General features: G+C 38.4%; 48 protein-coding genes and 2 pseudogenes (2 of these 50 running past the window's edge). 31 read left to right on the top strand and 19 right to left on the bottom strand.

All coding sequences use genetic code 11. From position 1 onward, the window contains the following. The 4 genes and pseudogenes from BTO23_RS06375 to BTO23_RS06360 all read left to right on the top strand — a co-directional run. On the top strand, positions 1-1,075 hold the 3' portion of the coding sequence (locus BTO23_RS06375) for an anaerobic C4-dicarboxylate transporter family protein (RefSeq protein WP_060990716.1). Its footprint begins 239 nt before the window's first position; 1,075 of the gene's 1,314 nt are visible here — the last part of the coding sequence; its start codon lies off the left edge, out of view; the stop codon is at positions 1,073-1,075. 366 nt (positions 1,076-1,441) lie between these two features. Further along, positions 1,442-3,246: pseudogene (locus BTO23_RS06370) on the top strand (choice-of-anchor I family protein). A 222-nt stretch (positions 3,247-3,468) separates the two neighbouring features. Continuing rightward, complete coding sequence (locus BTO23_RS06365) at positions 3,469-4,401, top strand: TAXI family TRAP transporter solute-binding subunit (RefSeq protein WP_105063183.1); 933 nt, start codon at positions 3,469-3,471, stop codon at positions 4,399-4,401. A gap of 83 nt (positions 4,402-4,484) precedes the next feature. Continuing rightward, positions 4,485-6,392, top strand: a complete 1,908-nt coding sequence (locus tag BTO23_RS06360; RefSeq protein ID WP_105063182.1) for a TRAP transporter permease — start codon at positions 4,485-4,487, stop codon at positions 6,390-6,392. Positions 6,393-6,474: 82 nt separating this feature from the next. On the opposite strand, the gene BTO23_RS06355 is transcribed toward BTO23_RS06360, so the two are convergent. After that, entirely contained in the window at positions 6,475-8,118 is a 1,644-nt protein-coding gene (locus BTO23_RS06355) for a methyl-accepting chemotaxis protein (RefSeq protein WP_081091997.1), read from the bottom strand. Positions 8,119-8,407: 289 nt separating this feature from the next. On the opposite strand from BTO23_RS06355, the gene BTO23_RS06350 reads away from it, so the two are divergent. Continuing rightward, positions 8,408-9,508: a transporter substrate-binding domain-containing protein gene (locus BTO23_RS06350; RefSeq protein ID WP_061002172.1), complete on the top strand. Its 1,101-nt coding sequence runs from the start codon at positions 8,408-8,410 to the stop codon at positions 9,506-9,508. Between the two features lie 5 nt (positions 9,509-9,513). Here BTO23_RS06350 and BTO23_RS06345 read toward each other — a convergent pair whose 3' ends face one another. After that, positions 9,514-10,377, bottom strand: a complete 864-nt coding sequence (locus BTO23_RS06345) for a LysR family transcriptional regulator (protein ID WP_105063181.1) — start codon at positions 10,375-10,377, stop codon at positions 9,514-9,516. 96 nt (positions 10,378-10,473) lie between these two features. Between BTO23_RS06345 and BTO23_RS21300 the strand changes: the two genes are divergently transcribed. The 3 genes from BTO23_RS21300 to BTO23_RS06335 all read left to right on the top strand — a co-directional run bounded on the left by BTO23_RS21300 (position 10,474) and on the right by BTO23_RS06335 (position 13,229). Beyond that, positions 10,474-10,644: a hypothetical protein gene (locus tag BTO23_RS21300; protein WP_155643247.1), complete on the top strand. Its 171-nt coding sequence runs from the start codon at positions 10,474-10,476 to the stop codon at positions 10,642-10,644. Positions 10,645-10,801: 157 nt separating this feature from the next. Continuing rightward, positions 10,802-11,737, top strand: coding sequence for a LysR family transcriptional regulator (locus tag BTO23_RS06340; RefSeq protein ID WP_060990722.1), 936 nt, complete (start codon positions 10,802-10,804; stop codon positions 11,735-11,737). 286 nt (positions 11,738-12,023) lie between these two features. Beyond that, the gene (locus BTO23_RS06335; protein WP_060990723.1) at positions 12,024-13,229 is read left to right on the top strand and encodes a NupC/NupG family nucleoside CNT transporter; all 1,206 of its coding nucleotides are present in this window, start codon (positions 12,024-12,026) and stop codon (positions 13,227-13,229) included. A 96-nt stretch (positions 13,230-13,325) separates the two neighbouring features. Here BTO23_RS06335 and BTO23_RS06330 read toward each other — a convergent pair whose 3' ends face one another. Continuing rightward, a complete protein-coding gene (locus BTO23_RS06330) occupies positions 13,326-14,099 on the bottom strand; it encodes a hypothetical protein (protein WP_061011691.1) in 774 nt (257 codons plus the stop codon). A gap of 344 nt (positions 14,100-14,443) precedes the next feature. On the opposite strand from BTO23_RS06330, the gene BTO23_RS06325 reads away from it, so the two are divergent. Further along, a complete protein-coding gene (locus BTO23_RS06325) occupies positions 14,444-14,887 on the top strand; it encodes a hypothetical protein (protein ID WP_105063180.1) in 444 nt (147 codons plus the stop codon). A 158-nt stretch (positions 14,888-15,045) separates the two neighbouring features. Here BTO23_RS06325 and BTO23_RS06320 read toward each other — a convergent pair whose 3' ends face one another. Together BTO23_RS06320 and BTO23_RS06315 are read right to left on the bottom strand one after the other, a co-directional pair. Then, a complete protein-coding gene (locus tag BTO23_RS06320; RefSeq protein ID WP_105063179.1) occupies positions 15,046-15,618 on the bottom strand; it encodes a TetR/AcrR family transcriptional regulator in 573 nt (190 codons plus the stop codon). Between the two features lie 105 nt (positions 15,619-15,723). Beyond that, the gene (locus BTO23_RS06315) at positions 15,724-16,614 is read right to left on the bottom strand and encodes a LysR family transcriptional regulator (protein ID WP_061028497.1); all 891 of its coding nucleotides are present in this window, start codon (positions 16,612-16,614) and stop codon (positions 15,724-15,726) included. 98 nt (positions 16,615-16,712) lie between these two features. On the opposite strand from BTO23_RS06315, the gene BTO23_RS06310 reads away from it, so the two are divergent. Next, the gene (locus BTO23_RS06310) at positions 16,713-17,060 is read left to right on the top strand and encodes a DoxX family protein (protein ID WP_061028499.1); all 348 of its coding nucleotides are present in this window, start codon (positions 16,713-16,715) and stop codon (positions 17,058-17,060) included. A 51-nt stretch (positions 17,061-17,111) separates the two neighbouring features. On the opposite strand, the gene BTO23_RS06305 is transcribed toward BTO23_RS06310, so the two are convergent. From BTO23_RS06305 to BTO23_RS06285, 5 genes are all read right to left on the bottom strand, one after another. Then, positions 17,112-18,014 carry a glucosaminidase domain-containing protein gene (locus BTO23_RS06305; RefSeq protein ID WP_105063178.1) on the bottom strand — a complete coding sequence of 301 codons (903 nt, stop codon included), beginning with the start codon at positions 18,012-18,014 and terminating at the stop codon, positions 17,112-17,114. A gap of 114 nt (positions 18,015-18,128) precedes the next feature. Then, positions 18,129-18,626 (bottom strand): peptidylprolyl isomerase, encoded by a 498-nt coding sequence (locus BTO23_RS06300; RefSeq protein WP_060990730.1) that lies wholly within the window; start codon positions 18,624-18,626, stop codon positions 18,129-18,131. A 49-nt stretch (positions 18,627-18,675) separates the two neighbouring features. Continuing rightward, entirely contained in the window at positions 18,676-19,527 is an 852-nt protein-coding gene (bla, locus tag BTO23_RS06295; RefSeq protein WP_060990731.1) for a class A beta-lactamase, read from the bottom strand. Between the two features lie 36 nt (positions 19,528-19,563). Next, on the bottom strand, positions 19,564-20,481 hold the full coding sequence (locus BTO23_RS06290; RefSeq protein ID WP_105063177.1) for a 1-aminocyclopropane-1-carboxylate deaminase/D-cysteine desulfhydrase: 918 nt from the start codon (positions 20,479-20,481) through the stop codon (positions 19,564-19,566). Between the two features lie 82 nt (positions 20,482-20,563). After that, positions 20,564-20,908 carry a YajD family HNH nuclease gene (locus BTO23_RS06285; RefSeq protein WP_060990733.1) on the bottom strand — a complete coding sequence of 115 codons (345 nt, stop codon included), beginning with the start codon at positions 20,906-20,908 and terminating at the stop codon, positions 20,564-20,566. Positions 20,909-20,979: 71 nt separating this feature from the next. Here BTO23_RS06285 and BTO23_RS06280 point away from each other — a divergent pair, with 71 nt between their 5' ends. Beyond that, positions 20,980-21,447, top strand: coding sequence for a methyltransferase family protein (locus BTO23_RS06280; protein WP_061028502.1), 468 nt, complete (start codon positions 20,980-20,982; stop codon positions 21,445-21,447). Between the two features lie 11 nt (positions 21,448-21,458). On the opposite strand, the gene BTO23_RS06275 is transcribed toward BTO23_RS06280, so the two are convergent. Further along, complete coding sequence (locus tag BTO23_RS06275) at positions 21,459-21,707, bottom strand: DUF2798 domain-containing protein (RefSeq protein ID WP_060990736.1); 249 nt, start codon at positions 21,705-21,707, stop codon at positions 21,459-21,461. A 126-nt stretch (positions 21,708-21,833) separates the two neighbouring features. Here BTO23_RS06275 and BTO23_RS06270 point away from each other — a divergent pair, with 126 nt between their 5' ends. From BTO23_RS06270 to BTO23_RS06240, 7 genes are all read left to right on the top strand, one after another. After that, positions 21,834-22,718, top strand: a complete 885-nt coding sequence (locus BTO23_RS06270) for a LysR family transcriptional regulator (protein ID WP_061002187.1) — start codon at positions 21,834-21,836, stop codon at positions 22,716-22,718. 107 nt (positions 22,719-22,825) lie between these two features. Next, positions 22,826-23,602 (top strand): outer membrane lipoprotein-sorting protein, encoded by a 777-nt coding sequence (locus BTO23_RS06265; protein WP_060990738.1) that lies wholly within the window; start codon positions 22,826-22,828, stop codon positions 23,600-23,602. Positions 23,603-23,623: 21 nt separating this feature from the next. Continuing rightward, the gene (locus tag BTO23_RS06260) at positions 23,624-24,853 is read left to right on the top strand and encodes an ABC transporter permease (protein ID WP_061036814.1); all 1,230 of its coding nucleotides are present in this window, start codon (positions 23,624-23,626) and stop codon (positions 24,851-24,853) included. After that, positions 24,843-26,060, top strand: a complete 1,218-nt coding sequence (locus tag BTO23_RS06255; protein ID WP_105063176.1) for an ABC transporter permease — start codon at positions 24,843-24,845, stop codon at positions 26,058-26,060. The genes BTO23_RS06260 and BTO23_RS06255 overlap by 11 nt, the downstream gene beginning before the upstream one ends. Before the next feature lie 10 nt (positions 26,061-26,070). Continuing rightward, entirely contained in the window at positions 26,071-26,754 is a 684-nt protein-coding gene (locus BTO23_RS06250; protein WP_061002191.1) for an ABC transporter ATP-binding protein, read from the top strand. A gap of 131 nt (positions 26,755-26,885) precedes the next feature. Beyond that, on the top strand, positions 26,886-27,767 hold the full coding sequence (locus tag BTO23_RS06245; RefSeq protein ID WP_105063175.1) for a DnaJ C-terminal domain-containing protein: 882 nt from the start codon (positions 26,886-26,888) through the stop codon (positions 27,765-27,767). A 39-nt stretch (positions 27,768-27,806) separates the two neighbouring features. After that, the gene (locus BTO23_RS06240) at positions 27,807-28,991 is read left to right on the top strand and encodes a hypothetical protein (protein WP_105063174.1); all 1,185 of its coding nucleotides are present in this window, start codon (positions 27,807-27,809) and stop codon (positions 28,989-28,991) included. Positions 28,992-29,032: 41 nt separating this feature from the next. Here the strand turns inward: BTO23_RS06240 and BTO23_RS06235 are convergent, their stop codons facing one another. The 3 genes from BTO23_RS06235 to BTO23_RS06225 form a co-directional block, all read right to left on the bottom strand. Continuing rightward, the gene (locus BTO23_RS06235; protein ID WP_060990744.1) at positions 29,033-29,386 is read right to left on the bottom strand and encodes a DUF805 domain-containing protein; all 354 of its coding nucleotides are present in this window, start codon (positions 29,384-29,386) and stop codon (positions 29,033-29,035) included. 266 nt (positions 29,387-29,652) lie between these two features. Next, complete coding sequence (locus BTO23_RS06230) at positions 29,653-30,636, bottom strand: HAD family hydrolase (RefSeq protein WP_061002195.1); 984 nt, start codon at positions 30,634-30,636, stop codon at positions 29,653-29,655. A gap of 200 nt (positions 30,637-30,836) precedes the next feature. Then, positions 30,837-31,688: an SIS domain-containing protein gene (locus BTO23_RS06225; protein WP_105063173.1), complete on the bottom strand. Its 852-nt coding sequence runs from the start codon at positions 31,686-31,688 to the stop codon at positions 30,837-30,839. Between the two features lie 259 nt (positions 31,689-31,947). On the opposite strand from BTO23_RS06225, the gene murQ reads away from it, so the two are divergent. The 5 genes from murQ to BTO23_RS06200 all read left to right on the top strand — a co-directional run bounded on the left by murQ (position 31,948) and on the right by BTO23_RS06200 (position 38,926). Beyond that, on the top strand, positions 31,948-32,850 hold the full coding sequence (murQ, locus tag BTO23_RS06220; protein ID WP_060991811.1) for an N-acetylmuramic acid 6-phosphate etherase: 903 nt from the start codon (positions 31,948-31,950) through the stop codon (positions 32,848-32,850). Positions 32,851-32,912: 62 nt separating this feature from the next. Beyond that, positions 32,913-34,367: a PTS N-acetylmuramic acid transporter subunit IIBC gene (murP, locus tag BTO23_RS06215; protein WP_061011675.1), complete on the top strand. Its 1,455-nt coding sequence runs from the start codon at positions 32,913-32,915 to the stop codon at positions 34,365-34,367. Between the two features lie 452 nt (positions 34,368-34,819). Further along, the gene (locus BTO23_RS06210) at positions 34,820-37,429 is read left to right on the top strand and encodes a glycosyl hydrolase family 18 protein (RefSeq protein WP_105063172.1); all 2,610 of its coding nucleotides are present in this window, start codon (positions 34,820-34,822) and stop codon (positions 37,427-37,429) included. Positions 37,430-37,563: 134 nt separating this feature from the next. Continuing rightward, positions 37,564-38,103: a YaeQ family protein gene (locus tag BTO23_RS06205; protein WP_060990749.1), complete on the top strand. Its 540-nt coding sequence runs from the start codon at positions 37,564-37,566 to the stop codon at positions 38,101-38,103. Positions 38,104-38,197: 94 nt separating this feature from the next. Continuing rightward, entirely contained in the window at positions 38,198-38,926 is a 729-nt protein-coding gene (locus tag BTO23_RS06200; protein ID WP_060990750.1) for a sulfite exporter TauE/SafE family protein, read from the top strand. Positions 38,927-38,954: 28 nt separating this feature from the next. On the opposite strand, the gene BTO23_RS06195 is transcribed toward BTO23_RS06200, so the two are convergent. Further along, positions 38,955-39,854 (bottom strand): LysR family transcriptional regulator, encoded by a 900-nt coding sequence (locus BTO23_RS06195; RefSeq protein WP_061011673.1) that lies wholly within the window; start codon positions 39,852-39,854, stop codon positions 38,955-38,957. Positions 39,855-40,000: 146 nt separating this feature from the next. On the opposite strand from BTO23_RS06195, the gene BTO23_RS06190 reads away from it, so the two are divergent. Continuing rightward, the gene (locus BTO23_RS06190) at positions 40,001-40,858 is read left to right on the top strand and encodes a Vmh family MBL fold metallo-hydrolase (protein WP_060990752.1); all 858 of its coding nucleotides are present in this window, start codon (positions 40,001-40,003) and stop codon (positions 40,856-40,858) included. 150 nt (positions 40,859-41,008) lie between these two features. Here BTO23_RS06190 and BTO23_RS06185 read toward each other — a convergent pair. Continuing rightward, positions 41,009-42,858 (bottom strand): annotated as a pseudogene (locus tag BTO23_RS06185) (BCCT family transporter). 447 nt (positions 42,859-43,305) lie between these two features. Between BTO23_RS06185 and BTO23_RS06180 the strand changes: the two are divergent. The 3 genes from BTO23_RS06180 to BTO23_RS06170 all read left to right on the top strand — a co-directional run bounded on the left by BTO23_RS06180 (position 43,306) and on the right by BTO23_RS06170 (position 48,799). Next, complete coding sequence (locus BTO23_RS06180; RefSeq protein ID WP_105063171.1) at positions 43,306-45,342, top strand: prolyl oligopeptidase family serine peptidase; 2,037 nt, start codon at positions 43,306-43,308, stop codon at positions 45,340-45,342. A 305-nt stretch (positions 45,343-45,647) separates the two neighbouring features. Continuing rightward, entirely contained in the window at positions 45,648-48,191 is a 2,544-nt protein-coding gene (locus tag BTO23_RS06175) for a hypothetical protein (protein ID WP_105063170.1), read from the top strand. Between the two features lie 233 nt (positions 48,192-48,424). Beyond that, positions 48,425-48,799, top strand: a complete 375-nt coding sequence (locus tag BTO23_RS06170) for a hypothetical protein (protein ID WP_061002205.1) — start codon at positions 48,425-48,427, stop codon at positions 48,797-48,799. A gap of 192 nt (positions 48,800-48,991) precedes the next feature. Here BTO23_RS06170 and BTO23_RS06165 read toward each other — a convergent pair whose 3' ends face one another. After that, the gene (locus BTO23_RS06165; RefSeq protein WP_061002206.1) at positions 48,992-50,479 is read right to left on the bottom strand and encodes an oligopeptide:H+ symporter; all 1,488 of its coding nucleotides are present in this window, start codon (positions 50,477-50,479) and stop codon (positions 48,992-48,994) included. Positions 50,480-50,917: 438 nt separating this feature from the next. Continuing rightward, positions 50,918-51,802 (bottom strand): alpha/beta hydrolase, encoded by an 885-nt coding sequence (locus BTO23_RS06160; RefSeq protein WP_061002211.1) that lies wholly within the window; start codon positions 51,800-51,802, stop codon positions 50,918-50,920. 137 nt (positions 51,803-51,939) lie between these two features. Here BTO23_RS06160 and BTO23_RS06155 point away from each other — a divergent pair, with 137 nt between their 5' ends. The 4 genes from BTO23_RS06155 to BTO23_RS06140 all read left to right on the top strand — a co-directional run bounded on the left by BTO23_RS06155 (position 51,940) and on the right by BTO23_RS06140 (position 55,732). Continuing rightward, on the top strand, positions 51,940-52,824 hold the full coding sequence (locus tag BTO23_RS06155) for a LysR family transcriptional regulator (RefSeq protein WP_061002212.1): 885 nt from the start codon (positions 51,940-51,942) through the stop codon (positions 52,822-52,824). Positions 52,825-53,186: 362 nt separating this feature from the next. Next, entirely contained in the window at positions 53,187-54,791 is a 1,605-nt protein-coding gene (locus tag BTO23_RS06150; RefSeq protein WP_105063169.1) for a BCCT family transporter, read from the top strand. A gap of 231 nt (positions 54,792-55,022) precedes the next feature. Further along, complete coding sequence (locus BTO23_RS06145) at positions 55,023-55,334, top strand: type II toxin-antitoxin system HigB family toxin (protein WP_105063168.1); 312 nt, start codon at positions 55,023-55,025, stop codon at positions 55,332-55,334. A 20-nt stretch (positions 55,335-55,354) separates the two neighbouring features. Further along, positions 55,355-55,732: a helix-turn-helix domain-containing protein gene (locus BTO23_RS06140; RefSeq protein ID WP_105063167.1), complete on the top strand. Its 378-nt coding sequence runs from the start codon at positions 55,355-55,357 to the stop codon at positions 55,730-55,732. A 120-nt stretch (positions 55,733-55,852) separates the two neighbouring features. On the opposite strand, the gene BTO23_RS06135 is transcribed toward BTO23_RS06140, so the two are convergent. Beyond that, a protein-coding gene (locus tag BTO23_RS06135) for an AAA family ATPase (RefSeq protein WP_105063166.1) crosses the window boundary here: on the bottom strand, positions 55,853-57,671 show its 3' portion. 500 nt of this gene lie beyond the right edge of the window; only the last 1,819 of its 2,319 coding nucleotides appear in the window; the start codon falls outside the window, past its right edge; the stop codon is at positions 55,853-55,855.

Raw genomic sequence — 57,671 nt, 5'->3', positions numbered from 1 at the left:
TTTACGTAAAAACCCACGTCACATTACTTTCATTGCTCCTTTAGTGACGTATATGTTTACTTTCTTAGCAGGTACAGGACATGTTGCATACTCTGTTCTTCCTGTAATTGCAGAAGTAAGCCGTCGTAGCGGCATTCGTCCTGAACGTCCATTAGGTATGGCAGTTATCGCATCACAATTTGCGATTGTTGCGAGCCCAATTGCAGCGGCTGTTGTTGCTTTGGTTGCTTTTTTAGAGCCTCAAGGCATTACATTAGCAAATGTATTGATGATCACGATTCCGGGGACTTTCTTTGGCTTAGCTACGGCTTGCGTTATCGTAAACAAGCTTGGTAAAGATCTAAAGGATGATCCTGAATACCAACGTCGTATGGAAGATCCTAAGTTCCGTAGCGAAATGGAACAAGAAGTTAAAGTTGAAGAGATTGAGATTAAACCAGGCGCGAAAAAAGCGGTAGGTTTATTTTTATTCGGTGCAATTGTGGTGGTTGTTATGGGGGCATTCCCATCATTACGCCCTAACTTCAATGGTTCGCCAATGGGTATGGCACATACGATTGAGATCGTAATGTTAGCAATGGCGGCGTTTATTATCTTACTTTGTAAACCTGACGGTAACGAGATCACTCAAGGTTCTGTATTCCATGCTGGTATGCGTGCAATCGTAGCGATCTTTGGTATTGCATGGTTAGGCGATACATTTATCGCAGGTCATGATGCAATGGTTAAAGAGGCGGTATCTGGCTTGGTTGAAGTTGCGCCGTGGACATTTGCTTTTGCTCTGTTTGGTTTATCTGTCATGGTGAACAGCCAAGGTGCAACAACGGCAGTATTAGTTCCTGTTGGTATTACGTTAGGTCTTCCACCTGAAGTGATTATCGCGACATTTGTTGCTGTAAATGGTTATTTCTTCATTCCTAACTACGGTCCTATCATTGCTTCAATTGACTTTGACCGAACAGGAACAACCAAAATCGGGAAATACATATTTAACCACAGCTTTATGATCCCAGGTTTATTAAGCATGGTATTTAGTATTATCTTTGGTTTCATTTTTGCTGGTATGGTTCTGTAGTTAGTTGAGTCATTTACAGGTAATTTAATGATTGGCCATGATTCATTAGAAGAGTGGCCAATTTTTATTTGAAATATAAACTACACATCATTCTGTTTATTGGTTATAATGCCCGAATGGAGTATTAATGATTTTCTCATTAACTTCGTCTTTGGCTAGATAGAAAAAAATAAGAATAAGACATCATACAAAATAAAGGTATGAGTCCAAAAAAAGGTAATAGTATTAAGCTATTGCCTTTTTTTGTTTTTGTACTTTATCCAGAGAGAGTAATCTTATTTCTGTCTTTATTTTGAAATAAAACTGACAACAAGCGGTCACATAATCAATTTATGATCGCCGAATAAAATTATTCATGGAGGATATATGAATCGTAATACTCTCACTTTAACAACATTAGCCGTTGTTACTTCCGCATTACTAGGCTGTAGTAAACAATCAAATACAACGGAAATTGGTCACACATTTTCAGCGATTGATACTTTTGGTATTCAATGTCAGTTATCAGAAAGTCCAGCACCAACAGATGTGAAATTAAAAGGATTGACCTTTGTTGGTTCATCCATTGCTGATGCCCCATTTGTTAGCTCAGCAGCGGAGATCGTAAGTTACGATTCATGTACTGATAAATTATATGTGGTAAATGCACAAGCCAAAAAGATTGATGTTTTAACATTAGATGCCAATAGCGAACCAACCTCTGTTGGTCATATAGATCTTCAATCAGCGGCCAACTATTCTGGTATTGCTATTGGTGCGGCAAAAGTGTTTCTGCACACAGTGGGTTAGTGGCTGTGGCAATTGAAAATAATGATAAGCAGAAAAATGGCATTATTGCACTGTATCGCTCAGATACGCTTGAGATTATTACTACTTATCCTGCTGGAGCCTTACCTGATATGGTGAGTTTCTCTAAAGATGGTCGCTATATTGCTTCTGCTAATGAAGGTGAGCCAAATGCGGATTATTCTATTGACCCAGAAGGTAGCGTAACGTTAGTTGATATTGCTAATGGCCCATTAAATGCGTCAGTTATTCAACTTGATTTTAATGCGTTTGATAAGGGTGGCTCACGTCATTCCGAGTTAACCAATAAAGTTCGCATTTCAGCACCGACTGCAAGCGTATCTCAAGATCTCGAACCGGAATATCTCACTTTTGCTGATAATGGTAAATTGTATGTGGCACTGCAAGAAAATAATGCATTAGCTGCAATTGATGTAGAAAGTGCATCGATCGATGCTATTTTTGGGTTGGGGGGAAAGTCTTGGGAAAACTCTCAATTGGATGCTTCTAATAAAGATAAAAAGTTAGGTAACTTTAAAAGCTATTCGATGTTAGAGGGGCTATATATGCCAGATAGTATCACTAGTTATAGCGTTAATGGTTCAACTTATATTGTTACGGCTAACGAAGGTGATGGTCGAGAATATGGGATCCAAACAACCCAGAAGCAGTGTGATGAAAAAGCGTATGAGTGGGATGGGGAAGACTATCAAGGTACTACCGAATATACGACTAAACAAGATTTTTGCATTGCTTACGTTGATGAAGTTCGTGGTAAAAAATTGGATGTTGATAAGAACCATCCATTAGCAGCCGCGTTAAAAGATAAAGGTCAACTGGCCCGTTTAAAAGTGGTTAAGCCACAAGATACATTAGCGGCTAGTGAAAAAGTACAAGCGTTTGGTAGCCGTTCGTTCTCAATCTGGGATGAATCTGGTGAACGTGTGTTTGATAGTGGTGATGAGTTTGCTCGTGTTGTGTTTGAAAGGAATAAAGAAAACTTCAATAGTACTAATGACAATAACAGCAGTGCTGATGACCGCAGTGATGACAAAGGTGCAGAGCCAGAAGCCATCGAAGTCGCTAATATTAATGGGTATCAATATGCGTTTATTGGCCTAGAGCGTCAAGGCGGTGTGATGGTATACGACGTAACAGAACCTAAAGAATCTCGCTTTATTACGTATGTAAATAATCGAAATTTTGATGAGCCTGTGTGTACTAAGGTGGATGAAGAGGGGGAATGTAGCAATAGTATTTATAACCCTAAAGCCGGAGACCTTGGTCCTGAATCGATAAAGTATTTCACCCGTTCAAATCAGCATTTTATCGCTGTTGGTAACGAGGTAAGTGGAACGACATCAGTATATCGTATCGATTTATAGTTAACTTCAAATTCAAGGTAGCTCAAAGGGTAATTATTAATATTAGTTACCCTTTTTTTATTGTATTTTTGTATAAACAATAATTTAACACTAAGTTCACATTTGTAGTGTAATTTATTGGACTTTAATTTCACCAAGGGTAATGTTGCGTTGCTGATAAATTAATCCGTTGTCAGATTTATCATTAGATTTTGAATCTAATTGTATTGAATAATCAAGGAGATGATTGTGTTTAAACGTAACTTACTATTAGCTTTATTGTTTATATTGCCATCAGCAGTAAACGCTGAAAACTATTCAATTGGTACGGGTGGACAAAGTGGGATCTATTATCCATTTGGTGGGGCATTAGCAAAAGTGTGGTCAGAGCATGTGCCTGATGTGAACGCTAAAGCTGAAGTGACAGCTGCTTCAGTAGAGAACACGATTAAAGTGGTTCGTGGTGATATGATCGCAGGTATCGCAATGGGGAATGTGGTGCTTGATGCTTATAAAGGGGAAGGTAAATTTCCAACAAAAATGCCTGTAAATACACTTTTTGCACTGTATCCAAACCTAGTGCATACATTAACTCTTGAAAAATCAGGCATTACGTCATTATCACAATTAAAAGGCAAGCGAGTATCTTTGGGCGCACCTGCAAGTGGTACTGCGGTAACGTCTGCTGCACTGCTTGAATCTTTAGGTATTGATGTAAAAAAAGACATTGATGCAGTGTACTTAAACTATTCTGAAACCACGAACGCATTGGCTAATGGTCAAATTGATGCTGGCTTTATTGTTGGTGGACAAGGAGTAGGGGCTGTTACACAAATCGCGCTAACACATAAAATTAAAGTGCTTTCAATTACACCAGAAGAAAGTGCAATGTTTATGAAAAAATACCCAGCATACAGTAGTTATGATATTCCTGCGGACGTATACAACAACGTTGGTGAAGTATCGACATTAAGCGTTTGGAACGTATTAGTTGTAAATGCAAAAATGAGTGATGACATGGCCTACAACTTAACGAAAGCTGCGTATGAAAATATCGGTGATGTTCGTAAAGTGGTGAAAATGGCAGAAATGACAACTCCTGAAAATGCAGATCGCTTACAAGGTGTGCCTCTTCATCCTGGTGCTCAAAAATATCTTGATTCAATCATGAAATAATAAGCACTAAATACACGCAAAACGAAAGGGTAAGTGTCTCGCTTACCTTTTCTTCTTTTCTGACTTTATCCAAAGGCATTAATATGGATATTATGACCGATAAAAACCTACCTGAACCAGAGCATTTACCTCATGAAAGAACAGTAAATCTATTTGGGTATCTTATTTTAGGTATTGCCGTTGCATTATCTGTTTTCCAAATTTGGCAAGGAATAAGCTCAACCATTTCTGCGACGTACTTTAGACCAATCCATCTTTGTTGGGTTCTTATTCTTATTTTTTTACACTACCCGTTAGTTTCTAATCGAAAAAGTCACTTATATCTTGTAGGCAGAGTCGTTGATCTCGCTTTATGTGGCTTGATTGTTTTTGCAGCTTATCGCATGTCAATATTTGATTATAACGATATAAATCATCTGTTTTATGGCTTACAGCTGCCCGATATGATCGCAGGTTGTGCATTACTTTTACTATTAATGGAAGGGTGCCGTAGAACGGTCGGCTGGGTGATGGTTCTTATCGCGGTACTATTCTTATCCTACAGCGCATTTGGTGACTTATTACCGAGCGGCTTTGCAATCAAGTCATACTCTCTACAAGAACTAATTCAATTTCAAATATTTTCGGCTAACGGCGTTTTTGGTTCTGCATTAGGTATAGCTGCAACAACGGTTTTTATCTTTGTTTTATTTGGGGCATTCTTAGAAGTCACAGGAGCAGGGAAATTCTTTATTGATTTGGCCTTTTCTATTGCAGGTAAATATCGTGGTGGCCCAGCCAAAGCGGCAGTATTAGCCTCGGCAGGGTTAGGTTCCATTTCAGGCTCAGCGATAGCAAACACGGTAACCACTGGCTCAATTACCATTCCTATGATGAAAAAATTGGGTTATAAACCAGAACAAGCCGCAGGAATTGAAGCTGCTGCCTCAACGGGTGGGCAGATAATGCCACCAATTATGGGGGCTGGTGCCTTTGTTATGGCACAGTTTACAGGCGTACCTTACAGTGAAATTATGTTGGCCTCTATTGCTCCTGCAATTTTGTATTTCTTCTGTACTTTGTTATACGTGCATTTAATGGCGTGTAAACTAAACTTAAAAGCGGTGAGTCGAACAGAAGCTGTTATTAGTGTCATGAAAGATGGCGCGCATCACTTAATTCCACTAGCGCTAATCACTACTTTATTAATGATGGCATATTCTCCATTATTAGTGGGTGTTGCAGGTTGTGCTGCGATTTTAGTGACGGCAGCGCTGCGAAAACACAGCCGAATTGGATTAAAAAAGTTCATTGAAGGCATGAAAAATGGTGCCTTAATGGCATTGCCGATTTCAGCAGCGTGTGGTGCTGCCGGTATTATAGTTGGTGTGGTTGGGCAAACAGGGATTGGCTTACAGTTCACTCAATTTGTAATGGATTTCTCTGGTGGCTACATGCTAATTGCATTAGGCTTAATAAGCCTTGTTGCTTTAGTGTTAGGTATGGGGCTTCCTGTTACTGCAGCCTATATTGTATTAGCGGTAATGGCTGTGCCTATGCTGAGTGACTTTGGTTTACCATTATTAACTGCACACCTTATTGTGTTTTGGTTATCACAAACCTCAAATGTAACGCCTCCGATTGCTTTAGCTGCCTTTGCTGGAGCTGGTGTTGCGAATGCAAACCCAATGAAGTCCTCAGTCGAAGCATTTAAATTAGCTGGAGGGTTATTCATTATTCCAATCATGATGGCGTATACTAATCTTGTTAATTCAGACGCTGGATTCGTTGATTTAACGTTTTCAATCATTCAGACGTTAACCATTATTATTGCTATTGCGGTCGCTATTGAAGGGTACTTATTACGCCCATTAACCGGGGTTGAAAGGTTACTGGCATTTTTTACCATCCCATTAACTATGCTAAATCCTTTTGGCGTTGGCTTTCTTGGTATTGTAATTATGTTCGGTTTGATTCTAGTTCAGTGGCGTGGAAAAACTCAAGAAGCGTAACTTGTGCTGAGTTTAAAAAAGCCCTTAAAGATAAGATCCTAAGGGCTTTTTTATGGTTCTTTGTAGGTTAGCGGTAATTAAGTTAAATTTTAAAGAATGAGAGTTCTTCTTGTTGCGATACCGCTAATAACGATAATTCTTTAGCGGCTTGCTGAGTTTGGTTAATCGCTGCTACGTTTTGATTTACGAGATCAAAAGTATTGGTTGCATTAAGCGCGATTCGTTCTGTCAGCATAAATTGTTCTTGAGAGGTACTTGCTACCAAGGTGTTCATCTTAGAGATTGATTGAACAGAATTTTCAATATAGCTAAAAGAAGATTTTACATTTTCAGATAGGGCAACAGATTCTTGAATAAGCTCGACATTACTTATCATATTGTCGTTTGCTTTTTCTGATTGAGCCTGAAGCTTAGCAATAATTTCTTGAATACTTTGTGTCGATTTTTGGGTTTTAGAAGCAAGATTACGAACTTCATCAGCAACAACCGCAAAGCCACGACCATATTCACCAGCACGAGCAGCTTCAATTGCCGCATTTAGAGCCAATAAGTTAGTTTGGTCAGAGATGGTACTGATAACCGCTGTTACCTCACCAATGTCCATTGCATTCGTTTTTAGTTCTGCAATCATACTCGCTGTTTGTTGAACAGATTCATTGATTTTTTGGGTTAAATGAATTGATTCATCCAGTGTTTGATTGCCCTGAGATACGCTATCAATAGCTTTACTTACTTCTTCTTCTGCATGGACCGCATTAGAAGTTACTTCTTTTGACGTTGTCGACAATTCACTGATTGCGTGTGAAATTTCTTCGACTTGTGCTAGTTCATGCTGGGCATTATTTGCTGTATTTTGCATCACAGAGGTTAATTGCTCTGATGACGTGGCAACGTGAGTAGAAATGTCACTGCTGTTTTTAATTGCAGCGCCCACTTTTTCATTCAAAATGATCAAAGAGTGATAGATACCTACAGCTCGCGAAGCATTTTTAAATGATTGAGATAAATTACCTTCCGAGATTTTTTTTATCATCTCAGATAATTCCCACGGTTCACAACCTAAAGATGAGCGGAAACTGCGTTCAATCATAAAGCCAATAAATAAAGACATCGCTAAAGCGAAAGTACTAAGTAATAACATCAGTTGTTGGAAGCCTCCGGCAACATTTCTGGCTTCAGGAGTTAGTACTTGATTGCGCTCCTCTTGGTAATCAATAAACTCATTGATTGCTTGTAGCCATTGGATGAAAGCAGGGCGGGCAGAATCTAAAATAGTATCAGTCATAACAGAACCTGATTTTTTATCGTTAATAATACGATCAACCAGAGGCAGCGTTTGTTTTTGAATTTTTTCAATTTTGGCTAAAATACGTTGTTCTTGCGCGGTAAAAACAACACCTTGTGAACGCATTTGGTTCATTTTTGTTTCAGATTGATGATAGAACGCTTTCAATTGATTAATTTCTTGTTCTAACTCGGCTATCTCTTGAGGAGTTCTTGCGATAGCAATGTCTCGAATCGCAATGGCACGATCGTGAACACTTCCACGATAATTGATTGCATAACGTTGCTTAACTGAGTTCACATCTGTCATTTCCGTTAAGGTATGATCGATGATATTTACTTTTTGTATCCCTAATATAGTTAATAACAACATTAGGAATAGAGTTGCACCAAAACCAATAATGAGTCGGGTTCTAATTGTTAATTTTGAAAAATTGTCCAAAGTTTGTTCTCTTTTTAATTATATATTTAATAGAGGGCAATCATTATTACTCGTATTCATATTGAATAATAACGTTGAGCTTGCCTTGACGATAAATTTCAGACAAGCAGTGTATCCTATAAAATTTATTAATCTATCTCAGATTAATATAATTAATTTCAATATTAAGTGTTATTTTTTTACAGAGTGTTTTTTATCTTAATTATTCGAATAATCACCATTCAACTGCTACCTTTTAATAAGAGAATCAATTCAGTAGGGTGTTTTTTAGGATTCACGGGAGATCAGTATGTTTGGTGAGAAAAGGGGTTTCCGTCATTGTGTTATTTCAATGGTTATTTTCGTGGCAACAATGCTTATAGGGATAGAAAAAAGCGAAGCGAATACCGAGCTTAAAGTAGGAACCTATCACTGTCCTCCCTTTATTTTCCACGACAAAGCTCAAGAATTTGAAGGTCTAAGTATGACGTTGTGGGAGCGTATTGCCGAAATAATGGGGGCGACTTATACCTTACAGAACTACGAATTAGATGAGTTGTTACTGGCGTCAGAAAAAGGTGATATTGACGTCGGTGTATCTTGTATTTCCATCACGCCAGATCGTGAAGAACGTGTTGACTTCTCTCATTCCTTCTACGAAACACATCTTGCTATAGCTGTAAAAAGCCGAAGTTATTTAGATACCTTTATTAGTATTGTTACCAATAAAACGTTATGGAAAGCCATTGGTATTTTCTTTGCGGTAGCTATTAGTGTTGGTGGTTTTTTCTATCTGTTAGAGCGAAAAAATAATGACAAATTATATTCAATGCCAACCAAGAAAGGTCGTTTGGCAGAAGCGTTGATCTTAGGGGTTTTATTCATCACAAAAGGTCCCTTTAATTATTTTGAATTTAAAACGTTATCGGCACGAGTGATGACGGTATTGATCGCCATGTTCTCCACAGTATTCATTGCCAGTATTACGGCTATTTTAACCAGTTCACTCACATTAGAGCAGTTACGGTTTGATGTGAAAAATGTAAATGATTTATCTAAGCTCAGAACAGGAACAAAGCAAGCCACAACGGCATCACTATTGTTGACTGATCACAGTATTGCTCATGAAAATTATCAAACTATGGATGAGTTATTATTAGCGTTAGAAAATGATCAAGTTGATGCCATCGTCGCAGATGATGCTGTTTTACGTTATATGATAAAACAAGGAAAAAATAAAAAATTGTTTAACGAATTAGTCGTACTTCCTTATCAGTTGGAAAAACAAAATTATGGTTTAGTGTTAATTGAAAACAGTGAATACGAAGAAGAGATCAATCGGGCTTTATTACAAATTCGTGAAACGACAGAGTGGCATCAGATCCTACTGGAATACTTTACTGAGAAGTGAATGACTTACATTTCAAACATAGTCACGGAACGCTGATAAAGCCATGCATGTGCTTGCCCAGCGTTTTTGTTTTTTCCTACGACGCGATCTATGTGTAATAACCAACTTTTCTCTTCAGAATCAACATCAATTACTTTTAAAGACGCATTATTCTGAGTTATGTGGTTTGGAGTGAAGCCCCAACAATGATCTAACTGTAACAATGATTGTAACGTACTTAAATTATTGGTGGTGGTGACAGATGATGAGAAATGAATATTCCAAGGGCTGTGCATATTAGTAAAGAGTATTTGACGAAACGATTTCAGCTCTTGTAACTGAATCGATTTTTGAGAATGCAAAGGATGGTTATGTGCCGCTGCAATCGTGACGGGTAAATAGCCAACTAAGCCTAACTCAACATCTTTTGGAAGGATGTCCCCGCATAACATGAACCCTATAGAGGCTTTTCCCTCAGACACTTGCACGCTTATTTCTTCGTTTTCAACGGTATTAATGTGTAATTCTGTGTGTGGGAAGCGCTGATAAAATTCATTGATGACCTTATAAAAAGCAGGTGTTAGCAATAGCTCATTAATAGCAATGGTTAAGGTGTCTTCTACGCCTGCGCTGAAGGAATGAATCATGGTTTCAATATCTTTCGCTTGCGAGAGTAGATTAAGAGATTGAATATATAAGCGCTTACCGTGTGGCGTTAATGTTGGTATACGAGTAGAACGATCAAATATCTCAATTCCTGCATCTATTTCTAAGTTTGCGATAGCTGTACTAACAGCTGATTGTGCTTTCCCTAATTTTCGAGCAGCGGCAGAGAATGAGCCACATTCGACACAAAGAACAAGCGTTTCAAGTTGCTGGAGATTAAACATATTTAACCATCTATTATTCAGATAATAACTAACTCGATTGTATCAAAATATCACATGATAATGCATGAACTTAATGAGAAGTTTATAGGTATTATTATGACAAATTCAGCAGCTAAATCAGCCAGTACGATTCAAAAGGAAATGGAAGAGCTAAAAGCTCGCTTAAATCAAAGTAGTCAAACTATGCACGGGTCGAAGAATAAACCTGAATCGACAGAGCTTTTGTCACTCATGATTAAAAGTACGGCGACATTTGAAAAGAATTAGAATTTGTTTCAAAATCCCTCTAAATTAAGGCCAATCATTTACGTGATTGGCCTTATCTCATTTTAAATGCAGTATTTTTGCTATCATTTATTTTAACTGCCTAACGAAATGTTATTATCCGCCGCCCACATTCCCTTTGTATAGAAGGATAAGAGAGATGCATGATCGTGCCAGTCAAATGGTGATATTTTACGCCCTAGCCAAAGCGGGTAGTTTTACGGCTGCCGCAAAACAAATGGGTGTATCTACCTCTCATGTGAGTAAGCAACTGGGAATATTAGAAGCAGAGCTTAACGTTAAGTTAGTACAGCGAACGACACGCTCGTTAACACTGACTGATGCAGGGCAACAGTTCTATTTGTATTGTGAAAAGATGTACAGTGCGATGACCGAAGCCAGTGCCATTATGGATAATGAACGCGATGAGGTCGCAGGCATCTTGCGTTTAGGGTTATCACAGTCTTTTGGTACCATGCACATTATCCCAGCGATAGATAAATTGCGTCACCAATATCCGGATCTTCAGGTCGAAGTTCGTTTGTTCGATCATCGTGCAGACATGCTTAAAGAGGGTTTGGATCTGTGGGTGACTAATTTTGAAGACTTACCTGAAGGCTATGTTGCACAGCGATTAGCAGATTCGCATTTTGTACTGGCAGCTTCACCTGATTATTTGATCGATAAAGCGGTTCCTCATCATCCTCAAGATTTAACTGAGCACAATTGCTTAACTTACCAAAGCCGTCACCGCGACTACAGTAATTGGGATTTCAGCAAAGATAATGAGGCCTTATGCGTAAAGGTATCTGGTAATTATCGTGTTGATTTAGCAGAAGCAGTAAGAGATGCTGCGATTTCGGGATGGGGTGTAGCGTATTTAGCCAGTTACTTATTAACGAACGAATTTAATGATGGCAAATTGATTCAGTTATTACCTGATTGGAAAGCGAGTCAAAAAATGCCAATTTATGCGGTTTATCCAAGCCGCAAGCACCTGCCAAAAAAGATAAGTGCTGTTATTGACTTCTTACGAGAACACATTGGCCAACAGCCATATTGGGACAAAGCGTTAATGAAACGGGTTAAGTTATAATCAAACAATTATGGGTCTAATATTGTCATTGATTAAATTAAATACAGTGCGCTGATGCCTTTTTAATCAATGACTTAAATCAATTATCAGCCTTGAAATAAATATCTTTTCCATATGGAAACAATACCGTTTCTGAATTCCTTTCTTATTTTATAAATCAATAAGTTAAGTATAATTACAAAGTGTGATCTAAATCACCATTAACAGGGCGTTAGCAAACCCGACTTGCACGCAAACCTTTGCGCATTAGAATGCGGGTTCATTTTCGATAGCACAGGTTACTGTCATGACATCGCTACTTGGTATTTTCGCCATTTTACTATTTGCTTATTTATGTTCGACTGATCGCCGCAACATCCCTTTAAGAACCGTTTCTTTGGCGTTTGGTCTGCAAATTCTATTTGCTCTATTGGTCCTTTATGTTCCTGCAGGTAAAGAAGTTTTAAACTCAGTAACTGCTGGTGTTTCAAGCGTAATTGATTACGGACAACAAGGGATTGCATTTTTATTTGGTGGTTTAGCGACAGGCAAAGTCGGCTTTGTGTTTGCTATTAATGTGCTTGGTATTATCATTTTCTTCTCTGCTCTTATTTCTGCGCTTTACCATCTTGGTATTATGCCTAAAGTGATTAACTTTATTGGTGGTGGCTTACAACGCTTATTGGGTACAGGACGTGCAGAATCACTTGCTGCGACTGCTAACATCTTTGTGAGTATGGTTGAGGCTCCACTTGTCGTTAAACCTTACTTGAAGCACATGAGTGATTCTCAATTTTTTGCAGTAATGACCTGTGGTTTGGCGTCTGTGGCTGGCGGTACAATGGTTGGCTATGCATCACTTGGTGTTGATCTTAACTTCCTGATCTCAGCGGCATTCATGTCAGCACCGGCTGGTTTATTGATGGCAAAAATGATGGTGCCACCAGGTAACGAAGAGAATAACGACGATGAGATCACTTCAGTAGAAATCGATCACGCAACTAATGTATTTGAAGCATTGGCTGACGGCGCAATGTCTGGTTTACGTATTGCAGTAGCAGTAGGTACAACGCTATTAGCATTCGTGAGTGTGATTGCATTGCTAAATGGCTTATTAGGTCATGTGGGCGATTTATTTGGGTTTAATCTGAGCTTTGAATTGATCCTTGGCTATGTATTTGCACCTGTGGCTTTCTTGTTAGGCGTGCCATGGAACGAAGCGATTCTTGCGGGTTCATTAATTGGTAATAAGATCGTGGTAAATGAGTTTGTTGCCTTCATCCAATTGATGGAAGTGAAAGATCAATTAAGTGATCATTCAGTGGCTATCGTGACTTTTGCCTTGTGCGGTTTTGCAAACATTTCAACCATGGCTATTTTGATTGGTGGTTTGGGAAGTTTAGTACCAGAGCGTCGTTCGTTCATTGCTAAAATGGGTTTCCGAGCAATCACTGCGGGTGTATTAGCGAACTTAATGAGTGCCGCGATTGCAGGTGTGATTCTTTCTTTATAGAAAGACGCAGCAGCACATAGAATAGAACAGAGGCGCTCAATTGAGTGCCTCTTTTTTTAGCTCGTCTTGGCGTTATTAAGAGGTAGGGTAGAGACTTTAGAAATACAGTCCAACACCAACAAGGAAGCCTTGTGAGGCGGTGTTATAAGTGAATGTGCCTTCATTATCATAATCAACCCAAGTGGATTTATACGCCATGTTTAAATCTGACCATTCGTTCATTTCATATCGCACCCCAGTTAATACGGAACTTGTGAAACTGGTATCGCTGCTTAACCCTGCATCGATACTAGCGTGAAATTGCCATTGTTCGGTAATGTCAGTTATCCAACGTGCACCAATTAAGTAATCTACCCAATCTTCATTTAAGCTTCGGCTTGCATCCAACTTTCCGCCGTCGGTATATAACTTGGCATCAATGTCGTTATCCCACCAACGGATACCAAACATATAATCAATTGATCCAAAATCGTATTGATAACGTCTAAACCCTTTGGCTTCTAGTACCCCTTGTCGTATGTCGACTTTACCTTTAAGTAATTCTACTGATTTATTGAATACCGCATCGGATTTCCCACTGAGTTTCATGTAGCTATAATCAAGGTAATAACCCCATTGATTATCATATATGCCTTCAAGGTGAAGCATTGCGCCCATGTCTATATGATCCATGATGAATTTAGGATCAACATCAACGTCTGTTGAAAAGTTACCAATCGTACTGTCGCCTCGAATATTCAGTGCCAAAGCATAGATCTCGACACTGTGTTCCCATCCGGATTTTTCTGTATTCATTTCATCTGCAATTGCAGATGTTCCAAGAAAAGAGAGGGCGAGTAAACTGGTAGAAAGAGCATGAATTCTGGTCATTTTCACATCCTTGTTTTTAGGCTATTTTTTGTTCTTCATATAAAGCCTAGTGTATAAAAAAGTGAAATCCAGACTGAGATAGAAAAATAATGAGTCATAACGATTAACAATACGCTGACAAATAAACGCTAGACCGACTGGTTTGTATTGTGTATTATGTCGCCAATCTAATAACAAGGTGGCTAATGAAAAGCAAAGTGAAAAATTAACTGCGTTAGAGTGATTTTAATCGATCGTTGTGCATTTCATTTAACTGTCGATGATGCGTATTGTTACTGGAATATGGATTTAGATAACGGCAATTCCTATATTAAGTTTATAACTACTTTTTTGAGAGTTCGATTATGTTAGAACGTTTTTTTGAAAAAACCATGAAAGCCTATTTGTTAGGTACTGGATTTTTAACCGCCACAGCATTCATGACGTTTTTAGCGCCTGAGTGGAGTATGCAAAACCTCTTTTTTTACAACGAAGCGATGATGGAGAATAAAGAATACCTCCAAGCCACTTATCAACATTGGGGTGTGATGGTTGGCTGTATTGGCGTGTTGCTGATGTTTTCTGCGAAATACAAACAATTACGGACTTCAACCATGATTTACAGTGCGTTTGAGAAATCAATGTTTGTTGGATTATTCCTATATAACATATGCGTTAATGAATACAGCTGGTTCTATGGATGGAGTGGAGTATTTGCATTAGATGGCTTTGTTATTGTCTATTCACTTGTTTATCTATATTATTATTTAACGCGTGATAAATCGAAAACGCCAGCGCACCTGCGTTAATTAAAACGAGCATAATAATTAGATTTCTGATGCGAGGCAGAAGGGTATTTCTTTTCAGTTTTCGTCTATTTTGAATATAAAGTGGCCCGATGGTTTGAGACAAACTATTCTAAAACGTAAAAAGCTCGCACAATGACGAGCTTTTTATTTAAGGCTACTTAGCGTTCAAGAATCGCCAGAGTCTCTTGCATTGCGTTCTCAAGGATTTCTCTGCGTTTCTGCATTGCGGCTAACAATGTGCTACCAAGCCATAAGCTATACATCATACGAGAGGTGTCTTCTGGGTTTTGAATAGTGAAGTCGTTCTCAGCATTGCCTTGTTCAAAGAACTGAGCCATACGTTGAATCACTTTTTCTGCGCCTTCAGCCATAACCATCTGCATTTTTCCTGACGCTCCAGAGATTTCACCTGCCAGTTTTACGACTAGACATTTAATATGGAAATCTTCGGTCAATTTAGAGGTTGCCCAGTATTCGAAATACGTTTTTACACGCTCACTGCGAGTCATTGCCTCATCATTCAGAAAAGATTCTAGCGTAGCTAAGTGTTCTTCAAAGTAGTCACTTAGTAAGATCTCTCCAAAATGCTCTTTAGATTTGAAGTAATGATAAAACGAACCTTTCGTTCCTTCGGCTTCATTGATGATTTTCATCAAGCCTACGCCAGCAAAACCATGTTCATTAATCAGTGTAACCCCTGCATCGAGCATAGATTGTCGCATGTCTTTCATCATTATTTACCTGTTACTAAAGTAAGCTAGAAAGTGTAACTGGCCTGTATACCAACCGTCCAGTTTAATTTGGTCAAAAATGTGTCAGATAGCGTGATATTATCGTTATTGGTTTTGGAAATAATCAACGAGATAATCAATAAAAGCTCGAACACGATACGGTTGAAACTCATCGGTTTTATACAAAGCATACATAGGTAACGTGATGGCGTGATACTCAGAAAGAAGGTGGATTAATTCCCCTTTAACCAAGTACTTTTCAATCATCCAACTTGGTAACGCAGCAATACCGTGACCGAGTAAAGCCATTTGTAATAGCATTTCTGAACTATCACTTTTAAATATTTCATTGATCGTGGTTTTAATAGTTTCTTTTTCTGGTAGAGAAAAGTGCCATATATTCGATGGTTTCATTAAGGAATACGTAAGACAGTCATGTTCTTTTAATTCATCAATAGTGCGTGGTGGTGTTTTATTTTTTAGATACGTTGGAGAAGAAAAATAAATGGCCTTGTTCTGAAATAGCAGTCGAGCTTTATAGCTTGAATCTTCTAAAACAGAAGCCCTAATTGCAATATCAATGTTATCTTTAATGAGGTTGATTTGTTGATCATTGACCGAAACATTAATGGTGAGGTTAGGGTGCAAAGACATAAATTGGCTGATAGGTTCTGCTAATAGCATGGTTGCCATTGCACTGGGTACAGAAAGAGTTAACTCTCCTGATACTTGATGTAATTCACCTTTCAAGCGTAACTCTGTGTGCTCCATTTCAATAATTTGCTTTTCACAGTAAACGAAATACTCCGCCCCTTGTGTCGTTAGCTGAATTTTTCGGCTACTACGGTGAAATAACGTAAATCCTATTCTATTTTCAAGCCAAGCGATTTTTTTACTCACAGCACTTTGAGTTAGGTTCAGCTGATTTGCTGTCGCTGTAAAGCTGCCTAATTGAGCAACACGAACAAAGAGTTTAATACAGTCATACTTATCCATAGTATTCCCAATTGGAATGATAGCTAGGTTAAAAGTAGCATTTATCTGAGCTTTAAGGAATGCTTTAATGGCTCTATTGAAACTTAGAGGATAGATACATGAAAGAGATTATGATTGGTTTACTTATCGCGTTTTTTACTTTTGCCAGTTCGATTAAGATCCTTGGTTGGCAGAAATTTATTTTTGAAACACAACTGGCCTTTTTTCATAAGTACGGACTTAATCGTACGATGATGTTTCTTGTAGGGATAATTGAGTTAACAGGAGCCATATTGCTACTTTTGTCTTTAATGAACTCTACTGTTGATTGGTCTGTATATGCGGGAGCAGGGTTGATAGCAGTGACGTCTATTGGCGCAATATTTTTCCATTTTCGTTTTGATAAATTTTCAGATTCAATTCCATCACTAGTGACACTTGCCTTATCAATGTTGATTTTATTGTAATAAAAAACCTCTAGTGATTAGCTAGAGGTTTATGATTTATATTCTCACGAATTATTTAGTGAATTTTATACGAAGTGGTGGTGTTGTATTAAATTCAGCAGTATCAAAGCTATCTAATTTATGATGTTTGATTAATGCTCGTAGATTATCAACATAGGCTTGTCCACGCGTAGAGTAGTGAGATAAAGCTTGAACTAATTCACTGCCTGATAATTTGTTCTCTTGACGTAATTGCTGACGTAAAGTCCAAAGATCTTTATATGCAGAGGTTGTGTTTAAGTTATACATATAACGAGCAGTACCAGCGAATAGGTTATCGAATGCGGCCACTTTTACATGACCGCCAGGGGTACTTAAATACTTACCGCCTTTAGATGATAGATGCTCACCGTATAAACTATTTCCGTTTACTGCAAAGTAACTGGTACCCCAACCACTTTCATCAATGCCTTGCGCTAAAACCATACCAATAGGGATAACATCTAAACGCAGAAGTAACTCGTCAACATTATTTGACTTAATATCATAAGATGCCATTAGGTTTTTCATCCATGCAGTTTCTTCTTGAGTCCACTTCGTTGTTGGTTGCTTAGATAACGAAATTACCTTATTTCTAACGTTTGTTATATGTTTATTTACGTCAATGATGGTCGGCAGCAATAAACGGATAAACCCTGAGGTTTTCTGCTCAACAGGCAATGAATTTAAGTCAGTAGGTAGGTTTTCTACAAAAATAGCAGGCAGACTGTCATTCTTTATTGTGATGTTTAATTGATATTGCTGTTGCTTAAATTGATTGATAAGTGCTTCTGCTGAGGAGATTGTTTGCACTTTTACATCAGGGTAAGGTTGGCTAATTTCTTCCGGAGGAATAGGAAGAGCAGCGTTTGCAACTGATGTTACGATTAATAATACAGGTGCAAAAATAGACGTTAGTTTTTTAGACAAAGACATAAATGGCGTTCCATTGTTCAATCAGATTATTACGTTAGATTAATCTGTGGGATCGAAAACGGCGCCAAATTCAGCACCGTTTTTAGCGTCTATGCGGAGTTAACAGTAGGTCTGTTATTCTTCTACAATAGTCACTTTCTCGATCACAATACTCTCTTTTGGAACATCGTCAAATTCACCGATAGATTTAGTTTTAATTTTAGCTATTTTTTTAACTACATCCATGCCTATTGTCACTTCGCCAAATACGGCATAGCCCCAACCAGCGTTGGTAGTTGCTGTGTGATCAAGGAAGGTATTGTTCGCAATGTTGATAAAGAATTCACTGGTTGCTGAATGAGGAGCATCAGTACGAGCCATAGCGATTGTGCCGTTTAAGTTTTTTAAACCACGGTTTGCTTCATTAACAATAGGGGCGCGCATTTCTTTTTCTTGCATATCAGTCGTAAAACCACCGCCTTGGATCATAAAACCTTTAATAACACGATGGAAAATGGTGCCTTCATAAAAACCGTCTTGGCAGTACTTTAAAAAGTTCTTTGAGCTTACTGGTGCTTTTTCTTTATTTAGCTCAATGTGAATATCGCCGAAATTGGTAGTGAAAATGATCATGATGTTAACGTCTTTTCTAAAATGAATTGAGGGGATTATACGTGCTTTATTACTTTATGGTGAACTCTTTAAATATCGCATTACCAACTTCAACAATAACTTGATTTCGTTCAGCTATATTTAAATCTGTTTGTTTTAGATAAATGGCAATAATGATTGGTGAGCGTTGTTCACTCCATACAATGGCAGTAATACCACGAGAGCCAAAGCCTCCAGCTCCTGATCGATCTGCAATAAACCACTGTTGAGGCAAAATAGAACGTAATAAGGGATCGGAGACCTTGTTATTTACCATCCAAGCTTTTAGTGTACGTTTATCTTTAGCATTAAGTGTTTGACCAAATAGCAGTTCGTTGAGTGTATTAGTCATGGCATTTGGCGTCGTTGTATCTCTAATATCACCACTTTTTGCTTCATTTAAGGCGGGTTCAATACGATCTAATCGAGTGGTATTGTCGCCAATAAAGCGCAAGAATAAGGTTAATGAACTAGGTGTACCGATTTCTGCTAATACGATATTTGCTGCTGTGTTATCACTCATTAACATGGTTGCTTCACACGCTTTTTCAGTGGTAATGGTTTCACCTATTTGTTTCTCTGTAATTGGTGACCACGGAATTAGCGCCTCTTGAGTGATCCTTGTTTGTGCTTGTTTATCTAAAATACCATCACTTGAGTTGTATAGCATTTGAGCACAGAGTAACGTTTTAAATGTACTCATCATTGGAAAACGTTGGTCGCCTTTGTAATTCCAAGTTGTATTTGTTGCGGTATCAAGCACGGAAATACCGATAGTACCAGAGCTTGATAATTCAATGGCTTCAATATTCTCTGTGAGAGATGAAGCAAGTGTGGAATGAGAGAGTAACATTAAACAAAATAAAAGCGTTTTGCGTTTCATTGTATGCCTTAAATATGACTTTTTGTCGTGTATAAATTAATCAAATTTTCGTTGGTATCGAGGTAACATACTTTCATTACCTAACAAACCACCTTGGTGGATATAAACTAGCGTCTGGCCTGTGTTGTTTGGCATCCAATCGACTAAGCAACGCCACATTAAAGGATCGTATAGAAGCTCAAACTCAACGCTTGTTTGTGTTTGAAGTTGTTGCCAAATGTCATAATCGTGACGATATAATTTACCAAAATGATGCTTTTTCTTAGGTACGAGTATATCTGGGTGGTCGGATTCACCAAGCTCCAGAAATTGATCTGTGAGATACTGATTTCCGCCAACGCAAGCACAGGTAATAACTTTGATATCGTGTGCTTTTAAATGCTTGTGAAGAAAGAGGGCGGTTGTTCCTGTACCAGATGGTAAAGCAACCGTTAGAGAGGTGAGTGCTTGTTCTTCTTTCCAAATGATAAGTTCTTGAGCTAATTGCTTTACGCCACTTTCTGCCAGACCACAACGACCACCTTCAGGTACAAATAATTCATGTTCTTTAGGCTGTCTTATATGTTGAATGTAATCCAAACTGCTTAAGACTGAACCATCATCTTGTTTTGCACTTTCAAGTGAATTTAGAGCAATAATATTTGCCCCAAGTGCTAATGCTGCACGATAGTTTCCTTTTGGATTTTCTTGTAAAAACGAAGGAATGTGGTCGACATAAAAGTCTAATTGCCAGTTTTTTAATGTCGCTAATGCAGCTAATGAATACAGAGAGTTAGCCTGTGGAGAACCATAGCCAATGACTGTCGTGATGTTAGGAAAATCACCATCTAATAATCCCATGAATTTTCGAGCTTTGTTACCAGAAAATTGAGGATGGAGTTGGTCATCACGTTTTAAATAGAAGTCGACGCCATTGAATTGATGCTGAGTTACTGGGCTGTTTTGGATTTTCATGATGAGGTTTGAATATTCGTGGAGTAAAAAGAGAATAATGACCTTACCGTGAGTGGAAAGGCCATCTTCATTGTAATGATAGTTACTTTTTCATCATTGATTTTAAAGCGGCAAATGGGTTGTGAGTTGCACCTTGGTGCTCATCTTCACCTGCTTTAATTTCTGAGCCAAATTGATCATGTTCTGTGTATTTTGAATGCTCATGATCATGACAGAAAAGGCACAAAAGCTCCCAGTTGCTACCATCATTAGGGTTGTTTGTGTGGTCATGATCTTTATGGTGAACAGTTAATTCTCGTAGGTTTGAGTACACAAATTCACGCGCACAATTACCACAAACCCAAGGGTATAATTTTAATGCTTTTTCGCGGTAACCACTTTCTTGACGGGCATAGGCGGCACTAGAGCCATAAAAATCAGATGACATAATAATCTCGACTGCTAAAGTTAATACAATAATTATATGGAAAGAATATACCACATTTTTAAGGATAAAATATGTTATCAAAATTAGAACTGAGAATTCCACCGCCGTTAGTCATGTTGTTATTTATGGCGACAGTATTTGTTTTTGACTACATTGCTCCCTTTAATCTATTTTACTTGCCTTGGTTAAGTTATGTTCTCGTCATTAGTTTGATTGTTTTAGGTGGGGTAATTGCTTTATGGGGGGTAAAAAAATTTCGAGAAGCTAAAACAACAGTGAATCCACTTAAACCTGAGAGTTCCTCATCCTTAGTTAACTCTGGTATTTATCAATACACTCGTAACCCTATGTACCTTGGACTATTACTGACTTTGCTAAGTAGCGTTGCTTATACCCAACATCCATTGGGTTTAGTGAGCGCATTAGGCTTCGTTCTTTATATAAATCGTTTTCAAATTGAACCTGAAGAGAAAATGTTGGGTACTTTATTTGGAGACGAATTTGTTGAATATACCAATCGAGTAAAGCGTTGGTTTTAATTAACGAATAACTATGATGCTGTGACCGGTTGAGTTTTTTTGTCTCGGCATAGCCAAGTAGTAAATTGTCGGATCTTAGGTAGTATAGTAAGGTTCGCTACAATCGCGACAGGCCATGCGATAGTAAAGCCCTCCATCCAAGCGGATACCCATTCTAGGCTCACTCCTCCCATCCTAATTGCAGACATTGACCCTGACATTAATAGCGCCATTGTGATAGAAGAAAGTAAAGCGGATAGCCAAAACTGTTTTTTATTCATAAATATCCTCTTATGTTGTTTGGTAATAATATTATTTATTAGTGTGGTTGCTTTCTAGCGTGATTATTTGAACAAGATTAAGTATATTAATTTCATTAATGATAAAAAATAGTGAGATTTGAAAGTATGAATTCCATATTTGGGACTATTGATGATTTATTCTTATTTTGCAAAGTGGTTCAATTAGGTTCTCAACAAGCGGCAGCGAAAGCGTTGAATCTTCCAGTATCAACCGTGTCACGTCGCCTTTCTTTAATGGAAGAAAAACTGGCAGTGCGGTTATTAGAAAAGAAGGGCAGAGAACTGGTTCCAACGGAAACGGGACAACAGTATTACCAATTGCTTGAGAGCCAATTTTCAGATTTAGAGAGTCATTGTTATCAATTAAGTGAACACGTTGATGAAGTCACGGGGACGATTCGTTTGTCTCTGCCATACCGCTTCTATAATGCGTACATAAGAGATCTGATTGTCGATTTTTTAGTGGAGTTTCCACAAACACAAATAGAAGTGAGTTTGTGTGCTGAGGATGCCTTACCTGAAACCGATCGAGATTTAGTGCTGACATTTGATATCAGCCGCGCAGAGGGCATGATAGCGAGGCCTCTTTTTCTAGCAAAACATGGGGTCTTTGTTTCTAAAAGCTACATAGATAAACAAGCAGTATCAGATATTGAGACACTAGATATAGAAGTGCTAGATTGGATCCGATTAGAAGATAAAACCAACATAACTTACATTGATGCGACTCAAACTTTAAAGCAGATAAATATTCGCCCTCGCTTACAAGTAAACGATCTTGATCAGGTACTTCATGCCGCGATTAAAGGATTAGGAGCGGCGAGATTACCTGTGCATCTGATTCAACCTGAGATGAACTTAGTTGAGATTTTTAGCGATTGCCAATTCCCATCAAGGCAATCTTATCTGGTGTATAAAGAGCGTAAATTTCAGCCTAAAGCATTAACCATTTTGGTTGAGCGGATTATTAATACGATGGCCCGATCTTGACATTATCCTGACAGAGATTTGCTGTTTTTCGTCTTAGAGGTCACGATTTAATCACAATAAATCCATTAAAATATGTTCATAAATTAAACATCATGGCTAGGTGTATTATGAAAAAGAAAATTAAACTTATTATCAAAATCGCACTGTTTTTTGCTTTTTTCGGCGTTGTTGGGCATGTTTTTGCTGCGGAATCACTAACAGCAAATGCAATAGTGAAAAAGTCAGATCAACAAATGCGTGGTGATTCGAGCTATACAGAGCTGACCATGAACATCATTCGTCCTGACTGGACTCGTAGCATGAGCATGAAAAGTTGGACTAAAGAACAAAATCTTTCTTTAGTGTTAATTACTGGTCCAGCTAAAGATCGCGGAAGTGCTTCATTAAAACGTGATAAAGAGATGTGGAGTTGGATCCCGAATATTGAACGTGTGATTAAAATTGCCCCTTCAATGCTAGGTCAATCATGGATGGGTTCGGATTTTACTAATGATGATTTGATTAACCAATCTTCTATCGTGGTGGATTACGATCATAAAATCATTAAAGAAGACGTGATCGATGGGGATAAAACTTGGGTGATCGACGCCATTGCCAAACCAGATGCTCCGGTTGTATGGAGTAAAGTTCGCTTGTGGATTTCAAAAAAGACATTTTTACAGCGTAAAGTTGAATCTTACGATGAGTTTGATGAACTAGTTAATACTATGACGACCTATGATGTGCAGAACTTGGGTGGAAGAATGGTCGCAACTCGAATGGAGATGATCCCAGCAGATAAGCCTGGTAATAAAACAGAAATGATTACGCATAAAGCCCATTTTAATTTCTTGATTAATGATGAATTTTTCTCTCAAGCGCAGATGAAGTCGTTGCGTAATTAATGTAATTATTAGGCGGTAAACATGCTTATTAAGTTAGCTTGGCGAAACCTATGGCGACAAAAAAGACGAACCTTATTAACGGCTTTTGCTTTAGCATTAGCCCTAATATTGTCGTTATTAATGCGAAGTATTCAAGAAGGAAGTTATACCGCCAATATTGAGAATGCGGCACGTTTATCTACAGGCCTTATTCAATTACAAAACCCCGAATTTAAAGAAAGCCAAAGTATTGATGACTTATTACCCATGAGTGATGAGTTTATTCAACCTGCCAAACAACAGCCCAATATTGAATTTACATTACCAAGAATTGAAACCTTTTCTCTTGCTGCTGCCAAGGATAAATCAAAAGGCGTTATGGTTGTTGGTGTTGCTCCACAAGAAGAAAATGCCTATTCAAAGTTGGCAGATAAAGTGGTTAAAGGGGAGTACTTCTCAGAAAACGACAAATCCATTTTACTGTCAGAAGGGCTTTCTCAATTTTTTAATGTGGATGTTGGAGATGAAGTCGTACTTTATGGGCAGGGCTACCGTGGGCAAACGGCTGCAGGTTTGTATCACATCAGAGGGATTGTGCATTTCCCTATGCCAGAGTTGAATAACCAACTGGTTTATTTACCCATTAAAGAAGCGTCAATGCTATTTAGTACTGAAAACCAAGTAACAGCTTGGGTGCTTCATACGCGTGATTTTTCTCAATTACGACAAACGGTAAATGATCTTCAGATAGGTTATGGCTCAACGGTTTCAGTCCGTCCTTGGAATGATCTTAGCCCTGAAATGGAACAACAGATCCAGATTGATAGGGTGAGCGGAATTGTCATGATGTATATATTATACGGCATTGTTGGTTTTGCTCTTTTTGCCACGTTATTGATGATGACCTTAGAAAGGCAGCGTGAATTTGGCGTTATGTTAGCTACAGGGATGGGGCGAATGCGATTATTACAATTGCTCATTTTTGAATCCCTATTTATTTCACTGTTAGGTATCGCTATCGGATTGATTATCGCATCACCAGTCTTAGGTTATTTATATTTTAATCCGATTACGTTAACTGGAGATACCGCCATTGCGATGCTTGAAATGGGGTATGAGCCAATCATTCCAGTATTAATTAGCTCATGGCTGTTCATTAATCAAATTATGGTTGTCATCGGTTTATTGTTTTTGTGTTTACTCTACCCGCTATGGCGTATCTATCATTTAAATATTGTCTCTGCGTTAAAAGGAGGTTCGCATGCTACTTAAATTGGCGTGGCGCAATGTATGGCGTAATAAGTTACGTACCTCCATCATGATCGGTGCAATGGTATTTGGTGTGGTTGGTGTGATATTGATGATGGGATTTATGAATGGCATTATCGATAATCTTGTAAAAAATGCGATTCAATGGCAAACCAGTCATATTCAAATTCACCAAAAAAACTATGCAATTAATCCCGATATCAACTCAGTCATCGATGATGAAGCGAAAATCACAGCGTTATTAGAACACGCTCCAGAAGTGAAAGCCTGGACTAGCAGAACCTTAGTTAACGGCATGATAGCTTCAGCGCGTAGTACGAGAGGGATTCAACTTAACGGTATTGATTTAGTATCAGAGCCGACCATAACCCCAATTAGAAGCCATATTATTGATGGGGAGTGGTTAGATGATCATGGGCGAAATCCGATTTTAGTCTCGCAGAAAACCGCAGAACGCTTAAAGCTAAGGGTATTTTCTAAAGTGGTGATCACTTTTACTGACACAACAGGAGAAGTCACCGGTGCTGCCTTTAGGGTGAAAGGGATTTTTAAAACCTCATCCAGTGCGTTTGATGATGCTAATGTGTATGTAAGAAAAATGGATCTTCAATCTTTAGGCTTGGTTTATTTCGATCATGAGATTGCGATGGTATTGCATAATGAAGATCAGGTGACTGAATTTAGAGATAAGCTGAGTTTGACCGTTTCAGATAAGAATAGAGTACAAGATTGGCTTCAATTACAACCACTGTTATCAACCATGATGAGTTCAATGGCGGCAGGCAATCAGATCATTCTCGTGATCTTTGTTATCGCAATGGGGTTTGGGATCATCAATATATTGTTGATGTCAGTGTTTGAACGCACCAGAGAATTTGGCGTTCTGATGGCGGTGGGGATGAAGAAAGAAAATATACGCCGCTTGATCATTATAGAGTCAGGGTTTATCGGCTTTATTGGGGCTGGTGCTGGTGTGATATTTTCTATTCTCTTTATCTATGTATTAAGTAAAACAGGAATTCCATTGGATGCAATGGCGGAGGGACTAAATGCGTTTGGGGTTGATTCAGTGTTATACCCAAGCGTTTCGATAACCGATTATCTCGCGGTTTTTACTATGGTCTGGTGTGTGAGTGTATTAGCTGGTGTGTATCCTGCGCATCAAATTATCAAAAAGAAACCCGTCGAAGCCATGGCAGAGAAGCAATAAGGTAAAAAGTATGACGATAAAAATTGAACAGTTATGCAAAACCTATAATCAGGAGTCAGATTTTCCTGTTCACGCTGTTGACCATCTGGATTTACAGATAGAACAGGGTGAGTTTGTTGCAGTGATTGGTCCCTCAGGTTCTGGGAAAACCACATTATTAAATATGATGGGGGGGATAGATAGTGCAACGTCGGGAAATGTCAGTATTGATGGCAATGAATTGACCACTATGGACGAAAAAGAGCTGATAGAGTTTCGTCGTGACAATATTGGATTTATCTTTCAAGATTACAGCTTACTTCCGGTATTGACCGCATTAGAGAATGTAGAGTTTGTAATGCAACTCCAAGGTCATTCTGAAGCAGAATGCAAACAAAGAGCCCAAGTATTATTGAAGAAAGTAGGGCTAGAAAATCAACAACATAAACGCCCAGCGCAACTCTCTGGTGGACAACAACAACGAGTGGCTGTCGCAAGAGCATTAGCTCCACAACCACGCTTTATTATGGCGGATGAACCTACCGCCAACCTTGATGCAAAAAGTACTTCAGAACTGCTTGATATAATGGAAGCATTAAATCAAGAAGAAGGGACGACTTTCATTTTTTCAACTCATGATTCACGGGTATTTAATCGAGCCAAGCGTATTATTGTGTTTGAAGATGGGCAGTTAAAAGAAGATAAAGCACAATAAGTTACCGCTTTATGTGAGATAGATCTTGACCTTAATCTGATAGGACATAAACTTCACTGATTAGATTTATTCAATAACAGGCGTTTGAGCTCTCTCTTGCGCCTGTTTCTATTCATTGACGAGGTTAAGTCATGTCTAAACGTGATTATTATGATGTCCTTGGTGTGCCAAAAAGCAGCACAGAAAAAGAGATCAAAAAAGCATATAAACGTCTTGCGATGAAATACCACCCAGATAAGAATCAGGGTGATGCTCAAGCAGCAGACAAATTCAAAGAAATTAAAGAAGCGTATGAAATCCTAACCGATGCTGATAAACGTGGTCAGTATGATGACTACGGACATGCTGCATTTAAAAATGGCGGCATGGGCGGCGGTGGTGGCTTTGGAGGGTTTGAAGATATTTTCGGTGGTGCATTTGGCGGCGGCGGTCGTAGCCGTGGTGGTTTCGGTGGCGGATTTGAGGATATGTTCTCTCAACAGCGTCAACCTCGCCCTAAAAAAGGACAAGATCGTCAATTCAATTTGACCGTTGAATTTGCTGAGGCAATTAATGGTTGTGAGCAAATCATTGAGTTACCGATTAATGGCGTAAACAAGAAAATCAACGTTAAAGTACCTGCTGGTATTGAAGATGGTGAAAAAATTCGTTTCGTTGGAAAAGGTGAAGCCGGTGCATTTGGTGGCCCTGCGGGTGATTTGCTTATTCAAATTAATACTCGTCCACACACGCATTTAAAACGTGATGGTAATGATTTAATTTGCCCAGTAACGACCGATTTTGTTACCGCAGCATTAGGTGGTGAAGTCGAGATCCAAACATTAGAAAGTCGCTTCAAGCTTAAAGTTCCAGCAGGAACTCAAAGTGGTCGTAAATTCCGAATGAAAGAAAAAGGCGTGAAAAGCCGTAAAGGAATGACTGGAGATCTAATGGTTGAGATTATCGTGGCAACCCCGACAAATCTGAACGAAAAACAGAAAGAATTATTGATGGAGTTTAAAGAGTTAGCGTAAGCTTACTAAATCAATATATTCTAATAGGAGGCATGAACGATGAATAGATTATTCACAACGTTCGTGCCTTTTTTATTGCCTATTAGTTTATTTAGTTATGCTGAAATCCCCGGTTTAACGCCTGAAAAAAATTGGAATTTAGGCGGTTATGTAAAATACATGGCAAGCAGTACTATTCCAAACTCTTCTTCTGAATCTTCTAGCTTTGATAACTTGATCCATCAGCGATTTAATTTTGAATATCGTTTTAATGATGAATTACGAGTTAATCTAGGTATGCGAAACCGTCTTATGTTTGGTGATACTGCAAGACATGCGAACTATGGTGACTTTATCTCGTACGATTCTGGTTATGTCGATCTTTCTAAAAATTGGATTGATAAGAACGGAGTGGTTGGTAATTCACAGTTTGATCGTGCTTATATTAATTGGAGTAAAGACGATTGGCAGTTACGTGCAGGCCGTTTTCGTATTAATTGGGGAATGACGACGGTTTGGAATCCGAATGATATCTTCAATTCCTATTCAATTTATGATTTTGATTATGAAGATCGCCCCGGCAGTGATGCCTTGATGGTGACAAAGAACTTAGGTTTTGCGAGTTCTGTTGATGTAGTGATAAACCCAAATAAAGACAGTGAATTAAATAGCTATGCGAGTCGGTATTTATTTAATAATCAAGGGTGGGATATGCAGCTATTATTAGGTAAGTCCCACTTGGATTATGTGATTGGTGTTGGTTTTGCTGGTGATATTTATAGAGCAGGGTTAAGAGGTGAGTTCAGTTGGTTTGAACCAACGCAGCGTTATTATCAAAACGAAGAACTAACGGCATCAAGTGTCTCTAGTTTAGAGATGGATTATAGTATTAATAGTAGCGCTAACTGGGCTATCCAAGGTTCTATTATGTATATATCAGAGCCGCAAGATGTTGAAAATACGGTAAGTTATTTAAATCTTCCGTTAACCGCTAGAACGTTAAGTTTTACCCATTGGACATGGTATTCGAGCATTGGCTTTGATACATCAGCACTAAATAGAGTGATGCTTATCGGCACTTATTATGATGACGGTTCGTATTTTATAGGGATGAATAATACGTATTCATTAGCAGATAATTGGCAATTACTGGGTGTGGTTCAGTACTTTGATGGTTCAACTGATAGCGTGTTTGGAGAGAATCCAAATACTTTGCTATATGCGCAAGTGAAATGGAGTTTTTAAAAACGAGCGGTTATGCTCGTTTTATTAATATAAATGGCCCACTAGTTTGGCTCTGGGCCAAATTTATTGTCGCCTTCATTACCAGATAAGCATCCGCATTCGATTAATAGCCATAGACCACCAATGAATGGAACTAAACTAATCAACATCCACCAACCACTTTTATTGCGGTCATGAAATCGTTTAATATAAAGCGCGCATGATTCCCAAAGGTTAAGAACAAGAGCAATTAAAATCACTACAAAACCTGCCGCGCTAGGTGCATTTGTTTCTAGATCGAATGTCATTGATAAAAGTACAAATAGAATAAGTGTTTGCACTAACATAAATAGTGTACCTAACCAAAACTGCTTACGATTTATACGTCCTTCAAAAGAAAATAAGATGTTCTTCATTTTTATTATACCGTTCTATTTAATTACCAATAGGGCAATTATTATGGGGCTAAATTATACTCAAGAATATAAAAGTATGTTGCCTAAACCCCTAGGTAAATGCATCAATTGCCCAGTTAGAATAACTACTTACAAGAATTTTTCCTTACTCTTGAGTTATTTTCCTGCGTAATAAATAGATCATCTAATTAGTTACATTGGTATTATATTTAATTTAAAGCGTGATATCCCCCTTAATATAAAAGGGGGATAAGTTAGATTCGGTGCTAATAAACTGTACACCATTCATTTTTCATGTCGATAAGATGCCAGTTATCACGTTGGTTAGCCTCATCCATTGCTTTGTCTAAATGGCCAACGCTCGACTTACGATCATATTCCCATTCACGTTTTTTATCGGTGTGATGAACTATCATTGCCATTGAGTTTGGTTGGCTTGTTGCCCATTGCATCATCGCCTGATCGCCATCTGAGTTACCAATCGCTAATACCGGTTTTTTCCCAATGATTTGTTGAATGTTTTCTACTTTTCCTGCTTTATCATCATTGGTTAGTATTTGAGGTTGCTTAGTCACCGTTGGATTACCATTGTTATAATCATATTTGTATTTAAGTGCGCTACCGATGATCTGCTCTTCAGGAATTCCGTATACTTCTGGTGCCCATGAACGCATAAAGTCAACGCCACCTCCAGATACGATATAAGTTTTAAAATCATGATCTTGTAGGTAAGTTATCATTTCTCGCATCGGTTTATACGTTAGTTCGGTATATGCTTTTTTGAAGTGTGGATCTTTTGCTACTTTTAACCATTGAGTAACGGTTTCTTGGTATTCTTCCACTGTCATGCCACTATGAGTTGCAATGATAAGTTTTAGTAGTGATTTCTCACCTCCAGCAAACACTCCTTTGATATCGTTATTCAAAACAGATTTAAATGGTTCTTGTGTTTTCCATTCAGGATGTTCTTTTGCCATATTCTTTACTTGGTCTAGCGCGAAAGCTAACTGGAAGTAATATGGCTTTTCCGACCATAATGTTCCATCATTATCGAAAACGGCGATACGATCTTGCTGTGGAATAAATGTCTTTTTTGAGGAGTCTGTTGATTGTTCTACGTAGTTCACAATCGCAGTTTTACTTGTGCCATCTTCCCATGAAGGCAGTAGGTTTGGATCGCAATCTAAAGCCATCGCTGAAAATGATAGGCCAGACAAGATTGCTAGGGTGCAGATATTTTTCTTATTCATATTATTATTTACCTAAAGTTTGTATATGTTTAAGGCTAAGCGTAAAGCTATACTCCGATATAACTATAGACTGGCTATGAAGCCATTATGAATATTAGCAATAAATATCATGAAAAAAGGTTATAAATGCCATTACGATCACATTGATTTTTGTGTCTTTTATCGTTGTAACAATGATCTCTTGGCTAAATATGAAGGCATCAAATTCTATTCATCGTTGATGAGATTTCATCAATCAATAGTTTTGCTGTATCGCTTTTTATTTGTAATAACGTCATAAATAATAAATCGGTAATTACATTCTGGGCTGTTCTTGAAGATATTGATGAACTGCGGAATTGCCTTTCATCTGCAATCGTATCAATACAAAAATTAGCGAGTTTACGTAAAGGGCTTTTCTTTGTGCTGGTTAATGCAATTACGGTTGCTCCTTTATCAAGTGCCGTTTGTGCCGCCATTAGGATTTCTTTTCGACTACCAGAATATGAGATGACAATTTGAACGTCATTTTTGGTTAAGGCGTTCGCTGTTGCAATTTGAACATGACTATCTTGTTCAGTCAGTGCAGTCATTCCTATTTTTAACAGTTTAAAGGCCAGATCTTTAGCGGTTAACGCTGACCCTCCAATGCCTACTATTTGAATTCGTTGTGCTTGGTTAAGCAGGATGGTGATGATTTCAAACTCTGAAAAATCAATGGCGTTGGTTGTTGCAATAAGAGCGTGGTTTTTTTCTTGTACTAACTTTTGCGCGATCGTTAAAGAAGAATCGTCACTGTTTATTTTGTTATGAATTGGACGTTCAGGTTCTAGTATTGCGTGCTTTCGTCCTAGGTCTTCAATAATCGCCAGCTTAAAAGCAGTAAACCCTTTGAACCCAAGCCGCTGTGTCAGTTTCACAATACTTGATTGCGACACGCCGACTTTCGCAGCAAGTGCTTGGCTTGAATATGAGCCAATTGCGGTGGGTTCATCAAGAATAAAATCCAAAATCTTTATTCCATTTGCAGATAAGTTGCTTCTTTGGTTTTGTATCTTTTCTAAAATACTCATCGTACCTATCTTTTTTTGAATTAATTATTCCAAATTAATGGTCATTATTCTTTATGGCTTTATTTTATTAAATGTTTGAAATAAAAGTGATTATTTTATTTTTGCATCGAATTTTTCTTATTGTTAATTTTATTTATTCCACCTATTTTGGGAGTTTAGAATAACTTTTGTTGTGATTTTGGTCACTAAATGGAATTTTTTATTCTTTATGATGACAACCATTGAAATTGAGAATTTATCTTTTGAAGAGAGCCTAACAATGAAAATTGACTTAACTACATTAGTAACAGAAAGCCGTAATCAAGCCAGTGAGAAAATTGATGTTTTATCAACGGTGGATATGCTCACAGTAATTAATAAAGAAGATCAAAAAGTCGCGTTAGCGGTAGAAGCTATTCTTCCTCAAATAGCTGAGGTTGTTGATGCAATTGCAGTAGCTTTTCAATCTGGTGGACGTTTGATTTATACCGGTGCAGGTACTTCTGGTCGTTTAGGTATTTTAGATGCGAGTGAATGCCCTCCAACGTATGGCTCTAATCCTGATTTGGTTGTTGGCTTAATTGCGGGTGGTCATAAAGCCATTTTAAAAGCCGTTGAAAATGCAGAAGACAACCGAGAGCTTGGTGCTTCTGATCTGAAAGATTTAGGGCTAAACGAGAAGGATGTATTAGTGGGTATCGCAGCGAGCGGGCGCACACCTTACGTTCTTGGTGCCATGGAATACGCAAAATCGGTTGGAGCGACAGTCGCTACATTAAGCTGTAATCCAAACAGCCCAATGACTGAATTGGCAGACATTAACATGACCCCTGTGGTTGGGCCTGAAGTCGTGACGGGTTCTTCTCGTATGAAAGCAGGCACTGCACAAAAGTTAGTGCTTAATATGCTGACAACAGGCGCGATGATCCGTACAGGTAAAGTGTTTGGCAACTTGATGGTTGATGTAGAAGCAACCAACGCCAAATTAGTACAAAGACAAAAGAATATTGTTATTGAAGCGACAGGTTGCTTAGAAAGTGAAGCTTCAGACGCATTATCTCAATGTAATAACCACTGTAAGACAGCGATTCTTATGGTGTTATCAGGACTCGATGCAAAAAGTGCAACAGACAAGCTGACCAAGCATAACGGCTTCATTCGTGATGCACTTTCAGATTCATAATTGTTAAGCGATAACAGGTCATATATGGCCTTTTATATCGAAAAATTGAAAAGGAACAGGACATGGCTAAAATAACCACTTCCATGATTCAAGAAATATTAAGTGCAATTGGTGGCAAAAATAATGTCATTAAATGTGGTAACTGTATGACGCGTTTACGTCTTACTTTACATGATGACAGCCTTGCTAGTCGAGATACTATTAAACGTATTTCAGGCGTAATGGGTTTAGTTGAAAGTGACGACCAATTTCAAATCGTTTTAGGTCCGGGTAAAGCACAAACTGCCGCTGAAATGATGAATGAAATGATGGAAGGTGAAGAGGATAACCAAGCACCTAATACGACTGAAAATCGAGACCTTAAAGACGTCGCTTCTGAACATAAACAGAAGTTAAAAAAGAAACAAACGAGCGCGACTCAGCGATTTTTAAGTAAGTTTGCGACCATTTTTACCCCGTTAATTCCGGGTTTCATTGCCGCTGGTTTGTTGTTAGGTTTTGCTACTCTATTAGATCAAGTTTATGTGATGGGGAATGAGTCACCAAACGCTAATTTGGTTGATTTAATTCTCTACATGAAAGTGTTCAGTAAAGGCTTATTTAGCTTTCTTAGCATCTTGATTGGTTATAACGCACAGCAAGCCTTTGGTGGTTCGGGTGTGAACGGTGCTATTTTAGCGTCATTGTTTGTATTGGGTTATAACCCAGAAGCAACCACTGGAATTTACTCTGGTATGACGGATTTCTTTGGTCACGGTATCGATCCTAGAGGTAATATCATTGGAGTATTAATCGCTGCGATTATTGGTGCAGGTGTTGAGAAAAAAGTACGTCAATACATGCCTGATAACCTAGACATGATTTTAACTTCAGTGGTTACGTTACTTATCATGGGAGCTGTTACCTTTGTGGTCATCATGCCACTAGGTGGAGTATTGTTCCAAGGTATGTCATGGTTGTTCATTAACCTGAACGGCAACCCTTTTGGTAGTGCTATTTTAGCGGGTCTGTTTTTAATCTCAGTGATGTTTGGTATTCACCAAGGTTTTGTACCTGTGTATTTTGCATTGATGGATGCACAAGGCTTTAATTCACTATTCCCAATCTTAGCGATGGCAGGGGCAGGCCAAGTTGGTGCAGCATTAGCACTTTATGCTAAAGCAAGTAAAGATGCGTTACTACGTACACAAGTCAAAGGCGCAATTATTCCAGGGTTCTTAGGAATAGGCGAACCACTGATTTACGGTGTGACACTACCAAGAGTTAAACCATTTATTACTGCATGTATTGGTGGCTCAGCTGGGGGCTTCTTTATTGGATTAGTGTCGTACATGGGATTACCTGTTGGTTTGAATACGGTATTTGGTCCATCAGGTATTGTGGCTTTACCTCTAATGACATCAAGTGCAGGTATATTCGCCGGTATGATGGTGTTTGCTGCTGGTCTTGTGATTGCTTACGCTGTTGGTTTTATTGCAACGTGGTTCTTTGGTACAAAAAATGTAGATTTAAGCTAAACTTATTAAGTTAATCCATTAAATAAGTACTTTCCCCTATAAGTACATAAAGACCTTTCTGGTACCACAGAGAGGTCTTTTTTTGTTTACTACTAAAATATCTTATTTCATTTATATAAATAAGTACGTTGTGTTGTGCTGAAAATGCCTAAATTCTAAATGGCTATCGTGATGCCTATTCCAAACATTATCATTAAGTATCAATTAGTAAATAAATAATTTTTCGTTCTTATTATTAGTTTTAACAATAGTTGCGGAATAGAAATCACACTGAAACTGTAATAAAAATTAACATTTATACATATTTTATTACTTAGTGGTCATTTGTTAGTAACTTGGCGCCACTTAAATGACCATAAGTATTTTTTATCGTCACGATAAAAGTTGCTTATTTTGTAGCTTGTTTTGTTGTTTGTATCATTTATTTGATTATTAAATAAAGAGGAAAAGCAATGAAAAGGAAAACAATGTTAGCGACCATAATTAGTGGTTTATTTATAACTCAGGCTTATGCGTCAGCACCTGGGAAGCCTTCTATTGATTGGGCTGAGCACAAATATGCATTAGTTGAAGTTGATCCTAGCGCAGTCGCATATAATGAGTTAGTTAAGGCTCGTCATGATTCTGTTGATGTGAATATTTCATGGAATGTGTGGTCTGGCGATGCCGTTGAAATATCACGCGTTTATATGAATGAAGACCTTGTGTGGGAAGGTTCTGGTGCTGCAACATCGGCAACATTCCCAATTAGCAAAGGTGGTATCTACAACATGACGCTTGAATTATGCAACGCTGATGGTTGCAGTGTGTCAGATTCAAAAGAAATAGCAGTTGCAGACACTGATGGTAGCCATCTTAAGCCATTAGAAACTGGCTATTTAGAAAATAATAAACCTTACAAAAACACGTCAGGAAAAGTGGTAGGTACTTATTTTGTTGAATGGGGTGTTTATGGTCGTGAATATAATGTTGATCAATTACCTGCGAAGAACCTAACACACATTTTATACGGTTTTGTTCCTATGTGTGGTGGCGATGGCATTAACGATAGCTTAAAAACAATCAGTGGTAGCTTTGCTGCATTACAAAACGCTTGTAAAGGGCGTAAAGATTTTGAAGTGGCGATTCATGACCCATGGGCGGCAGTTCAAAAGCCTCAAAAAGGTGTGGAAGCTTATTCTGAAGCGTACAAAGGAAACTTTGGGCAATTAATGGCATTAAAACGTGCACAGCCTGATCTGAAAATATTACCGTCAATTGGTGGTTGGACGTTATCTGACCCGTTCTTCTTCATGGATGATGCCGCTAAGAGGGCGACATTTGTTGCTTCAGTAAAAGAATATTTATTAACTTGGAAGTTCTTTGATGGTGTCGATATCGATTTTGAATTCCCTGGTGGTGATGGGGCTAACCCTAATCTAGGTGATACAGAGAAAGACAGTGATATTTATATCGCTATTCTAAAAGATTTACGAGTAATGCTAGATGAGCTAGAAGCAGAGACGGGACGTACATACGAACTCACCTCTGCAATCGGTGCCGGTGAAGATAAGATTGAAGACGTAGATTACAAGTCAGCTCAACAATATTTAGACAACATTTTCTTAATGAGCTACGACTTTTATGGCGCGTGGGACAACAATAACCTTAACCATCAAACAGCACTACATGCATCAAGCATGAAAGAAGAAACTCGTTATTACACCTCTCGTGGCGTTGATTTAATGCTAGAGCAGGGTGTTGACCCAAGTAAAGTTGTTGTTGGTGTTGCTGCTTATGGTCGTGGTTGGACTGGAGTCACTGGAGCACTGCCGGGAAATCCATTTGCAGGCACTGCTACAGGCCCAATCAAAGGAACTTGGGAGAATGGTGTTTTAGATTATCGTGATATTGTTAATAATCATATGGGAACTGGTTGGGAGTACGGGTACGATGAAAAAGCGGAAGCACCATACTTATTTAAAGCGTCAACAGGCGATCTAATTACTTATGATAATGCTCGTTCTATTAAAGCAAAAGGAAACTATGTAAGCCAACTTGGTCTTGGCGGTGTTTTCTCTTGGGAAATAGACTCTGATAATGGCGATATCCTCAATGCGATGCATGAAGGTTTAGGTCATGGTGATGACTCTGGCCCTGTTGATCCTGAAAATCAGGCACCAAAAGCAAATGCTGGACGTGATCAAGTGGTAACCGGTGAAAAACGAGTGATTCTTGATGGTTCATCGTCTTATGATCCTGAACGTGGTGAGTTAAGCTACTCTTGGGTTCAAACCTCGGGTGATAATGTTCAGATCACAAACCCAACGTCAGTAAAAGCTGAAATTACAGTGCCTGAAGTGGAAGAGAAAGTGAACTATACGTTTGAGCTGACCGTTGTTGATGATGAGGGGCTTTCAGCAAAAGACACCGTAGTTATCTCTAATGATATTCCACAAGAAAACCAAGCACCAACAGTGACGTTACCGGTAGCGTTAGCGGTGAAAGCAGCTGAAGTATTTACCTTAAATGCACAAGCGACAGACCCTGAAAATGATACCTTGATTTATTCATGGACAAATATAAATGCATTTACAGTTGTTAGTGGTTTAGGTACAGCATCTTTAACGCTTAAAGCACCTGAATTAGAGACTGAAACGATAACAAGTATTAATGTTACGGTTACTGATGGCAGTTTAGATGCTTCTGCAACGACTCGTGTTACGGTCGCTAAAAAAGACGATGATAATGGTACTGGTGGAGAGTGTTCGGTCACTGATCCAAATGCAGCTAATTACCCAGCATGGAGTGCAACTGAGATTTATACAACAGAAACAGTAAGTCATAATGGTCTTGTTTATAAAGCAAACTGGTGGATACAAGGCGTTGAGCCTGCTCCAGGTGTTGATGGTTGGCAGTTAATCAGTGATGCAAATCTAGGTTGGGATCCAGCCGTTGCTTATTCTGGTAAAGCACAAGTGGATCATAAAGGTAACCGTTGGGAAGCTCAATGGTGGACTCAAGGTAATGAGCCCGGCGTAGATTCAGTATGGGTTAATATTGGAGATGCTCTTTGTAAATAGCCTTAAATAATTAATGTATAATAACGATGCATTAAAGACGAAAAGCCAATAAGAAATTATTGGCTTTTTTTATGCCTAGCTAACCAACAAGAATCGCGTACAATGCCTGCAATTCTCAATAGTTAGGAAAGCCAGTGGCTATCAAACCGACCATCTACAAATTTCGTGTTGCTCTAACGGACATGAACCGTGATCATTATGATTCAGTAAACTTAACCATCGCTCAGCATCCTTCAGAAAATGTAGAGCGTATGATGGCTCGTGTATTGGCATTTTGTTTGAATGCAGAAGAGCGTTTAACGTTTACTAAAGGATTATCAGCGGTTGATGAACCTGATATTTGGGTTCGTGAATACGATGATACGATCTCATTGTGGATTGATGCTGGTGAGCCAGATCCTGAGCGTATGAAAAAGGCCTCACGTCAATCAAAAGTGACTAAAGTGTATAGCTTTAACTCAAAATCAGACGTGTGGTGGAAGCAAAACCAAAGTAAATTCAAACAGTATCCTGTTGATGTTGTTCGCTTTGATTGGGAGCAGATCCAAGAGTTCTCTACATTTTTAGAAAGAACGATGGAAATCTCAGTGATGATTACGGGTGATTCAGCGTTTATTTCAACAGCGAAAGGCGATTGCGAAGTAACATGGGAAACATTGCAATCTGTTGAGTAACATTGAAAGGGTAAAGAGTGTAATACTGCTATTTCCTTTTTTAAAATCTAGTTCATAATGCCCTCTGTTATAACCATAGCAGAAGGCATTTTTTATGGAGTTTACCTTAATGGATCTTGGTTTGTTATTTGCGATGATCTTGATTTTCATCGGTTCATTTGTACAAAGTGCAATTGGCTTTGGTTTGGCAATTGTGACCGCTCCATTATTGTTCTTAATCTCTCCCAATTATGTTCCCGGGCCTATTGTTATAGTTGGATTGTTTTTATCCATTATTAACGCCTATAAATACAAAGCGAGTGTCTCTTTTCGTGGCTTAGGGTATGCTTTTTTAGGCAGAATTCCGGGGTCGGTATGTGGTGGTTTTTTACTTTATTATGTCGACGCAAAACTCTTGTCGCTTTGGATTGGCATTGTCGTATTACTTGCTGTAGCTGTAAGTTTATTACCATTTCGTATTGAACCAAATAACTCAAGAATGACGGTTGCGGGTTTCTTTTCTGGTTTGTTTGGCACAAGTTCTGGTATTGGGGGGCCTCCAATGGCGTTGTTGTTACAACACCAAGAAGCAAATTTAATCCGGGCTAATTTATCGGCGTTCTTCGTGGTAAGTAGCTTTATATCATTGGTGGTGCAAGTTCCTGCAGGATATATGAGCATGTCGCATTTATATCTTACTTTGCCTTTATTGCCTGCGTCATACATTGGTTATTTAGTTGCAATGAAAGTGGTCGACAAAATCGACAAAGATACGATAAGAAAAGTATCTCTAGTGATGTGTTCGATCTCTGGTATTGCTGCGATTTTATTGGCGCTAACATAAGGGTTAATCATTAAGACAACATTCATTTTTAACTTTGCCAATATGAGGATGATTTCATGCTATCCGTCAGGAAATCAATAAATGCTCTTTGTAAAGGGGTGACTTGTTTTCGAGTTGCGTAAATAGCATAAACACTCAAGATTTTTGGCTGCCACTCTGGTAATAATTGAATTAGCTCGCCACGTTCAATTAAAGGTTGAACCGTCGGGAATGGCTGTTGACTGATCCCATTACCACGCAGCGTTGCAGAAAGTAAGATCTCAGAGAGGTTCGCACTAATATTGCCCTGAATCGGAACGGACTCTGCTCCGTTTGGGCCATCAAATACCCACGCAGAACGTCCAAAATATGTATAAGAAAGGCAGTTATGCTGACTTAACTCTTGTACGTTTTGAGGTCCTCGGTGTTTTTCTAGGTATTTTGGTGAAGCACAAATGACAGACCTGCATTCACCTAATCGTTTAGCGACGACATTTGGCTCTAAATCATTCGTAATACGAATGGCTAAATCAATCCGAGATTCAACGATATTTACAGATTCATCAGTAGAAAGAATATCAACCGATGTCTCTGGCCACATGGTGACAAAGTCATCGATAACATCAATAAGAAAACTATCTATTAATGAATAGCTTGCTGTTATTCTGAGCTGACCTTTTAGTTGTATTGTGTTTTGGTTTCTAATTCCATCCAAGGTGCCAGCCAGTGCGAGTAGATTACGTGCAGCTTCAAGAGTCTCTTCACCTGGGGTTGTTAAACTCAAGCTTCTGGTTGTTCGATGAAGTAATCTTACGTCCATCCAACTCTCTAATTCAGCCAAATAGCGCGATACTTTTGCTCGTGACATTCCAAGATGTTCTGCCGCAGAGCTTAAGCTCTTTTGTTCAACAATGGTGACAAAAACATGTAACGCGGTCAGCCTATCCATAACAACCTACTTAATACTTATATGTTCGAAAAATGAAACAGTGAAAGTCAGATTATCGGGTATTTCAACGAAATACAATCTAATAATATGGTCTTTTAACAGCGACATATTTATTAAAATAATCTTTAATTATACGTAGGTAATCTATGACTAAACTTTCTGCTATCACTTTAACGAGTACTTTTTTATTGATGAGTTATGCCTCTGCAGCTGATCTCCGATTATCACCGTATAACCCAGGTAAAGAAGGGGTTTTTCCAACGACCTCTGTTCTTGTTAGTGGTGAAAAAGAAGTGATTTTATTTGATGCACAATTCAGTACTAACGATGGCTTCGCGTTAGTCAATAAGATCAAAGATCAGGATAAAAAGCTTAGTATGATTTATATCAGTGGTGGCGATCCAGATTATTACTTTGGACTACAACCGCTAGTAAAAGCATTTCCTGACGTAAAAGTAGTCGCAAGTGAATCTGTTGTTGAGCACATTAAGCAGACAATGGACATGAAATTGGCTTATTGGGGACCAATTTTAGGTGATGGTGCGCCAACAGAGATTATCGTGCCAGAGGTATTAAACGATACAACGTTAATGCTTGATGGTAAAAAGATAGAAGTGAAAGAGATAAACACACACCAAGCTTATTTGTGGGTACCATCAGCGAAGGCTGTGTTTGGTGGTGTATCAGTTTCTTCTGGAATGCACGTTTGGACTGCTGACTCACAAACAAAAGAAGAAAGACATGAGTGGTCACAATCATTAGAACGAATGATGAAATTAGATCCAGAAGTGGTTATTCCCGGGCATTATCTTGGCGATATACCGAAAAAGGCTGAGGCGGTTTCGTTTACGCTTAACTATTTAAAGCATTTTGAAGAGGCGTTATCTCAATCAAATAAATCTGAAAATGTCATCAAAACAATGAAAAAACATTACCCATCGCTAGCAGGTGAAGAGGATTTATCATTAAGTGCGAAAGTCAATACGGGTGAGATGGAGTGGTAATACTAATCACATTTGAGTTTGAACCGTTATATTTTTCGATAACCAGAGGGTGAATAAACAAAAAACCGCTTTTATATTTAGCGGTTTTTTGTATTTAATATTTGAGTTAATGCCTGCATATTTACAGCTGGCATTAACAACGAAGGTTGATTAGCTTGGCGAATTTAATCTTGTCTTAATTGCCAATTTAGTCTCTTCATTTACTTGCAAAGCTTCGTCTTCGACCTTTTGGCGCATTAATGCATCAAAGGAAACTCGCGCTTCTTGAGCAAGCTCAGACGCCGCTAGCTTAGCATCTTTAGCGTTCATTGAGTCATCCGTTAATTGACGTAATTTCTCAATGATTTCATCAGGTGCATCGCCTAAATCAACGCTTGATTCTCCACGAGCCAATGCTTCTTTACGTAACTGTTTTTTCAGCATCCAAATTGCGTCGTTTGCTTCACGCTCAAGATCTGCCGCTTCAATTGCGTTATCACGTAGTTGTTCAAAGCGAGCCAATGCTTGGCCTTCTTTGCTCCAAGGATCAACATCTGGTAAATCAGAGATATTGATTACTGGATCCACGTAATTATCTTGGTGAGATAAGTCTAGCATTGCCGCTTTAACACCAGAGATCATTAGCATTACTGCGATAACCAATAGTGGTAAACCACCAACAATTGCAGCTGTTTGTAGTGTTGCCAAGCCGCCCATAAACATCAACGCCGATGGCATAAATGATAGAGTGAAAGCCCAGAACAGACGGTTCCAACGCATTGGATCTTCAGTCACGTTAGTTTGTACTACTGACGCTAAAATATAAGAGATAGAGTCAAACGTTGTCGCGGTGAAAATCACACATAACAAGGTAAATACAGCAATAACAAAAGTACTAAATGGCAGTGTTTCTAAAGTAGCGAAGATAGCACGAGTTGCCCCTTCAGAATTTAGAATACCTACGACATCTAACTCACCTGATAATTGCAGTGATAAACCGTAATTACCTAGAATGATGAAGTACATTGAACAGCCTAGAGAGCCGAAGAACACTGCGCCAGAGACCATTTGTTTAATCGTTCTTCCGCGTGAAATACGCGCAACGAATAGACCCATGCTTGGTGCAAATACTAGCCACCACGCCCAGTAGAAAATAGTCCAATCTTGTGGGAAGTGAGTATCTTCAAACGTACCCATACCACCAAAAGGTTCAGCCCAAGTTGCCATAACAAAGAAGTTAGACAGCATACGACCAATTGAATCTAAGCCTGTTTCCAACATGAAAATTGTTGGGCCACAAACCAATACAAAAAGCAGTAAACCTAACGCACCCCAGAAGTTAATGTTACTTAAAATCTTGATGCCTTTGTCCATACCCATGTACGATGAGTAAGCAAAGATAGCGGTACAAACCATAAGAACTAAAATCTGGCTGCCTGTTGTTGCAGGAATACCAAATAGGTAGCTAATACCTTCGTTAATCAGTGGTGCCGCTAAACCTAAAGTTGTTGCTGCGCCGCCCAACAAACCAAAGATAAACAGTACGTCAATAACTTTACCTAATTTACCAAAGCTGTGTGCTTCGCCAATAACAGGCATTAAAGCAGCAGAAACTTTTAGAACTGGCTGTTTACGAACATAGAAGAAGTAAGCAATTGAAACGGAGGATTTTGGTAATAGTAAGCCCACTCAATTGTACCCCAGTACAAAATACTAGCGCCGATACCACCACAAAATAGCATTGCCGCCCAAGACGCCAGTGCAAATTCTGGCTTCTCATCTGGATCACCCAGTTTGATTTGGCCGATATCAGAGAACACTATGTAGATCATGAAAAAGAATGCCGCTAAACCTAGACCTAAATAAGCAAAGCCTAATTTGTCGGTCATAAATGTTTTAGCAACGGCAATCCACTCAGCCCCTTCAGCTGGAAATACCAACAAGGGAATAACAACGGCACAAAGTAGTAATATTGCGCCGAAAAAGGTGGGTTTATCGATAAGATCGAAGTGTTTTTTCATTTTTATTGTCCGTAATAAAAACAGGTTTAATTATTAAGTACGCGCACCAAAAACTCCCCGTGCTGAGGGGATCAGACGGGTTCAACTTAAATTAATAGAGTATAAATAGTGTGTGCGGACGGTTTTTTGTGAGTAATGTAATGCTCGAAAGTTATCCAGATCACGATTAATGTGGATTGAAGATAAAATAGTGCTAATTGGTCCATCTGTCGACAAACTTACTTCTTGAATTAATCAAAAGTGTGATCAATGTATCATAAATATTTGTGATAAAAACCAACTGTTTAATAAATATTCTAAAGCAAATAAAAACCTTAATGCACCACTACAAACCGAACCTTAATACCCTATGCATCAATAACTAGTCTTAAATCATCAAACAGTTGTATTCCTATTTTTAATGGGCGTATTCTAGAAATAGACAACTAATTATAAATAGGATGTACCATGATTTATCCTTTCACAAAACAAGACTCAACAGTTGATCATTATTTCTCTCACACCATCGCAGATCCATATCGTTGGTTAGAAGACGACAGAAGCACAGAAACAGAGGCTTGGGTAGCAAATCAAAATAAAGTTACGTTTGATGCTCTTTCTCATATTGATTTTCGTGACGATATTCGTGATTTAATTGCGACAGGGCAAGATTACAAAAAGACCTCTCAGCCATTTAAGCGTGGCGATTACACCTATTTTTACCAGAATGATGGTCTACAAAACCAAAGTGTATTGTATCGTTCAAAAGAAGAGGGGGAATTTGAAGTCTTTCTTAATCCAAATACCTTCTCAGAAGAGGGGACAACGTCATTAGGCTCGGTAAGTTTCTCTAAAGACGCATCACTTGTGGCGTATTCGATATCAGAAGCAGGGAGTGATTGGCGTAAAATTTTCGTATTAAATACCGAAACCAAAGAACAAATTGAATCACCGATTGTAGATGCGAAATTTACTGATATCTCATGGTTAGGATCTAAAGGTTTTTATTACTCTAGCTATGATAAACCGACCGGCAGTGAGTTATCAGCACGGACTGATCAACATAAACTCTATTTTCATGAAATCGGTAAACCTCAATCTCAAGATGAAATCATTTTTGGATCTAAAGAAGAAGAGAAGCACCGTTACGTCAGTGGGTATACAACAGAAGACGATGCGTATTTGATCATTACGGCTGCAACATCGACATCAGGTAACAAGCTGTTTATTGAGCGATTAGGCGTTAATAATCCAACACGAATTACCGTTTTAGCTCATACTAATTCAGATACGTATGTGATAGAAAATGAAGATTCTCAGTTATTAATGTTTACTAATTTAGATGCACCAAATGGCAAGGTGGTTTCTTATAATGCAATAACCTGTGATTGGAAGGATATTATCCCAGAACAATCACAGCCTCTTGAGGTAAGCGCTGGTGGTGGAACGCTGTTCGCAAGTTATATGGTCGATGTGTTAAGCCAAGTGAAACAATATGACTTCTCAGGTAATTTATTAAGAGAGATTGAATTACCTGGTAAGGGACAAGTAACGGGATTCTCAGGTAGAAGAGAGCAAACTGATCTGTTTTTTACTTTCACTAACTATGTAACCCCACCTACGATTTATCAATTTGATGCAAAGACAGGCTGTACTGAATTGTATTTGGCTTCGGCATCACCGTTTGATAATGAGAAGTTTGAGTCAACTCAAGTGTTCTACACATCAAAAGATGGCACTCGAATTCCTATGATTATCTCGCATAAAAAAGGGATAGTCTTAAATGGTAAAAATCCAACTATTCTTTATGGTTACGGTGGCTTTAATGTCAGTCTAACGCCGAGCTTTAGTGGGGTAATGGCCAGTTGGTTAGAGCTTGGCGGTATTTATGCGATTCCCAATATTCGCGGTGGCGGTGAGTATGGAAAAGAATGGCACAATGCAGGAACACAACAGAAAAAACAGAACGTATTTGATGACTTTATTGCAGCGGCAGAATATTTGATTGAATCTGGTTACACCGATTCAGAGCATTTAGCTATTCGTGGTGGATCAAATGGTGGGCTATTAGTCGGTGCCTGTATGACTCAGCGACCTGAGTTATTTAAAGTCGCCCTGCCTGCGGTAGGTGTGTTGGATATGCTTCGTTACCATACCTTCACATCTGGAGAGGGGTGGGCGTATGATTTTGGCACCTCAGCCCAAAGTGAAGAAATGTTTAATTATCTACTAGACTATTCACCCGTTCATAACGTGAAAGAGGGCGTTGAATATCCAGCGACCTTGGTGACGACAGCGGATCATGATGATCGCGTTGTTCCTGCGCACTCTTATAAGTTCATTTCAGAGTTGCAAGCCAAGCAATTGGGTGAGAACCCTGTATTGATCCGCATTGATGTTAATGCTGGTCATGGAGCAGGAATGCCAATTTCAAAATCGATCGACTTAATGGCGGATGTTTACGCATTTACCTTGAGTAATATGAAGGTGAATCCGTTTGAGTAACTGGTTAGTTTATCGTTTTAATTATCCCTCTATGAATTAACGATATATACCTTTAGTCATTAATATTAAAACCGTATGCAGATTTGTGTGCGGTTTTTTTGAATTTATCTTTATTATTCAAATTGTTAGGGTTTGTCTGTGAGCAGGTTTTTATTACAGAAAAATAAAGTTCGAGTGACATAACAGTAATTAACATTATGATGTGTTGTCGATCGCATGAATGTTTGTTTTATGTTGGTAATGTTATCCAATTGATAAAAAATAACTCCGATAAATATAACCAATTCAATATATACGGAGATATTATGAACTTTCCAAAAACGTTGCTGGCTAGTGTTATCGCCTTGTCATTATCGGCATGTGGTGGTGATTCTTCATCGGATAATGACGCAACCACGCCAAATGAAACTAATATTACTCATGTAGGTAAAGCAGCAGATGGTTACTTACAATATGCAAATGTCTGCTTAGACTTAAATAACAATAAATCTTGTGATAATGAGGAACCCTCTGCAGCCACTGATGAAAATGGTTCATTTAGTCTTGATGTCACTCAAGAACAATTAGAGCTTCATCATTTACTTGTCGAAGTCATTGCTAATCAGACCATTGATAGCGATGCTCCTGGTGTTTTATTAACCAAAGGCTATTCATTGACTGCTCCAGCTGGTTCTGATTTTGTCAGTCCAATAAGTACTTTTATTCAAAATCAAATTGAAAAGGGAAATTCTGTTGAAGAGGCTATTCAATTTGTTCAAGCTCAACTAGGTACAGAGCTCGATATTACAAAAGACTACATTGCAGAAAAGCAAAGCACTTCATTAAGTGATGCAGAAAAAGCAGAGTTTGAAAAACTACATAGAGTTGCTCAAGTTACTGCGACAATTTTGGCGGATAAATTGGATGAATTAAAAGATTCAGCCGCACAAAATGGTATTTCAGACAAAGATCTAATAAATGTTATTACTGAAGAAGTGAGCAACGCTGCCTCGAATATTGCTTCAAGTATTCAATCTTCGGGTGATGCTTTTGATGTAAATAATGTGGCTAGTAAGGTGAAAAATGATCATATAGAGATCACTAGCGATAATCTTCAAGATAAAGTCGATGTGAATAATGCAGATAGAGATTCGAAGGACGCAAGTGTAGCTGCTCTTGCTGAGAACGGAGGCTTACTCTGGCTAGGAAGTGAGACAGGAAATTCGCCACGATTAGAGTACGGTGTTATTACGATGGATCGCGATAATGATGTTAGCGAAGAAATATATTTCTCTAACGCCGATTTTGATGGCTTTGATTTACAAGTTTCAGATTCGTCAGTGAACCTTCAACGTGCACTAGTTGCGGATGGTTGGGTTACAGCTGATGATACTATCGTTACTATTGAATCAAGACCAGATGGAACAGAGACATTAGTTACGGCAACACGAGATTTATCCCTTAAAGCCAGCATGAAGAAGGTGGATGTATCAGGTCTTAATGTTAAAAAAATCTTAGCGAAAACTGCCGATGATGCTGTTTGGACAAGTCTCTACGCAGATACTCTCGATTTCCCTCAAAGTACTTACGCGTATAACTTAAAAATTCAGCCCGAGATTGAGTCTTATTTCACATTTAATGAAGGCAATTGGTGTACTGAAGAGCAAAAAGAAGAGCGTGGTGGAATGTGTAACTCGGTTGCCGTGGAGACTGGGGTTGGCCCGGGAGCGCCAGCTACTGCGCTTGAGCAAATTTTCAAAGACGTGGCTGATGGTGACGTAAATGCGACGGCAATCATGGCTGGTATTTCAAACGGAGGTATCCTTGCTGAAATCGTTGCCGGTGGTGTCGTTAATTTTTATACATGGGACTACATGAATCCAGTTTCAGATGTTGTGGCCATTGGACATTGGGAAGATATGAATTCTTACGGAAAAGTAATCAGAAAGGTTACGGCTCCTGAAGCGTTAATGAATCGAGATGATATTACATGGAACAACTTTAACCGAGAAGATGGAACTCTTTATCTAACGGTAGTTGAAGGATTTGTACGTGTTGCAGGGGAAGTATCACTTGAACTTGAAGAAGAATACGTCTTTGGCGCTAATACGCTTCAATTTTTGAAGGACAGTTTACCAAAAGCACTCACTTTTAATGCCTGTTTAGCAAGCTTAGAAGATGCAAGTTATGTATTAGAATCAGGCCATACAATCACTTATAGTGCACAAAAATCTGTTGCTTGGGTTAATGATGGTGCGTTAACTGAGTATATTGAAACAAAGGAGTACATGGGGAACGATTTCTCATGGGCGACAGCGTATAATAATGTATATGACATGCCTGCTTGGGTTGCGGCTACAAATGAAAGTTTAGAGAAAACCCGATTTAAATCTCATAATGCTGATTTTACGTTACTTTCAATGGAAGATTTCTATTACGACGCAGATTACTATTATGGTGCAGAGGGGTTAAATGCTGATGGATATTTTGGTGGATGGGGTAGTCTAACTGCTACTTTACCAGTGAAAAAATCAAGCTCGTCTAAGCTTCTTAATTACGTTTATGCTAACTCGTATGAGAAAGTGTCACTAGCTTCAATTAAAAACTTGAATCTTAACGGTGGCTCTTTTAATGAGCTTGAGCGCAATATAATTAGTTACTCTGAAACCTTTGAAGGGAAAGAATCTATTACGGTTGAAGCGGGTACATTTGATGCTTGTAGAGTAACAGAAAAGGTATTTGTTGGTGATTTGCTTGATGTAAATACTCGTTGGTACATTAATCGTGGTTACATTAAGCAAGAAATGGCCGCTCCATCATGGGCACCAATTTATAATCGCGAAGCTCTGTATATTCCATTATTAGATTAGAACCATCATATCGCAATAGTTAAACTTTACTTCAAGCGCTCCTATTTGGAGCGTTTTTATTGGGCTTCTTAAAGCATAAGTTAAACATCCCACTTGAAAGTCTATTGGGGAATATCAATATACCAAGTAATTACATATTTAGGCGTAATCGTTATTGCTAGTTGTACTTGAGATAGTATTTTGCTAAAAAACGCGCATAATCTTGCTATACAACACTTAAAGAGAAATTACTCATGACTGATTTTCAATATTACTTTCATCAATTACCTTGTTTTAACTGTAAAAAAGCTAAAGTAAACACCGATCTTGGTTGGTTAACTGCCGCGATGAAAGATGATGTCGTAGCACAAATGACAGCTATTATTGCTCAAGATAACGTTGAGTCTGAGCTTTCAGTCAACGTAACTTGTACTAAAGACGAAGCTCGTGATTACTTGCTACTGAATTTCTATGGTTACTCAGAAGAAAAACTAGCAGATCAAGTTAAAGCGGAAGATGAGAAAGAAGTAGCGAATGAAATCACCGAGTTACTGGAAGAAGGTAACGATAGTGTAGTGTTTGAGCACGAGATCGTTCTACAAAGCTGTACTGATTGTGACGTTGATTAAGCGTTAAATCAGGTCTAATACCAATTAGAGTCATTATCTGTTCATTATTACTGGTTAAATTACTTAATGATTGTGTAATAAATAGACCATCTAATTAATTACATTGGTATAAAAGCTATAATAAAAAGCAGAATGAGCATCAAGCTTCATTCTGCTTTTGTGTTTAAGTCTGATGATTCTTATTAATTGAACTTAATGTTGCTTAATCAATTCAGGAGCTTCAGATTGTGAACTTGTCATCATGCGATTCAGTTTTGGTGCTGTGATTGCCATTACAATAGCAACCGCTAGAGTAATAAAGCCAATGTTTTGGAATAACTCAGTGTAAACAGGCAATGTATCTAGAGGATCAGTAAGATGCTCTGGTGTCGCGCTAAACGTAGCAACATAGCCACCAATAATAAATGAGGCCGCTTGAGTTAAGAACCATGCTCCCATAGTAAAGCCCATCAAGCGTTGTGGTACTAAGCTAGCAACCATCGCAAGGCCAAGACCACTGATCATTAGTTCACCTAAACTTTGGAATAAATAAACTAGAACCATCCACCAAACAGAGACCATACCTGCTTGGTCTGCAAACCAGTTCCCCGCAGCTGCTACAGATAAGAAACCGAATGCGCTCATAAACATACCAACCGTAAATTTACCTGGCATGGATAAGTCTTTATTTTTATTTCCATAATATGTATATAAGTAAGCCAAAATAGGACTACAAAATACAACCCAAAATGGATTTAGTGCTTGTAAACTAACAGGGTTAATATCTATACCGAACAGTTCAGTATGAACGTTATTAATTGCAAAGAAGTTTAATGATGTTGGCATTTGTGCGTATAACACATAGAAAATAATCGCTTGTAGCATAAGAATGAAAGCGACGATCATTTTGTTACGTTGTTCACCTGTTTCTTTGAATGTTTCTTTTAAGAAGAAGCCAACGACACCAACACCGATCACACCTAATGCTAAGTTTGCCATCATAATATTTTGCAACAACCATGCACAAACTAGGGTAGAGGCAACAGTGCCGATCAAAACAATTAACGCTTTGATTTTATTCAATGGTTGAGAATCTGGTTCTGAACCTATCCCTTGTACAGTACTACGAAGAGAAAAATAGCTAAATAGACTAGCGATTAATCCTAAACCACAAAGAAGAAAGGCATATTCATAACCGTAATTATTCGCAATAACAGGGCTTAAAGAAAGAGAAACAAGGGAGCCAATGTTGATAGACATATAATAAAGAGTAAATGCACCATCTAAACGGGAATCACCTTTTTCATAACACTTAGCTAATAGGCTCGATGGGTTTGCTTTGAATAACCCATTACCAACAGCAATAGCACCAAGGGCTAAATAGATAAAGTTAGGATTTAAAATCGAAAATCCCATTAAAAAATAGCCGAGAGCAAGAACGACAGCACCAAAGACCATGGTGCGTTTAGTTCCTAGAACATAATCTCCGACGTAGCCACCGACAGAGACAAGTCCATATACTAAAGCTGCAAAGGCACCAAAAGTAACAAAAGAGTCTTGCATACTAAAGCCGAGTTTATCGACAAAGTAGACAGCGAGTATGCCTTGAAGTCCGTAGTAGCCAAACCGTTCCCATAATTCAATGAAAAATATCATCTTAAATGGTTTTGGTTGGTTTAATATACTTGTTTTGTTGTCCATATTAGTTATTTCACCTAGCTGTTTATTATTGTGAAGGCATTAAAGACTAATTTTGGTGGTTAGAACGTGATATTAGTTTGCTTTGTGATTTTCTCTCTGTGATTCATATCGCATTAGATTAAATATTTTAATAATTAACGATTAGATAAATTTAATTGAGCAGGATAATTAGGTATCGATTAGGTTAAGTAAGTTACTGAAAGGTTAGGGTTTAACGTTAATTGTGTAATCTTATTCTGTTTAGATGCCATAAAGTGCATTAGATTTGCTAATTAATGTCGGTTATTTTTTTAACGCGTATAAAGATTGAGCTCTGACCGTACAAGGGTTTTGGTCTTTAGAATGAAATAAATGTTGGTTAATTTATAGATTGTCTTGTCTATTTTTGTGGTAAGACACAGAAAACCCGCTTACAGGCTTCCTGTGCTTATGCAAATATTACTTGAAAAATTTAATAATCATATCAATCGCTTGGTTAACATACTCATCCACATCATAAAGACCTATATGATTAGAGCCTTCAATACGCGCTAATTTTTTGGGTTCATTAGCAGCATCAAACATTTTTTCGCTTTCATAGGCCGAATCAGCTTCAGTTCCAACAATCATTAGTAGTGGTGTTGGAGATAATCTATCTGCGATATCCAAAGCTGAAAAATTAACAAGGCTCTCATATGACCACGGTAAAAACTTACTTTCATATAGACCTTTCGCTCCACGGTCGGTCATATAGTATTCGTAGAACTCGCGAAATAGGCGAGGCATCTCAAGATGATCAGATTCGGGAGCATGAGGCAGATAGTTTATTTCGCCTGTAGTTAAGTAGTGTTCTCTGGCCTTATTCGTCTGTGTTAGAAGATCTAAGATACCATCACGGCCCATAATATTGTGGTAAAAGCCTCTATGATCAAAATAGGCGCTTACTGTTGCGAGTGACTTTACTCGACGATCTGAAGCAACTGCATGAGCCAAATAGCCTCCACCAGAGCAAATACCTAGACCATGAATCTCATCGACATAGTGAAGAGTTTGTAAAAATGTGATTGCATTGCGGCAGTCTTCGGCTTTATTAAATGGATTCTCGTGGAACCGAGGCTCTCCTTCACTAGCACCGAAACTCGAGTGATCAAAAGTTAAGGCGATAAAGCCTTTCTTCGCAAGTTTTTCTGCATAGATCTGAACTGTTTGTTCTTTTACCCCAGCTTGTGGTGCTGCAATTATAACAGCAGGACACTTGTGCTTAATTTCTTTTGGTTGGTGAAGTTCAGCGGCAATACGGTTACCGTTGCTAATAAAATAAACGCTTTTTTTCGTAATCGTCATAGTAAATTATCTCTTTTGTTCGTGATATAGAGGTCGACTTAGAGAGGCTATTTGCTAACGCCCTAAGTATTTGACTATGTTAAGTTGACGTATTGTTTTAATATATAGTGCCATTCTTAAAACACTGTTAACTAAAAATGAACAATATATCTTGGAGAGGAATTCGAGCATTTATCTATGTTGCTGAGCATGGCAGTTTTACAGCTGCAGCTAATGCATTAGGTGGCTCCAAAGCCAACGTCAGTCAATTAGTTACTGAGTTAGAGGGGGCTTTAGGCGTTCAATTACTTTTTCGTACAACTCGACAGTTACGTTTGACGGATATTGGGAGTGGTTATTATCAACGATGTAAAGTAGCGATGCTGCAACTTGACTCTGCGGCTGAGTGGGCGACTGAGTCGAGAAGTGAGTTAAAAGGGCGTATACGAATGAACTCTGTTGGTGGGCCTATTGGTGAAGACTTAATTGCTCCACTAGTGATGAGTTTTCAAAAGCAATACCCTGATATAGAGGTCGAGTTGGATTTTTCAAATCTTCAAGTTGATCTGCTTGGAGAGCAATATGATTTAGTGTTAAGAGTTGGTGCGTTACCTGATTCTACTTTAGTTGCACGTCACTTATGTAATCTAACAACATATTACGTTGCTAGTCCTGACTTCCTAAACCAGCATGGTCCAATCACTAATCCAGAAGATTTAGAACGACTTCCTTTGATTCATGGAAGTGTAGAGCACTGGATACTAAAAAAAGGCTCAGAACAGAGAATCATTCACACTAACAGGGGTGTGAAAGCTGCGACAGGAAGGACGATGCGACAAGCGGTAATTGCAGGTTTGGGGGTGACAAGACTTACTGATGTGTACTGCCATACTGATATTCAAAATAACAAGCTTGTAGATGTATTACCTGAATGGTCAGAAGAGACACCATTGTCATTGGTGTGTCCACCCACAAAATATCACTTACAACGTGTTCGAACTCTAATCGATTGGATCATAGAACGATTTGATAAAGGCTACTAGTTCTTCATAAATTGCTAATTTAGAATTATTCAAAGATCATTCGACTCATAATGAACACATTAAAAAAAGTCGTTATTAACGGCTTTTTGTGTGTCACGTTATGACAGCATAACGTCATCTAATAACTAGTGCTTTAGCCTCAGCAAAACCCTCCGAGATGCTCCAATCACCAATAACGACCTCATTTGTGTTATAATACGTCACTTGGGATTGAGAAAAAGAGCAATTAATCACCTATGGTGGTGATTCTTATCATGTTTATTTATATGGTACCGCTACTCAATCAAATAGTAATTGGATAAGGAGTTGTCCTTATATTCGTCTAGCTGTTCGCTTAGCCGGATATGTGAACATTATCGTTTATGGGTTTTAAATCAGAAAAGTACAGTATTGAATCGACAGATTATCAAGTCGGTCAAGATAACATTAGTAAATGGGGCATGGATATCCATAATACCGTTTTTATAGCCTCAGTCGGCTTGTCTCTTCTCTTCATTATTACACTTCTCGCACTACCTCCTACAGATGCAAAAGCCGCCATTGATTCCCTTAAAGGTTCAGTGTTAGCAAATTTTGACTTCCTCTTTATGTGGGGAGCCAACATCTTATTAATCGTTGCCATTATTATTGCTTTTTCACCGTTAGGTAAAATTCGCTTAGGTGGTGATGATGCGAAGCCAGATTATTCAAAAGCCTCTTGGATCTCGATGCTATTTGCCGCAGGTATGGGTATTGGGCTTATCTTCTGGGGTGTTGCAGAGCCAACCGCGTTCTTTACCAACTGGTTTGGAACTCCGCTTAATGTAGAACCTTTTACAGAAGCTGGCCGTGAATTAGCATTAGGCGCAACCGTCTTCCACTGGGGATTACATGCATGGGCTATCTATGGCATGACAGCGCTTTGCCTTGCTTATTTTGTTTATAACAAAGGGCTGCCATTATCAATGCGCTCGGTGTTTTATCCATTGTTAGGTGATCGAGTCTGGGGTAAAACGGGTGATGTGATTGATATCTTAACCGTGTTAGTTACCTTGTTTGGTCTTGCAACGTCTCTTGGTTTAGGCGGCTCACAAGCGGCTAGTGGTATTAGCCATGTTTTCGGAATGGAAAATAACATCTATCTTCAACAGGCTATTATCGTATTGATCATGGGTCTTGCGATTATTTCTGTTCTACGCGGTATGGATGGGGGCGTTAAATTTCTTAGTAACCTGAATATGGTTATCGCCTTTGTCTTCCTTGGTTTGATTGCTGTGTTGAATTTCACAACAGTATTGGATTCATTAGTTACGGCATTAACTGGTTATGTGAAAAACATTATTCCGTTAAGCCAAAGCTCTGGCCGAGAGGACACGACTTGGCTGCATGGTTGGACTGTGTTCTATTGGGCGTGGTGGGTAGCGTATGCACCTTTCTTTGGTATGTTCGTAGCTCGTATATCTAAAGGTCGTACTGTTCGCGAATTCCTTCTTTGCGTAATGCTTATACCGACAATGGTAACTACAGCTTGGATGTCAATCTTCGGTGGTGTGGCTATTCAACAAGTTATCGATAAAGTGGGTCTATTAGGCGCTCAACAAGGTATTAGTGATGTATCTCTAAGCTTGTTCCATATGCTAGATGCTTATCCGTTTGGGGATATTCTATCCTTTATTGCCGTAGCACTGATCATCGTTTTCTTTGTGACCACGTTGGACTCAGGCTCTATCGTTATTGATGGCATGACTGCGGGTGGTAAATTAGAAGTACCTGTTAAACAGAAAGTAGTTTGGGCGGTTATCTCTGGTGCTATCGCCATGATTATGTTGTGGATTGGTGGTACTGAATCTATTCAAGCGTTGCAATCAATTACTATTATTGCAGCAATGCCGTTTACCATTATTCTCTTGCTAGGCTGTGTGAGTTTACTTAAAGGACTATTGACGGAAGTTGATAAGCCAAAGGTAGCCACTAAGCGAGTTAACTAACTAGGTTAGTTTGTAGCTAGATTAAGAGCTAAAGTAAAAGTTAGATCTACAATAAAACTCTCTGGTACTTTGTGCTAGGGAGTTTTTTTATGCAATAACAAATAAATGATGACAGTCGAATAACGTAAAGTCATTACTTTTTCACTCTTAATTTTCCCGAACTGGGAAATTAAGTTGACATTTTATACAGTTATTCCCATAATGGGAACTTAATCATAGAACGGAGGCTATGTGCGAGTTATTTCAAAACCAATTCTTATAGAGTTTTACTCAAACCCACTCTATAAAGATTCAGAAGAAGCATTAAAATCGTGGCACGATGAGGTTATTCAAGCGGATTGGAATACTCCTCACGAAATAAAAGCACAGTATAAAAACGCAAGCATCATAGGAAATAAAAGGGTAGTTTTTAATATTTGTGGTAATAAATATAGATTGATTGTTTCAGTGAGCTATCGTTTAAAAGCTTTCTACGTGAAGTTTGTAGGGACACACAAACAATATGATGACGTTGATGCAGAAACTATCGATTTATTTAAATAACAATGCAGTGGTAATAAATTATGAATATTAAGCCAATTAGAACTAAAGATGATTACAAAGCAGCTATGGCTCGTATCAGTGAGCTTACTAGCGGCGATCCTGATGCGTTACCTGATATTGAGTTTGATGAATTAGAAATTTTAACCACTTTAGCTGAAGCATACGAAAGCGTTCATTATAAAATTGAAGCTCCAGATCCCGTAGAGGCAATTAAATTTAGAATGGAACAGCTTGGATTAAGTGATAGTGACTTAACACCAATATTAGGGCAACGCAGCCGAGTTACCGAGATTTTAAAGAGAAAGAGACGACTTTCACTCACCATGATTAGAAGCTTAAATCGTAAGTTGAATATTCCACTTGAGAGTCTTATTAGCGAATATCAACTTGCTAAATAATAGCTAACTCGTTTGTGCTTAGATTGATCTGCTAATAGGTTTGGTTCAGAGGTAAAGGTTCCTAATAAATAAGGATTAAACTCTACAAAGTTAGTGTTTAATCCTTACCTTATTGTGGTTCTACATTCTAGTGACGCATTCTAATGTTTTTTGAATATTGGTTCTTAGCTCTGTCATATCAATAGGATTGCTAACTGTTTTAACACCATCAGCGTGGTGATATTCGCCTGTATATTCATTCAAATCTTCGATGTCCTCGAAAGTCTCATTATCAATGTAAAAGATATCCTGTTGGTCATCTTTTCTTTCTCTCACTTTTCCGATAAGCGTTCCCAAATACTCATTAGGCAAAAATGTATTTGGATCTGACATATAGATTTTAGCTTCAAGTATGGTTCTGATTCTTCTTATTGCATCAAGCTTTATTGTTGAATCGTCTGATGGGGTATGGCAATAATCTAGAAGCGATTTATAACACTGCTCATAAGGGTCTGTTGTTTCTTCATTCAGGTTAGCAATACTGATTAACGAACTTTTCCTGTAATGGGACGTACCAGAAATTTGAGTTGAGGATTCAAACCTGAAATATGAAGAAATAGTATTGTTATTTTGATAGTCGTACAGCTCTTTCAAGAAGAACGGATCATGACTCATAACTAAAACCTGATTATTTCTGGCAATCTTGGTTATCAATGCTTTTGTTTGATGTCTTCTGTGTCGGTCTAATGAACTCATCGGGTCATCAAACACTATAATACTGTTTGCATTTACACCACTTCTGACTTTTGCAAAGAAGAAAGCCAGTGCTAATGCATTTTTATCACCTGTTGAAAGTAGATCACCAATAACTTTTGCAGAATCAGCAGCGTTAGAAGTTGATAGTTCATTCTCAATAAATTTGACCCCGAACTTAAACCTGTCATTCCCTTTTTTTGCTTTGTAGTCTTTCTCTAAATCAATTAATCGAACATGGCTACCAAACTTTTGAAGAATCTCATTAATATCTTTGCTTAGAGTTGAAATTTTTCCTTTCTGGTCGTTTTCGATTTCTTCCCTGAGGGTTTTTACTGCCTTATTATTTAATGTAACTCTAGAACCTCGATCTTTTCTATCTTTAATCCAAAGCTTAACGTCTGCCTTACTCGACTCGATAGCGTTTTTTAATGTGGTTATATTAATGTTGATATCAGCTTCTGTAGTTGACTCTAGTGTGGATATATAAGACTGAATATCATTCAAGCATGACTGAATTGATTTATTAAGCGTTCTAATGTCAGATTCAGCATCAAACAAGATTTTGATTATGGACTCACAAGTTTCAGAAAGGTCAGTTTCTATGAAAATATCTGACTCCATGCGTTCTGTTTCTTTTTTGAGGTTCTTAATATACGTTTCTAGATCAGAAAGGTAAGCTAGTTCTAAGGTAAGTGAATTAAGGGAAACTCTATCTTTCCAAGACTCGATGCACTGATTAGCGGTGTCAACGTCCGTCTTAACTGATAAAAGGGCGGTGTATATGCTGTCTAAGTCAGTAGTAGTAATTGTGTTGCTTGTAGTGAAAGCATTAACGGCGACTTGATACGTTTCATCAAGAAAGTGCTTATAGTGAGTATAGATAGGCGATTCATTTAGGCCCTGTGCGCAGAAAGGACACGTTTGGTTTTCTGTTACAAGAGTTACACCGTCTTTTACCCATTTCTTATTTTCTTTCTTATGATTGTTAGAGAAGTGCTTCTTGATTTCTTCGGTTGCATCTCTACTAATTTTTTCAACTGAAACGTCCAGATAATCAAAATTCAGTTCAGGAAATGAAACCGAGAGCTTACTTGGCTTTGTAATTTTCTTAATTACGTCAATAGCTTTCACATCATCTAATTTTGATTCTAACTCTGCTATGCGACTATCTGCGCCTTTAATGGGTTTTAATTTTGTAATTTCT

The sequence above is a fragment of the Aliivibrio sifiae genome, assembly GCF_002954715.1.
GTDB classification, from domain to species: Bacteria; Pseudomonadota; Gammaproteobacteria; order Enterobacterales; family Vibrionaceae; genus Aliivibrio; species Aliivibrio sifiae.
This window is presented reverse-complemented; position numbering and strand designations above follow the sequence as displayed.

Coding starts and splice junctions, on each gene's coding strand:
- BTO23_RS06365 (WP_105063183.1), top strand. CDS start 3,469: ATGATTGTGTTTAAACGTAACTTACTATTAGCTTTATTGTTTATATTG.
- BTO23_RS06360 (WP_105063182.1), top strand. CDS start 4,485: ATGGATATTATGACCGATAAAAACCTACCTGAACCAGAGCATTTACCT.
- BTO23_RS06350 (WP_061002172.1), top strand. CDS start 8,408: ATGTTTGGTGAGAAAAGGGGTTTCCGTCATTGTGTTATTTCAATGGTT.
- BTO23_RS06345 (WP_105063181.1), bottom strand. CDS start 10,377: ATGTTTAATCTCCAGCAACTTGAAACGCTTGTTCTTTGTGTCGAATGT.
- BTO23_RS21300 (WP_155643247.1), top strand. CDS start 10,474: ATGACAAATTCAGCAGCTAAATCAGCCAGTACGATTCAAAAGGAAATG.
- BTO23_RS06340 (WP_060990722.1), top strand. CDS start 10,802: ATGCATGATCGTGCCAGTCAAATGGTGATATTTTACGCCCTAGCCAAA.
- BTO23_RS06335 (WP_060990723.1), top strand. CDS start 12,024: ATGACATCGCTACTTGGTATTTTCGCCATTTTACTATTTGCTTATTTA.
- BTO23_RS06330 (WP_061011691.1), bottom strand. CDS start 14,099: ATGACCAGAATTCATGCTCTTTCTACCAGTTTACTCGCCCTCTCTTTT.
- BTO23_RS06325 (WP_105063180.1), top strand. CDS start 14,444: ATGTTAGAACGTTTTTTTGAAAAAACCATGAAAGCCTATTTGTTAGGT.
- BTO23_RS06320 (WP_105063179.1), bottom strand. CDS start 15,618: ATGAAAGACATGCGACAATCTATGCTCGATGCAGGGGTTACACTGATT.
- BTO23_RS06315 (WP_061028497.1), bottom strand. CDS start 16,614: ATGGATAAGTATGACTGTATTAAACTCTTTGTTCGTGTTGCTCAATTA.
- BTO23_RS06310 (WP_061028499.1), top strand. CDS start 16,713: ATGAAAGAGATTATGATTGGTTTACTTATCGCGTTTTTTACTTTTGCC.
- BTO23_RS06305 (WP_105063178.1), bottom strand. CDS start 18,014: ATGTCTTTGTCTAAAAAACTAACGTCTATTTTTGCACCTGTATTATTA.
- BTO23_RS06300 (WP_060990730.1), bottom strand. CDS start 18,626: ATGATCATTTTCACTACCAATTTCGGCGATATTCACATTGAGCTAAAT.
- bla (WP_060990731.1), bottom strand. CDS start 19,527: ATGAAACGCAAAACGCTTTTATTTTGTTTAATGTTACTCTCTCATTCC.
- BTO23_RS06290 (WP_105063177.1), bottom strand. CDS start 20,481: ATGAAAATCCAAAACAGCCCAGTAACTCAGCATCAATTCAATGGCGTC.
- BTO23_RS06285 (WP_060990733.1), bottom strand. CDS start 20,908: ATGTCATCTGATTTTTATGGCTCTAGTGCCGCCTATGCCCGTCAAGAA.
- BTO23_RS06280 (WP_061028502.1), top strand. CDS start 20,980: ATGTTATCAAAATTAGAACTGAGAATTCCACCGCCGTTAGTCATGTTG.
- BTO23_RS06275 (WP_060990736.1), bottom strand. CDS start 21,707: ATGAATAAAAAACAGTTTTGGCTATCCGCTTTACTTTCTTCTATCACA.
- BTO23_RS06270 (WP_061002187.1), top strand. CDS start 21,834: ATGAATTCCATATTTGGGACTATTGATGATTTATTCTTATTTTGCAAA.
- BTO23_RS06265 (WP_060990738.1), top strand. CDS start 22,826: ATGAAAAAGAAAATTAAACTTATTATCAAAATCGCACTGTTTTTTGCT.
- BTO23_RS06260 (WP_061036814.1), top strand. CDS start 23,624: ATGCTTATTAAGTTAGCTTGGCGAAACCTATGGCGACAAAAAAGACGA.
- BTO23_RS06255 (WP_105063176.1), top strand. CDS start 24,843: ATGCTACTTAAATTGGCGTGGCGCAATGTATGGCGTAATAAGTTACGT.
- BTO23_RS06250 (WP_061002191.1), top strand. CDS start 26,071: ATGACGATAAAAATTGAACAGTTATGCAAAACCTATAATCAGGAGTCA.
- BTO23_RS06245 (WP_105063175.1), top strand. CDS start 26,886: ATGTCTAAACGTGATTATTATGATGTCCTTGGTGTGCCAAAAAGCAGC.
- BTO23_RS06240 (WP_105063174.1), top strand. CDS start 27,807: ATGAATAGATTATTCACAACGTTCGTGCCTTTTTTATTGCCTATTAGT.
- BTO23_RS06235 (WP_060990744.1), bottom strand. CDS start 29,386: ATGAAGAACATCTTATTTTCTTTTGAAGGACGTATAAATCGTAAGCAG.
- BTO23_RS06230 (WP_061002195.1), bottom strand. CDS start 30,636: ATGAATAAGAAAAATATCTGCACCCTAGCAATCTTGTCTGGCCTATCA.
- BTO23_RS06225 (WP_105063173.1), bottom strand. CDS start 31,688: ATGAGTATTTTAGAAAAGATACAAAACCAAAGAAGCAACTTATCTGCA.
- murQ (WP_060991811.1), top strand. CDS start 31,948: ATGAAAATTGACTTAACTACATTAGTAACAGAAAGCCGTAATCAAGCC.
- murP (WP_061011675.1), top strand. CDS start 32,913: ATGGCTAAAATAACCACTTCCATGATTCAAGAAATATTAAGTGCAATT.
- BTO23_RS06210 (WP_105063172.1), top strand. CDS start 34,820: ATGAAAAGGAAAACAATGTTAGCGACCATAATTAGTGGTTTATTTATA.
- BTO23_RS06200 (WP_060990750.1), top strand. CDS start 38,198: ATGGAGTTTACCTTAATGGATCTTGGTTTGTTATTTGCGATGATCTTG.
- BTO23_RS06195 (WP_061011673.1), bottom strand. CDS start 39,854: ATGGATAGGCTGACCGCGTTACATGTTTTTGTCACCATTGTTGAACAA.
- BTO23_RS06190 (WP_060990752.1), top strand. CDS start 40,001: ATGACTAAACTTTCTGCTATCACTTTAACGAGTACTTTTTTATTGATG.
- BTO23_RS06180 (WP_105063171.1), top strand. CDS start 43,306: ATGATTTATCCTTTCACAAAACAAGACTCAACAGTTGATCATTATTTC.
- BTO23_RS06175 (WP_105063170.1), top strand. CDS start 45,648: ATGAACTTTCCAAAAACGTTGCTGGCTAGTGTTATCGCCTTGTCATTA.
- BTO23_RS06170 (WP_061002205.1), top strand. CDS start 48,425: ATGACTGATTTTCAATATTACTTTCATCAATTACCTTGTTTTAACTGT.
- BTO23_RS06165 (WP_061002206.1), bottom strand. CDS start 50,479: ATGGACAACAAAACAAGTATATTAAACCAACCAAAACCATTTAAGATG.
- BTO23_RS06160 (WP_061002211.1), bottom strand. CDS start 51,802: ATGACGATTACGAAAAAAAGCGTTTATTTTATTAGCAACGGTAACCGT.
- BTO23_RS06155 (WP_061002212.1), top strand. CDS start 51,940: ATGAACAATATATCTTGGAGAGGAATTCGAGCATTTATCTATGTTGCT.
- BTO23_RS06150 (WP_105063169.1), top strand. CDS start 53,187: ATGGGTTTTAAATCAGAAAAGTACAGTATTGAATCGACAGATTATCAA.
- BTO23_RS06140 (WP_105063167.1), top strand. CDS start 55,355: ATGAATATTAAGCCAATTAGAACTAAAGATGATTACAAAGCAGCTATG.